This is a genomic window from Streptomyces abyssomicinicus (assembly GCF_008974245.1).
GTDB classification, from domain to species: domain Bacteria; phylum Actinomycetota; class Actinomycetes; order Streptomycetales; family Streptomycetaceae; genus Streptomyces; species Streptomyces abyssomicinicus.
Genome location: NZ_BBZI01000006.1, coordinates 694,199 through 750,935 on the forward strand (window position 1 = coordinate 694,199; position 56,737 = coordinate 750,935).

49 protein-coding genes and 1 pseudogene (2 of these 50 cut by a window edge) are annotated in these 56,737 nt (G+C 74.4%); 21 read left to right on the forward strand and 29 right to left on the reverse strand.

All coding sequences use genetic code 11. From position 1 onward, the window contains the following. The 8 genes and pseudogenes from GBN72_RS10520 to GBN72_RS10555 all read right to left on the reverse strand — a co-directional run. Positions 1–2,311: the 5' portion of a SpoIIE family protein phosphatase gene (locus GBN72_RS10520; RefSeq protein WP_246212406.1), read on the reverse strand. The gene continues 239 nt to the left of window position 1, outside the view; 2,311 of the gene's 2,550 nt are visible here — the first part of the coding sequence; it begins with the start codon at positions 2,309–2,311; the stop codon falls past the left edge of the window. A gap of 317 nt (positions 2,312–2,628) precedes the next feature. Then, positions 2,629–2,907 (reverse strand): annotated as a pseudogene (locus tag GBN72_RS10525) (ATP-binding protein); the annotation flags it as partial. A gap of 259 nt (positions 2,908–3,166) precedes the next feature. Next, positions 3,167–3,568, reverse strand: coding sequence for a (deoxy)nucleoside triphosphate pyrophosphohydrolase (locus GBN72_RS10530; protein ID WP_151771439.1), 402 nt, complete (start codon positions 3,566–3,568; stop codon positions 3,167–3,169). A 24-nt stretch (positions 3,569–3,592) separates the two neighbouring features. Further along, a complete protein-coding gene (locus tag GBN72_RS10535; RefSeq protein ID WP_151771440.1) occupies positions 3,593–3,802 on the reverse strand; it encodes an SPOR domain-containing protein in 210 nt (69 codons plus the stop codon). 263 nt (positions 3,803–4,065) lie between these two features. Beyond that, complete coding sequence (locus GBN72_RS10540) at positions 4,066–4,818, reverse strand: GntR family transcriptional regulator (protein ID WP_151771441.1); 753 nt, start codon at positions 4,816–4,818, stop codon at positions 4,066–4,068. A gap of 175 nt (positions 4,819–4,993) precedes the next feature. Next, a complete protein-coding gene (locus tag GBN72_RS10545; RefSeq protein ID WP_151771442.1) occupies positions 4,994–5,998 on the reverse strand; it encodes a septum formation family protein in 1,005 nt (334 codons plus the stop codon). 123 nt (positions 5,999–6,121) lie between these two features. Further along, positions 6,122–7,651, reverse strand: a complete 1,530-nt coding sequence (locus GBN72_RS10550; protein ID WP_151771443.1) for a DUF4190 domain-containing protein — start codon at positions 7,649–7,651, stop codon at positions 6,122–6,124. Between the two features lie 325 nt (positions 7,652–7,976). Beyond that, complete coding sequence (locus tag GBN72_RS10555) at positions 7,977–9,542, reverse strand: S8 family peptidase (protein WP_151771444.1); 1,566 nt, start codon at positions 9,540–9,542, stop codon at positions 7,977–7,979. 538 nt (positions 9,543–10,080) lie between these two features. Here GBN72_RS10555 and GBN72_RS10560 point away from each other — a divergent pair. Further along, the gene (locus GBN72_RS10560) at positions 10,081–11,418 is read left to right on the forward strand and encodes a glycoside hydrolase family 18 protein (RefSeq protein ID WP_439959763.1); all 1,338 of its coding nucleotides are present in this window, start codon (positions 10,081–10,083) and stop codon (positions 11,416–11,418) included. 306 nt (positions 11,419–11,724) lie between these two features. Continuing rightward, entirely contained in the window at positions 11,725–13,242 is a 1,518-nt protein-coding gene (locus GBN72_RS10565; RefSeq protein ID WP_151771446.1) for a vWA domain-containing protein, read from the forward strand. Positions 13,243–13,652: 410 nt separating this feature from the next. Here the strand turns inward: GBN72_RS10565 and GBN72_RS10570 are convergent, their stop codons facing one another. Then, positions 13,653–14,453, reverse strand: coding sequence for a GNAT family N-acetyltransferase (locus tag GBN72_RS10570; RefSeq protein ID WP_151771447.1), 801 nt, complete (start codon positions 14,451–14,453; stop codon positions 13,653–13,655). 55 nt (positions 14,454–14,508) lie between these two features. Next, positions 14,509–16,593, reverse strand: coding sequence for an MMPL family transporter (locus tag GBN72_RS10575; protein WP_246212407.1), 2,085 nt, complete (start codon positions 16,591–16,593; stop codon positions 14,509–14,511). 192 nt (positions 16,594–16,785) lie between these two features. On the opposite strand from GBN72_RS10575, the gene GBN72_RS10580 reads away from it, so the two are divergent. Further along, positions 16,786–17,685, forward strand: a complete 900-nt coding sequence (locus GBN72_RS10580) for a restriction endonuclease (RefSeq protein WP_151771449.1) — start codon at positions 16,786–16,788, stop codon at positions 17,683–17,685. A 79-nt stretch (positions 17,686–17,764) separates the two neighbouring features. On the opposite strand, the gene GBN72_RS10585 is transcribed toward GBN72_RS10580, so the two are convergent. Then, positions 17,765–19,054, reverse strand: coding sequence for a M48 family metallopeptidase (locus GBN72_RS10585; RefSeq protein WP_151771450.1), 1,290 nt, complete (start codon positions 19,052–19,054; stop codon positions 17,765–17,767). 119 nt (positions 19,055–19,173) lie between these two features. Next, positions 19,174–20,070, reverse strand: coding sequence for a DMT family transporter (locus GBN72_RS10590; RefSeq protein WP_151771451.1), 897 nt, complete (start codon positions 20,068–20,070; stop codon positions 19,174–19,176). Here GBN72_RS10590 and GBN72_RS10595 point away from each other — a divergent pair. Both GBN72_RS10595 and GBN72_RS10600 read left to right on the forward strand, forming a co-directional pair. Beyond that, positions 20,069–21,559: an aminotransferase-like domain-containing protein gene (locus GBN72_RS10595; protein WP_151771452.1), complete on the forward strand. Its 1,491-nt coding sequence runs from the start codon at positions 20,069–20,071 to the stop codon at positions 21,557–21,559. The genes GBN72_RS10590 and GBN72_RS10595 overlap by 2 nt on opposite strands. 116 nt (positions 21,560–21,675) lie before the next feature. Beyond that, positions 21,676–22,116 (forward strand): hypothetical protein, encoded by a 441-nt coding sequence (locus tag GBN72_RS10600; RefSeq protein WP_151771453.1) that lies wholly within the window; start codon positions 21,676–21,678, stop codon positions 22,114–22,116. A 104-nt stretch (positions 22,117–22,220) separates the two neighbouring features. Here GBN72_RS10600 and GBN72_RS10605 read toward each other — a convergent pair whose 3' ends face one another. From GBN72_RS10605 to GBN72_RS10665, 13 genes are all read right to left on the reverse strand, one after another. Next, positions 22,221–23,573 carry a M28 family metallopeptidase gene (locus GBN72_RS10605; RefSeq protein WP_151771454.1) on the reverse strand — a complete coding sequence of 451 codons (1,353 nt, stop codon included), beginning with the start codon at positions 23,571–23,573 and terminating at the stop codon, positions 22,221–22,223. A gap of 283 nt (positions 23,574–23,856) precedes the next feature. Further along, positions 23,857–24,246 carry a hypothetical protein gene (locus GBN72_RS10610; RefSeq protein ID WP_151771455.1) on the reverse strand — a complete coding sequence of 130 codons (390 nt, stop codon included), beginning with the start codon at positions 24,244–24,246 and terminating at the stop codon, positions 23,857–23,859. A gap of 263 nt (positions 24,247–24,509) precedes the next feature. Next, positions 24,510–24,815 carry a chorismate mutase gene (locus GBN72_RS10615; protein ID WP_151771456.1) on the reverse strand — a complete coding sequence of 102 codons (306 nt, stop codon included), beginning with the start codon at positions 24,813–24,815 and terminating at the stop codon, positions 24,510–24,512. 59 nt (positions 24,816–24,874) lie between these two features. After that, entirely contained in the window at positions 24,875–25,975 is a 1,101-nt protein-coding gene (locus GBN72_RS10620; RefSeq protein WP_151771457.1) for an alpha/beta fold hydrolase, read from the reverse strand. A 42-nt stretch (positions 25,976–26,017) separates the two neighbouring features. Next, positions 26,018–27,106, reverse strand: a complete 1,089-nt coding sequence (locus GBN72_RS10625; protein WP_151771458.1) for a PDR/VanB family oxidoreductase — start codon at positions 27,104–27,106, stop codon at positions 26,018–26,020. Between the two features lie 21 nt (positions 27,107–27,127). Continuing rightward, positions 27,128–28,006: a metal-dependent hydrolase gene (locus GBN72_RS10630; RefSeq protein WP_151771459.1), complete on the reverse strand. Its 879-nt coding sequence runs from the start codon at positions 28,004–28,006 to the stop codon at positions 27,128–27,130. 142 nt (positions 28,007–28,148) lie between these two features. Further along, positions 28,149–28,724, reverse strand: coding sequence for an NAD(P)H-dependent oxidoreductase (locus tag GBN72_RS10635; RefSeq protein WP_246212408.1), 576 nt, complete (start codon positions 28,722–28,724; stop codon positions 28,149–28,151). Between the two features lie 147 nt (positions 28,725–28,871). After that, the gene (locus GBN72_RS10640) at positions 28,872–29,282 is read right to left on the reverse strand and encodes a DUF7144 family membrane protein (RefSeq protein WP_151771461.1); all 411 of its coding nucleotides are present in this window, start codon (positions 29,280–29,282) and stop codon (positions 28,872–28,874) included. 54 nt (positions 29,283–29,336) lie between these two features. Then, positions 29,337–29,813 (reverse strand): SHOCT domain-containing protein, encoded by a 477-nt coding sequence (locus tag GBN72_RS10645; protein WP_151771462.1) that lies wholly within the window; start codon positions 29,811–29,813, stop codon positions 29,337–29,339. A gap of 124 nt (positions 29,814–29,937) precedes the next feature. Beyond that, complete coding sequence (locus GBN72_RS10650) at positions 29,938–30,135, reverse strand: DUF8691 family protein (protein ID WP_151771977.1); 198 nt, start codon at positions 30,133–30,135, stop codon at positions 29,938–29,940. 147 nt (positions 30,136–30,282) lie between these two features. Next, on the reverse strand, positions 30,283–30,807 hold the full coding sequence (locus GBN72_RS10655; protein WP_151771463.1) for a hypothetical protein: 525 nt from the start codon (positions 30,805–30,807) through the stop codon (positions 30,283–30,285). A gap of 143 nt (positions 30,808–30,950) precedes the next feature. Continuing rightward, positions 30,951–32,312 (reverse strand): diacylglycerol/lipid kinase family protein, encoded by a 1,362-nt coding sequence (locus GBN72_RS10660; RefSeq protein ID WP_246212409.1) that lies wholly within the window; start codon positions 32,310–32,312, stop codon positions 30,951–30,953. Positions 32,313–32,401: 89 nt separating this feature from the next. Continuing rightward, on the reverse strand, positions 32,402–32,833 hold the full coding sequence (locus GBN72_RS10665; RefSeq protein WP_151771464.1) for a DUF7144 family membrane protein: 432 nt from the start codon (positions 32,831–32,833) through the stop codon (positions 32,402–32,404). 237 nt (positions 32,834–33,070) lie between these two features. Between GBN72_RS10665 and GBN72_RS10670 the strand changes: the two genes are divergently transcribed. After that, positions 33,071–34,477: a DUF2252 domain-containing protein gene (locus GBN72_RS10670; protein ID WP_151771465.1), complete on the forward strand. Its 1,407-nt coding sequence runs from the start codon at positions 33,071–33,073 to the stop codon at positions 34,475–34,477. Positions 34,478–34,571: 94 nt separating this feature from the next. Here the strand turns inward: GBN72_RS10670 and GBN72_RS10675 are convergent, their stop codons facing one another. From GBN72_RS10675 to GBN72_RS10685, 3 genes are all read right to left on the reverse strand, one after another. Then, complete coding sequence (locus tag GBN72_RS10675; RefSeq protein ID WP_151771466.1) at positions 34,572–37,349, reverse strand: winged helix-turn-helix domain-containing protein; 2,778 nt, start codon at positions 37,347–37,349, stop codon at positions 34,572–34,574. Between the two features lie 197 nt (positions 37,350–37,546). Beyond that, complete coding sequence (locus GBN72_RS10680) at positions 37,547–38,488, reverse strand: ACP S-malonyltransferase (RefSeq protein WP_151771467.1); 942 nt, start codon at positions 38,486–38,488, stop codon at positions 37,547–37,549. Between the two features lie 508 nt (positions 38,489–38,996). Beyond that, positions 38,997–39,800, reverse strand: coding sequence for a UbiA family prenyltransferase (locus GBN72_RS10685; RefSeq protein ID WP_164540533.1), 804 nt, complete (start codon positions 39,798–39,800; stop codon positions 38,997–38,999). 426 nt (positions 39,801–40,226) lie between these two features. Here GBN72_RS10685 and GBN72_RS34055 point away from each other — a divergent pair, with 426 nt between their 5' ends. The 3 genes from GBN72_RS34055 (at position 40,227) to GBN72_RS10695 (ending at position 42,814) form a co-directional block, all read left to right on the forward strand. Beyond that, positions 40,227–40,958 (forward strand): 4'-phosphopantetheinyl transferase family protein, encoded by a 732-nt coding sequence (locus GBN72_RS34055; protein ID WP_164540535.1) that lies wholly within the window; start codon positions 40,227–40,229, stop codon positions 40,956–40,958. A gap of 70 nt (positions 40,959–41,028) precedes the next feature. After that, a complete protein-coding gene (locus GBN72_RS10690; RefSeq protein ID WP_164540537.1) occupies positions 41,029–42,156 on the forward strand; it encodes a sensor histidine kinase in 1,128 nt (375 codons plus the stop codon). After that, positions 42,140–42,814 (forward strand): response regulator, encoded by a 675-nt coding sequence (locus GBN72_RS10695; RefSeq protein ID WP_151771470.1) that lies wholly within the window; start codon positions 42,140–42,142, stop codon positions 42,812–42,814. The genes GBN72_RS10690 and GBN72_RS10695 overlap by 17 nt, the downstream gene beginning before the upstream one ends. A gap of 101 nt (positions 42,815–42,915) precedes the next feature. Here the strand turns inward: GBN72_RS10695 and pdxR are convergent, their stop codons facing one another. Beyond that, positions 42,916–44,316 carry a MocR-like pyridoxine biosynthesis transcription factor PdxR gene (gene pdxR / locus GBN72_RS10700; RefSeq protein ID WP_151771471.1) on the reverse strand — a complete coding sequence of 467 codons (1,401 nt, stop codon included), beginning with the start codon at positions 44,314–44,316 and terminating at the stop codon, positions 42,916–42,918. Between the two features lie 107 nt (positions 44,317–44,423). Here pdxR and GBN72_RS10705 point away from each other — a divergent pair, with 107 nt between their 5' ends. From GBN72_RS10705 to GBN72_RS10760, 12 genes are all read left to right on the forward strand, one after another. Then, positions 44,424–45,764 (forward strand): nucleotide sugar dehydrogenase, encoded by a 1,341-nt coding sequence (locus tag GBN72_RS10705; protein WP_151771472.1) that lies wholly within the window; start codon positions 44,424–44,426, stop codon positions 45,762–45,764. Next, positions 45,764–46,828: an anthranilate phosphoribosyltransferase gene (trpD, locus tag GBN72_RS10710; protein WP_151771473.1), complete on the forward strand. Its 1,065-nt coding sequence runs from the start codon at positions 45,764–45,766 to the stop codon at positions 46,826–46,828. Before GBN72_RS10705 ends, trpD begins: the two co-directional genes overlap by 1 nt. Continuing rightward, on the forward strand, positions 46,809–47,606 hold the full coding sequence (locus GBN72_RS10715) for an indole-3-glycerol phosphate synthase TrpC (protein WP_218042040.1): 798 nt from the start codon (positions 46,809–46,811) through the stop codon (positions 47,604–47,606). Before trpD ends, GBN72_RS10715 begins: the two co-directional genes overlap by 20 nt. Then, complete coding sequence (gene trpB, locus GBN72_RS10720; RefSeq protein WP_151771474.1) at positions 47,603–48,790, forward strand: tryptophan synthase subunit beta; 1,188 nt, start codon at positions 47,603–47,605, stop codon at positions 48,788–48,790. The genes GBN72_RS10715 and trpB overlap by 4 nt, the downstream gene beginning before the upstream one ends. Next, positions 48,787–49,584 (forward strand): tryptophan synthase subunit alpha, encoded by a 798-nt coding sequence (gene trpA, locus GBN72_RS10725; RefSeq protein ID WP_151771475.1) that lies wholly within the window; start codon positions 48,787–48,789, stop codon positions 49,582–49,584. Before trpB ends, trpA begins: the two co-directional genes overlap by 4 nt. Then, a complete protein-coding gene (locus GBN72_RS10730) occupies positions 49,581–50,723 on the forward strand; it encodes a DegT/DnrJ/EryC1/StrS family aminotransferase (RefSeq protein ID WP_151771476.1) in 1,143 nt (380 codons plus the stop codon). The genes trpA and GBN72_RS10730 overlap by 4 nt, the downstream gene beginning before the upstream one ends. Then, positions 50,720–51,844 (forward strand): DegT/DnrJ/EryC1/StrS family aminotransferase, encoded by a 1,125-nt coding sequence (locus tag GBN72_RS10735; protein ID WP_164540540.1) that lies wholly within the window; start codon positions 50,720–50,722, stop codon positions 51,842–51,844. The genes GBN72_RS10730 and GBN72_RS10735 overlap by 4 nt, the downstream gene beginning before the upstream one ends. Before the next feature lie 5 nt (positions 51,845–51,849). Further along, positions 51,850–52,755: a sugar phosphate isomerase/epimerase family protein gene (locus GBN72_RS10740; protein ID WP_151771478.1), complete on the forward strand. Its 906-nt coding sequence runs from the start codon at positions 51,850–51,852 to the stop codon at positions 52,753–52,755. Further along, positions 52,748–54,055, forward strand: coding sequence for a M20/M25/M40 family metallo-hydrolase (locus GBN72_RS10745; RefSeq protein WP_151771479.1), 1,308 nt, complete (start codon positions 52,748–52,750; stop codon positions 54,053–54,055). The genes GBN72_RS10740 and GBN72_RS10745 overlap by 8 nt, the downstream gene beginning before the upstream one ends. A gap of 102 nt (positions 54,056–54,157) precedes the next feature. After that, positions 54,158–55,273, forward strand: coding sequence for an Ldh family oxidoreductase (locus GBN72_RS10750; protein ID WP_151771480.1), 1,116 nt, complete (start codon positions 54,158–54,160; stop codon positions 55,271–55,273). Then, positions 55,270–56,700, forward strand: coding sequence for a Gfo/Idh/MocA family protein (locus GBN72_RS10755; protein ID WP_246212410.1), 1,431 nt, complete (start codon positions 55,270–55,272; stop codon positions 56,698–56,700). Before GBN72_RS10750 ends, GBN72_RS10755 begins: the two co-directional genes overlap by 4 nt. Further along, positions 56,697–56,737: the 5' portion of a phenylalanine--tRNA ligase beta subunit-related protein gene (locus GBN72_RS10760; protein ID WP_151771481.1), read on the forward strand. Its footprint extends 640 nt past the window's final position; only the first 41 of its 681 coding nucleotides appear in the window; the start codon lies at positions 56,697–56,699; the stop codon falls past the right edge of the window. The genes GBN72_RS10755 and GBN72_RS10760 overlap by 4 nt, the downstream gene beginning before the upstream one ends.

Sequence of the window (56,737 nt, forward strand, 5' to 3'; positions counted from 1 at the left end):
GCCGCAGCCGTATGTCGCCCTCGCCGTACCGCAGCGCGTTGGTGACCAGCTCGCTGACCAGGAGCTCCGCCGTGTCGCCCAGTGCCTGAAGACCCCATCCGGCGAGCTGCTCCCGGGTGTGGTCGCGGGCCCGGCCCACGCTGCGCGCCTCCGCGGGGAATGTCCAGTCGCCCACCGAGTCCCGCGGCAGCCCCCGGATCCGGGCCATCAGCAGCGCGATGTCGTCCTCGCCGTGGTGGGTGTCCAGGGCGCCCAGCACCTGGTCGCAGACCTCCTCCAGCGGCCTGGTCGGATCGGTGATCGCGGCGACGAACGCTTCCAGACCGTCGTCCAGCGGCTGGTGCCGGGACTCGACCAGGCCGTCGGTGTAGAGGGCCAGCAGCGCCCCGTCGGGGAGCTCGACCTCGACCTCCTCGAACGGCTCGCCACCGACGCCCAGCGGCATCCCCGGCGGGACCTCCAGCATCACCCCGGGCCGGCCGGGTTCGACCACCACCGGCGGCAGGTGCCCGGCGTTGGCGAAGACGCAGCGCCGGGTGACCGAGTCGTAGACGGCGTACACGCAGGTCGCGAGGTAGACCTCGGCGGGATCCGCGCCCTCCGGCCGCCGCGCCGTGCGGCCGCCCTTCTGCGCGGGCAGGCCGGGTGAGCCGAGGCCGCGGGCGATCTCGTCGAGCGCCCCCAGCACCTCCGCCGGGCCGAGGTCGAGCAGCGCCAGCGTCCGGACGGCGGTGCGCAGTTCACCCATGGCGACGGCGGCCCGCAGGCCGCGCCCCATCACGTCGCCGACGACCAGGGCGGTGCGGTGGCCGGGGAGTTCGATGACGTCGAACCAGTCGCCGCCGACCTCGGCGGTGGAGCTGCCGGGCAGGTAGCGGCAGGCGATGTCCAGCCCGGCCGCCTCCGGGTCGCCGGGCGGCAGCAGGGAACGCTGCATGATCAGCGCCCGCTGGTGCTCGCGCCGGTAGAGGCGGGCGTTGTCGATGCAGACGGCGGCCCTGGAGGCCAGCTGCGCGGCCAGCGCCCGGTCCCGCTCGCCGAAGGGCTCGCTGCCGGTGACCCGGGCGAACTTCACCAGGCCGACCACGGTGTCGTGGGCGACCATCGGCACGGCCAGGGTGGAGAGGGTCCTGCGGTGGCCGCCGGCCGGCGGCACCAGCCTCGGCTCGGCGGTGCGCAGGGCGTCCGCGGCGGGCGAGTTGAACGGGTAGTGGTGCACCGTGCCCACCTCGTGGGGCGCGTCGTCGGCGGGGAACGCCAGGTCGGCGACCGCGCTGGCGAAGGCGACCCGGCGCAGCGCGGCGCTGCCGTCGGCCAGGCCCGGCGCGGCCTCGTCGCCGTCGAGCAGGGCCTCGTAGAGGTCCACGGTGGCGAGGTCGCAGAAGTGGGGGACGACGACGTCGAGCAGTTCCCGCGCGGTGGTCTGCAGGTCGAGGCTGTTGCCGATGCGGGCGCCGGCCTCGTTGAGCAGGTGCAGGTTGCGGCGGGCCGCGGCGGCCTCGCGGGCGGCCTCCTTGCGCGCGGTGACGTCTATGCCCAGCCAGGCGACGCCGAGCGGGCGGCCGCTGCCGCCGTGCACGCGGTACAGGTTGACCGACCAGTCGCGCGGCTGCCCGGCCTTGCCCGCGGTGCCGTTGACGTGCATGTCGGTGACGGAGTGACCGGTCTCCAGCACCTGGCGCAGCGCGGCCGAGACCCGTTCCGCCTCGGAGGCGGAGAGGTAGTCGTGGACGCCCCTGCCGAGGTGGTCCTCGGGGCGGCCGCCGAAGACGGCGGCGAAGCGCCGGTTGGCGCGCTGGATCCGCAGGTCGGTGTCGATCAGCAGGAAGCCGAACGGGGACTGACCGAAGATGGCCTGTGAGGCGGCCAGGTCGGCCTCGACCCCCTGGAGGGTGCGCACGTCGACCACCAGGCAGAGCGCGGCCCGCTCGCCCTCGCCGTTGCGGGTGGGCATGACGTGGATCTCGGCGAGCCCGTCGGCCCCCTCGCCGCCGTCCTCGCCGGGGCGGCGGTAGGGGACGACACCGGTCCACTCGCGCCCGTCGAGGATCTCGGCCATCTTCCGGCGGCCCCGGTCGCGCAGGGTGGGCGGCACGAAGGTCTCCACCGGGTCGCGGCCGAGGACCAGCCGTGCGGGGATGCCCAGCAGCCGTTCGGCGCGTCGGCTCCACTGGTCGACCAGGCCGTCCGGGCCGAGTGAGAAGGAGGCGATGCGCAGAGCGTCGTAAAGAGATCCGGGCGGCCCGCTCTGCCATGTCCCGCCGACCTCGGGGGCCTCGTCTCCCGGGCCCTTCGGTGGTATCCCGCCCACGCGAACCGTCCCCTCCAGCACACCCACCCGGGCCGGTCACCTCGGGCGGCTGCCCGCAGTATCCAGCACCGCGCCGCCGTGCGACACCGTCCTTCACTCCCCCGGTCTCCTAACCACCCATATCCCGCCCGAACCGTGTGCACGTCGTAACGGCATGAGAGGTCTCGAGCCCCGACCGGCACGCCGCCCTCACCCGGGCAGCGCCAGCTCGAACCACACCGCCTTCCCCGGGGGCCGGGCCGTACACCCCAGGCCCGCGCGCAGTACGCGAGCAGCACCAGCCCGCGGCCCCCCTCGTCCTCGGGCGCTACCCGGCCGCGGTGGCGCGGCGGCCGGGGCGACGCGTCGCCGACCTCGACGAGCAGGGTTCCCGGCCCGGTCTCCGGGGCGGCGATGCGCAGCTCGACCGGACCACCCCTGCCGTGGCGCACGGCGTTGGTGACCAGCTCGGTGACGAGCAGGGCCGCCGTGTCCCGCACGCCGTCCCGTCCCCACCGCCCCAGCCGCCCGGTCACCGCCGACCTCGCGGCCGGGACCGTGCGGGGCGACGCGGGGAAGGTCCACGCGGCGCGGTGCGTCTTCCGTGTATCGAGCACGTCGGCCGCCTCTCCGGGGACCGTGACCGCCTCGCCGGGCGATCCATGCCATATGGAGTCATACCCGCACAGACATGCGAGTACCGCGGGGCGGGTGGGATGCCCGGTGCGGGTGCGCCGCGGCGGCGAGGCGGTGTCGGTGGCGGTGGCGGTGGCGGTGGACGGACTTCCCGGGAAGCCGCGCCGGGCGGCGACGGCTCCCCGGGCATGGCACGCCGGGCGGCGGGGCGGCCGGGAGGGGGCCGGACGAAGGGGACCGCTACGCCGGACGGTGGCCGAGCGCCTGGCGGACCGCGGGCACGTCCTGGTCCAGCCAGTCGACGTCCCAGACCTCCTCGGGGCCCAGCCAGCGCAGTTCGTCGTGGTCCTGCAGGGGTTCGGGGGCCGGGGAGCCGGGTTCCAGGGCGGCGGTCCACACCCGCAGGACGTAGGGCTCGCGCAACGGCCACTCGCCGGGGACCCGCCCGACGGCGCGCGCGTGCACGCCCAGTTCCTCGCGCAGCTCGCGCACCAGCGCCTCCTCGGGCGCCTCGCCCTCCTCGACCTTCCCGCCGGGCAGCTCCCAGCGGCCTGCGAGTTCCGGGGGCGCGCTACGGCGCGCGGCGAGCAGCCGGCCCTCGTCGAACAGGGCGGCTCCGACCACGGTGATGCGTACCGTCATGCGCCGGAGCATAGGGGGAGCGGGTCAGGTGGTGCTGGACGGGCTGGGGTGGCCCGCCGAGTCGGCGGAGCTGATCCGCTCGACCCAGTAGAGCTGCTTGTGGCCGCGCGCGTCGAGGGTGTCGGCGATCTTCTGGGCCTCGGCGCGCGTGGCGTACTGGCCCACCCGGTAGCGGTTGCCGTTGTCGTCCTGGCGAATGACCTGCCAGGGCAGAGTGATCGTCCCGTCGTTCATCGCGCCTCTCCGAGTCCCGGCCTCATCGGTGAAACCGCTGTACGCATATGCCCGAGCGTACGCCCAACCTTCACGCAGCGAACACGACTTCGGACAAAGAGGCAGGCAACCGGCCATGCCGAGGGGGCGCACGCCCCCTCGGGGCGTGCGCCTGACCTTTACGCTCCTGTGCGACGGAACGACCCTCAGTCCCCCAGGTCGTCCGAAATCCGACGCCCGTGACAGCCCGCCCACCGCCGCCGGTAAGGGAGTTACCTCGCGAGTTACCGCACCGGAAGGTGGTAGGAGACGCGGTACCGGTCGGCCGGGACCACTACGTCCGCCGTCTCGACGGGCCGCCCGGAGGCGAAGAACGTCCGGCGGATCACCAGCACCACATGGCCGGGCACGCCGCCGAGTTCGAGCAGTTCCTCGGCCAGCCCGGGGCGGGCCGACACCTCCTCGGTGACGTTGTCGACCACGACGTCGATCCCGGCCATCCGGTCGACCACGCCCATCCCGCCCAGCGGGCCCTCCTCCGGCAGCATCACCGGCGTACGCCCGGTGAGGGCCAGGGGCTCCCAGGAGGTGGAGAGCATCATCGGCTCCCCGGCCTCCCGGAACACGTACCGGGTGCGCATCACCCGGTCGCCCGGCTCGATCCGCAGGCGCTCGGCGATCTCCGGATCGGCCTCCGCCTGCTCGCTGCGTGACTCCCAGGTGCCGCGCGCCTTCTCGTCGGCCTGCTCCTGGCGGAACGGACTCGCGCCCCCCGCCGGGCGGTAGCCCGAGCGCGCGACGGGACGCGGCACCGGGCGCTCGCGGACGTAGGTCCCGGACCCCGACCGGCCCTCGACCAGCCCTTCGGCCATCAGCACCTTGCGGGCCTCCAGCGCCACCGTGTCGGAGACGCCGTACTCCTCGCGGATCCGGGCCTGTGAGGGGAGACGGGTGTGCGGCGGGAGCGAACCGTCGACGATCTTCTTCCGGAGATCACCCGCGACGCGTAGATACGCCGGCTGCTCACCGAATGTCACTGGCCGCTCCGCTTCGATCGGGCTGTACAGGCAGCCACAGACTGGCAACCGTGGGTTGCTGCACGCAAGCGAGGGCCAGCGTTTCACCCGATGTGATGAACCACGGTTGACCAGGCTCTGTGCGGGCAAATCCTGCCCAGCCCGGGGCCGCTTCAGTCCCGTGGAAACACGGCCCTCACAGCGCCTCCGGCTGGGTGATCGAGCCGCCGTTCACCTGTGGCCGCTCCGTGGTGAGGCCCAGCCGCTCACGCAGCGGATACACGCTGGGCGTGCCGGTGCCCAGCCGGTTCGAGGCGTCCTCCCACCGGGTCGAGAAGGTCTCGGCGTCCTCGGCCCGGGAGAGCTCCCGCCATGCCTCGGCGGCGCGCTCGACCTCCCCGGCGAGGGACCGGGCGGACGGGGCCGCGTCGGCGGGCCAGCCCCGGGAGTCCAGCAGAGCGGCCATCTCCTCCAGTTCGCGGGCGACGTCGGCGGCCCACTCCGTGTTGCCGGCCAGGTCCTCCTCCGGGTGCCCGGCCGGCACCAGGTTCAGCGCGGTGCTGAGTTCGCCCGCCTCGCCGAGGTAGGCGAGCTGGTCGATGTCGAAGGCGTCCGCCGTCCGCCGCAGGGAACCCCGCAGCGGGTCCGCCCCCTGGTCGGGCCGGAACAGGCAGACGACCGACCGGGTGCCCGCGCGCCAGTCGTCCTCCAGCGGGTAGAAGTACGCGTAGGTGACGTCTCCGGGCAGCTCCCAGGGGTCCATGGCGTAGGTGGCCAGGCTCTCCAGGCACACCCTGGGGGCGGTCCTCGTCAGGCGGGCCTCACCGGGGTAGGGGCCCGGCTCGACGTCCAGACCCCCGAACACCTCCGCCTCGTGCGCCTGCTCGCAGGGGACCTCCGTGAACTCCGGGCCGGTGTCCGCGTACACGTACTCACGACGGTCGTATCCGGGGAAGCCGGGCTCGGCGAGGCATCCGCCGTACCGGAGGAGCTGCCACTCGGCGGGCGCCGCCGCCTTCCCGTCCTGCGGTCCGCCCCCCTGGACGAGGGCCACGGCCCCCGCGCCGCCGAGGAGGAGGGCGACGGCCCCGCCGGTGAGGTACCTCCGCCGCCACCGCTTCGCAGCGGGCCGCGGGGACGTGCCGGGGTCCGGCGAGGAAGGGGTGGTGTCCGGCGAGGAAGGGATGGGGTCCCCGGTCATGGCGCTGCGCTCCTGGAACGTCGGTCCGGTCAGGAGCGCAGCGTAGGTACCGCCCCGCACCGCATGTGCCTCGCCCCCGCCGCGGCTGACCACGACGGGGGCGAGGGGGACGGCACGGCGGGATCAGAGCGCGCCGACGCCCGCGACGTACTCCTCGTCCTCGGCGTCCGGGCGCTCGGTGGACAGGTCCAGCAGGCCGCGCAGGCCGACGGCGCTCCCGGTCTCGTCGGTGAGCGCCAGTTCGGCCTCGCCCCACTGGAGGTAGAAGTCGTCGGCGCTGTCGACGGCCGCCAGCTTCTCCCACTCGCCCTGGGCGGCGTCGACCTCGTCGGCGAGCTTTCCGGCGAGCTGGGCCGCCTGCGGGTCCCAGTCGTGGGCGCGTATCGCCCCGGAGAAGCCGGTGAGTTCCTCGGCGACCTTCGCCGCCCACTCCTGGTGGCCCTCCAGGTCGTCCTCGACCATGTCGAACGGTATGCGGGCCAGCGCGGTGTTGACCTCCGCGGCCGGCTCCAGGTAGGCCAGCTGCTCGGCGTCGAGGGAGTCCTTGTCCTGACGCAGCGGCACGGTCAGCGGCTCGGGCTCGGTGAGGGAGGCGAAGACGCAGACGACGGTGCGGTCGTCCAGCAGCGTCCAGTTCTCCTCCATCGGGAAGAAGTACGTGTAGTACGCGTGCTGGGAGACCTTCCACGCGTCGGGGCTGTAGGCGGCGACCTCCGCCGAGCACCGTTCGTCCGCGAGGTCGATCACCTCGTCCTCACCCGGGAATTCGCCCTCCGGCAGGTCGAACCGCGCGTACGCCTCGCCGTCGTGAGGGCCGTCGCAGGAGACCTCCTCGATGTCCAGGACCTCGTACTGCTCCAGGCCGGAGCTGCCCTCCGGCATGCCGGGCTCGTCGAAGCAGTCGCCCGGCTCGAGGCCCGCGGTGACGTTGGCCTCCCGGGCGCCCTCCTTGAAGCCCTCGCTGAACTCCCGCCCGAAGTCCTTCCAGAACCCGGTGAGCAGGGAGACGACCAGCAGGAGCGCGGACAGCGCGGACAGCACGATGCCGGCGATCGCCATGCCCTTGCCGCGCTGCCCCTTCTTCTTGATCTGGAAGAGGGCGATCACGCCGAAGAGCACGCCGAACAGCGGGACGCAGCACACGATGCCGAAGACCAGGGCGGTGATGGCGAGGCCGTTGTACAACGTCTGCGGGCCCGGTCCGCCGTAGGGCCCGGGCGGCGGGCCGTAGGGGTACGCGCCCGCGCCCTGCGGGCCGGGCGGCACGGGCGGCCCGAACCCTCCGGCGGGCGGCGCCGGGTACGGGGCGGCGGCCAGGGGGGCCGCGGGCGTCTGGGGAACGCTGCCCGGCTCCGGCGGCGCCCACGGGTCGCGGCCGTCGGCGGGCGGCGCCGGAGGGACGGGCGCGTCTGCGGGCGCGGGCGGGACGGCGGGCGCGGGCGGGACCTGGTCGGCCGGACCGGCCGGCGTCGCCGGGGCCGCGGGCGCCTCGGGCGCCGACGCGGCTTCGGGCTCCGCCGGGACCGCCGGCGGCTCCGTCGGCGGCGGAGGCGTCTTGTCGAAGGACACCGACGGGGGCGTCTGCGCGGTGGCGTCCGGGCCGCCGGCCTCGGGGGTGCCGGAGTTCGGCGGGGTGGGTGGTTCGGTGGCCACTGAGCTGTGCTCCTCGTGCGGTGGTGACTCGTGCGGTGGTGCGTGCGGTGGTGTGCGTGCGGTGCGCGGGACGCGCCGGGCGGCACGTGCGGCCCGCCGGACGCGGTCCGCGGCGCGGTGGGCGGCGGGACGCGGTGCGGGACGCCGGACGCGAGGAGCGCATGCTATTCGAACGGTTTTTCCCCTCGTACCGCAGCCCCCGGAACCCGTGCCGCCCCGGCGGGCGCACGGACGACCCCGCCCCCGTCACGACGGACGTGACGGGGGCGGGGCCGGGGGAGGAGGGGTGCACGACGGGCCTCTCGGGGAGTGGCCCGACGGTGCGTCAGAAGGTCAGGCCCCAGCTGTTGACGTAGCCGGTGTCGCCGGCGGCGTTGTCGCTGACCCGCAGCTTCCAGGTGCCGTTGGCGACCTCGGAGGAGGCGTTCACCGTGTAGGTGGTGTTGATGTTGTCCGTGGAGGAGCCGGTGCCGTACGCCTTCAGGGTGTAGGCCGAGCCGTCGGGGGCGATCAGCTGGACCTGGAGGTCACCGATGTAGGTGTGGACGATGTTGACCGGCACCTGGAGGGTGGCCGGCGCGTTGCCGGTCACGCCGCTCACGGTGATCGGGGACTCCACCGTGGTGTTGTCGCGGATCGTGTAGTCCGTGGCGTTGGTGAAGGACTTCCCGGGCGGCGGGGTGGTGCCGCCGGCGCCGACGTACAGCAGGCGGTTGGGCGAACCGGTGCCCGGGCTGGTGACCTTGCCGGAGACCGAGTTGGCGATCAGCGCGGAGGCGACCGCCGCCGGCGTGGCCGACGGGTTGTCGGCGAGGTAGAGGGCCGCGGCGCCCGCGACGTGCGGGGTGGCCATCGAGGTGCCGGAGATGGTGTTGGTCGCCGAGTCGCCGGTGTACCAGGCGGAGGTGATCGACGAGCCCGGGGCGAAGATGTCCAGGACCGAGCCGTAGTTGGAGTAGCTGGCGCGCGCGTCGGTGTTGGTGGTGGCGCCGACGGTGATGGCCTCGGTCACACGGGCCGGCGAACCGGTCGCGGTGACGGACTCGTTGCCCGCGGCGACCGCGAAGGTCACGCCCGCGGCGATGGCCCTGCGCACCGCGGCGTCCAGGGTGGTGGAGGCGCCGCCGCCGAGCGACATGTTGGCGACGGCGGGCTTGACCGCGTTGGCCGCGACCCAGTCGACGCCGTCGATCACGCCGGCGGTGGTGCCCTCGCCGTTGTTGTCCAGCACGCGGACGCCGACGACGGAGGCCTTCTTGGCCACACCGTAGGTGTTGCCCGCGATGGTGCCGGCGACGTGGGTGCCGTGGCCGTTGCCGTCCTGGGCGACGTTGTCGCCGTCCACCGCGTCGTAGCCGTTGCGGGCACGGCCGCCGAAGTCGCTGTGCGAGATGCGCACACCGGTGTCGATGACGTAGGCGGTGACGCCCTGGCCGGCCGTGTCGTCGTAGGTGTACGAGCTGTTCAGCGGCAGAGCGGTCTGGTCGATGCGGTCCAGGCCCCAGGTCGGGTTCGTCTGCGTCGCCTGGGTGGTGAACGTGCGGTTCTGCTCGACCAGGGCGACCGACGGGTCGGCGGCCAGCTTGGCGGCCTCGGCCTCGGTGGCCTCGATGGTGTAGCCGTTGACCGCCTTGCGGAAGGTCTTCTCGACCTCGGCGCCGTGCTTCTTGGCGATGCCCTTGCCCTTGGCCGACCCGGCCTTGGTGTCGGCCTTCAGGGTGACGATGTAGCTGCCCTCGACCGCGTTCTCCGCGTTCGCGTAGGCGATCGTGCCGGTGGCCTCGGCGGCGCTCGCGGGGAGCGCGGTGAACAGACCGCCGGTGAGGGCGGCCGCGGCCAGAGCGCTGACGCCGGCGAGCATTCTGCTGCGCGGGCTCCGTATCACTGCCATCTGAGGGTTCCTCCTGCGATAGGTGGAGCGCTGGTTCGGGGGCCGTCGCGCCCGCTGTGGCGGACGCAGCGGCGGCAGGTACATGCCAACCAGCGTCGTGAGACCTCGGCGACTCCGGATTGCCGCCAAGCCGAAAGATTGAATGGTCTACGCGGATTGCACAAGAGGTTCCACGCAGCCGTAACACCCGCGCCACAAACCGGCTCCGACCCAATCGCCACCAAACGACACACACACGCTCGGTAAACGAGACGAGCGTCACACCGCACACCGCGCGGGCGGACCACCGCCCGCCACGCGACCCCCGGCACTCCCCCTGACCAGGCACCACCCTTCCCCGCGGCCCGCCCGACCGCTTTCCGGACACCGGCCGGCCGACTTCACGCCATTCCCCCGATCCGCCGCCCCCGCCACACAGAGTCACTTTCACGCCATCCGCCCGCCCCGCCCGGAAGGCCCCCTTCCCGTTCCCGTTCGCCTCTTTCGCCCGCCCACCCTTGACCCCTGTGGTCCAGACCAATAGCGTCCGGCCATGCGTCTGCCTCGAAGACTCTTCTCCGCAGCGGGAGTTGTCACTTCCGCACTCGCTCTGGTCGTCGGGCTCGCCCCGGCATCGTCCGCCGCCCCCGACTCGGCCTCCACGGCCTCCTCGGCGGCCGGACGGCACACGCTCCGCCAGGTCGGCTACTTCACCCAGTGGGGCGTCTACGGCCGCGACTTCCAGGTCAAGGACGTCGACCTGAGCGGTCAGGGGGAGCGGCTGACCCACCTCAACTACGCGTTCGGCAACGTGAGTCCGCAGGGCGAGTGCCTGATGGGCAACATCCCCGGCGAGGCCGACGCCTGGGCGGACTACGTGCGTCCGCTGGAGGCCGCGGACTCGGTGGACGGCGTGGCCGACACCTGGGACCAGCCACTGGCGGGCAACTTCCTCCAGCTGAAGAAGCTGAAGGAGAAGCACCCCGGTCTCAAGGCGATGATCTCGCTGGGCGGTTGGTCCTGGTCCACCCACTTCTCCGACGCCGCGCTCACCGACGCCTCCCGCAAGCGCTTCGTCTCCTCCTGCATCGACCTCTACATCAAGGGCAACCTGCCCGCCGACAGCGGCCGGGGCGGCCCCGGCTCGGCGGCCGGCGTCTTCGACGGCATCGACCTCGACTGGGAGTGGCCCGGCTCGTCGGGTGACGTGGACACCACGTTCCGTCCGGAGGACCGGAAGAACTTCACCAAGCTGGTCGCGGAGTTCCGCAAGCAGCTCGACGCGCTGGGCAGGCGGCAGCACAAGCACTACGAGCTGTCGGCGTTCGTGCCCACCGCCGAGGCGAAGATCGACGCCGGCTTCGAGGTCCCGAAGATCATGAAGGATCTGGACTTCGTCACGCTCCAGGGCTACGACTTCCACGTCAGCGGGGAGCCCGTCGCCAACCAGCAGTCCGCGCTGTACGCGAGGAACGACTACAGCGTGCACGGCACCGTGCAGGCATGGCTCAAGCGCGGCGCGCCGGCCCGCAAGCTCGTGGTGGGCGTGCCCTTCTACGGCCAGGGCTGGACCGGTGTGACCGGCGGCGGCGACGGACTGGGGCAGCCGGCCACGGGCCCGGCCCCCGCCCTGTGGGCCAACGGCTACGCGGACTACAAGGAGCTCAAGGCCCTCGTCGCGTCCGGCTCCTGGACCGTCCACCGGGACAGGTCGGGCGGCCACGCGTGGATCTTCGACGGCACCACGCTGTGGACCTACGACGACCCGCGGGTCCTCGCCCGCAAGGCCGAGTACGTGAAGGACCGCGGCCTCGGCGGCGCGATGATCTGGTCGCTGGACGGCGACACCTCCGACGGCGAGCTGATCAAGGCGCTGGACGCCGGCCTGAACGGCTGACGCCGTGGGCGGGGCCGCCCGGACCGGTGACCCACCGGTCCGGGCGGCCCCGCCGCGTGACGGGACGTCACGGGCCCGGCTCCCACCCCGCGTGACGCCACGTCACGGGCGCGGGTCCCCCTCCGCGAGGCGGAACGTCACCTGCCGCTCTCGGGCGGATCACGGGGACGGCACACCGTGTCCGGTCCGATACCGAAGCGCAACCCCCCGTCGCGCACCTTCCCCGTCCCCCCGGCGTCACAGTGACGCAAGGGAAGTCCGCCGGCGCCCCCACGGGGCGCCCGCCATCGGAGGGGGACGCTGGAGATGAGGATCTTGGCAGGGGAACGGACCGCGACCACCGGGCGGCCGAGGCCGCGCGCCCTGTTCGCGGGGGTGGTCACCGCGGCGCTGCTGCTCACCGGCTGCGGCGGGAGCGCGGACGACGGCGCCTCGCAGACGGCCCCGGACAGGGCCGTCTCCCGGGAGGACGTGCCCGCGCCCTCCCCGCGCGAGGGCCGGGGCGGCGACCGGCTGTCCACGTTCGCGCTGGACGTGGACACCGCCTCCTACGGCTACGTCCGCCGCGCCCTGGCCGACGGGCGGCTGCCCGAGCCGTCGACCGTGCGGCCGGAGGAGTTCGTCAACAGCTTCCGCCAGGACTACGAGCGGCCCGAGGGCGACGGCTTCGGGGTGTCCGTGGACGGGGCCAGGGCCGGGGACGACGGCTGGGCGCTGATGCGGGTCGGCCTCGCCACCCGTCCCGAGCCGGGGGCCGAGGACGGCGGCAGGGCGCCGGCCGCGCTCACCTTCGTCGTGGACGTCTCCGGGTCGATGGCCGAGGCCGGACGCCTCGACCTGGTCCAGCAGGGCCTGCGGACGATGACCGACCGGCTGCGCGACGACGACTCCGTCGCGCTGGTCGCCTTCAGCGATCAGGCCGAGACGCTCCTGCCGATGACCCGCCTCGGCGACGGCCGCGAGCGGATCCGCGACGCCGTCGACCGTCTCGAGCCGGACGCCTCCACCAATCTGGGCGCGGGGGTGCGGACGGGGTACACCGCGGCGCTGGACGGGCTGCGCGACGGCGCGACCAACCGCGTGGTGCTGATGTCCGACGCCCTCGCCAACACCGGGGAGACGGACGCGGACGCCCTCCTGGCGGAGGTGGCGCACGCGCGCGAGGACAACGGGATCACGCTGTTCGGTGTGGGGGTCGGCAGCGAGTACGGGGACGCGCTGATGGAGCGCCTCACCAACCGGGGCGACGGCCACACCGTGTACGTCTCCTCGCCGGAGGAGGCGGAGCGGGTGTTCTCCGAGGATCTGCCCCGCAACGTCGACCTCACCGCGCGGGACGCCAAGGCCCAGGTCGCGTTCGACCCGGAGACGGTCGAGGAGCACCGGCTGATCGGCTACGAGAACCGGCGGGTCGCCGACGAGGACTTCCGCGACGACGGGGCCGACGGCGGTGAGGTCGGCCCCGGGCACACGGTCACCGCGCTGTACGCGGTGCGGCTGAAGGAGGGCGCGTCGGGGCGGCTGGCCACCGCGACCGTGCGGTGGCTGGACCCGGGCACGCGGGAGGCGCACGAGGCGTCCCGGTCGCTGGAGACGGGGGATCTCCACCGGTCGGTGCGGGAGGGTTCGGCGCGGTTCCAGGTCACGGTGGTGGCGGCGCACTTCGCGGCGGCGCTGCGGGAGAGCGGGTTCGGCATGGCGACGCCGGAGTTGCCGGGGCTCGCGGAGCACGCGGACGCGTTGGCGCGGCGGACGGAGGATCCGCAGGTGCGGGAGCTGGCGGAGGCGGTCCACCGGGCGGCCGCCCTCCGGGGCGAGGAGTGACGCGGGGCGGCGCGCCCGCGACGGGGACCGCGCCCGCGGCGGCCCCCGCGGACGCGCCGCCCGCGCCCGCCGACACGCGGTGACGGGACGCGGGACCCGCACCGGACCGCACGCGGGTCCGGGGCGCGCCTACGCGGGTCCGCCGCCCACCAGGTCGGGGTCACCCGCGGACGCGTCGTCTGCGGGGGCGGCGCGGTGACGTGACGCGAGAGCGGCACCGGACCGCACGTGGGTCCGGGGCGCGCCCTACGCGGGCCCGCCGCCGCCGGGCAGGGTCACCGCGGACGCGCCGCCCGCAGTGGCGGCGCCGTGACGCGGGACCGGCGCCGGACCGTACGCGGGTCCCGCACGGGTCCGCCGCCCACCGGGCAGGCCGGGGTCACCCGCGGACGCGCCGCCCGCGGCGGAGGTCACCGCGCCGCGGGGCGGGCCCACTGGTACGGCGTCGTCGTGGTGACCCGGAGGAACCCGTAGCGTTCCAGGATCGGCCGGCTGTACTCGGTGGAGTCGCTGTGGACCAGCCGCTTGCCGGCCGCCAGCGCCGACCGGGCCCGCGCCGCGGTGAGGGCCCGGTAGATGCCCCGGCCCCGCCACTCCTTCAGCGTCGCCCCGCCCCAGATGCCGGCGAACTCCGTCCCCGCGACCGGCTCGAGCCGTCCCGCGGTGACGATGCGCCCCTCCGCCTCGGCGACCCACAGCTCCATGCCGTCGTCCAGCGACAGCCGGTACAGGATGGCGTCGGCGGTCCGCGCGTCCACGGGGTCGCCGAACGCCTCGTCCTGCATCGCGCACATCGCCCGGACGTCCGCCTCCTCGGTCACCCGCCGCAGGACCACCCCGTCCGGCAGCGGCACCTCGACGGCCAGCGACCGGGCCTCACCGATCATGACCGACTCGGGCTGCTCGGGCGTGAACCCGTGCTCCAGCAGCGCCTCGTGGAGCCCGGGGGCGTGGTCGTGACCCCGGGTCTTCCACTCCACCCGGGTGATCGACGGATCCGAGCGGTAGTGGTCGGCCGCCGCGCCGACCAGCCGGCGCACCTCGGCGGCGTCGGCCCCGTCGAGGTCCTGGTAGGTGACGAACCCGCGTCCGCCGCCGAACACCACCAGCCGCAGCGGCCCGAGCCGGGTCACCGCGATGGCGCTGGGGGTCTCCGCGTCGGTGCGCAGCTGGGTGTCGTATGCCCGGAGGAGGGCGGAAGCATGATCCATGCCCCCGACCCTGAGGGGTGAGCGTCCTGCGGGCAAACGAATTGACCGCCGGGCCTCACGGCCGCATGGACCGGTTGGGCCACCACACCCGGGCCCCGAGGTCCCGCGCCAGCGCCGGCACCAGCAGGGAGCGCACCACCAGGGTGTCCAGCAGCACGCCGAAGGCGACGATGAACGCGATGAACGCCATGAAGGCCAGCGGGATCACGGTCAGCGCCGCGAAGGTGGCGGCCAGCACCACGCCCGCCGAGGTGATCACCCCGCCGGTGGCGGACAGGCCGGTGCGAATGCCCTCCCGCGTGCCGTGCAGCAGCGCCTCCTCGCGCACCCGGGTCATCAGGAAGATGTTGTAGTCCACGCCCAGCGCGACGAGGAAGACGAACCCGTACAACGGCACCGACGCGTCCGTGCCGGTGAACCCGAACCCGTACCGGAAGACGAGCGCGGTCACGCCCAGGGTCGCCAGGTAGTTGAGCCCCACGGTCAGCACCAGCAGCACCGGCAGCAGCAGACCGCGCAGCAGCAGCACCAGGATCAGCAGGATGATCGCCAGCACCACCGGCACGATCAGCGTCCGGTCCCGTGCGGCGGTGGCCTGGGTGTCGTACTGCTGGGCGGTGTAGCCGCCGACCAGCGCGTCGGCGCCCTCGACGCCGTGCACGGCCTCGCGGAGCCGGGGGATGGTCTCCTTGGCGGCGTCGCTGTCCGCGGCCGCCTTCAGCGTGGCGTCGATGCGGACCTTGCCGTCGACCACCGTCGGCTCGCCGCGCCCCGGTCCCTCCGCGGTGACCGGCACGGCCCGGCTGACGCCCTCGGTCGCGGCGGCGGCCCGGGTCACCTCCTCGGCCTTGCCGGCGTCGGCGACGATCACCGCGGGGTTGCCGGAGCCCGCAGGGAAGTGCTCGGCCAGCGCCTGCTGTCCGGTGACGGAGGGCGCGTCGTTGACGAAGATCTCGTCCAGCGGCGTCCCCTTGGCGGCGAGCAGCGGGGAGAACGCGGCGCAGGCGGCGAGTCCGACCAGCGCGGTGATCCAGATGCGGCGCGGCCGGCGGTCCACCAGATCGGCGACCTTGTGCCACAGGCCGTTCTCCTGACGTGCCTTCTGCCGGGCCGATCCGGGACGCGTCGGCCAGTAGGCGGCGTTGCCCAGCAGCACCAGCACGGCGGGGAGGAAGGTGAGGGCCGCGGCCATCGCGCAGACCACGCCGATCGCGCCGACCGGGCCGAGCGCCCGGTTGTTGGAGAGGTCGCTGACCATCAGGGCCAGCAGGCCGAGGGCCACGGTCAGGCCGCTCGCCACGACCGCGCCGGCGGTCTGCCGCAGGGCGGTGCGCATCGCGGCGTACTTCTCGTGCCCGAGGGCGAGTTCCTCGCGGAAGCGGGCGGTGAGCAGCAGCGCGTAGTCGGTGGCCGCGCCGATCACCAGGATGAACAGGATGCCCTGCACCTGCCCGTCGACGGACACCACGTCCCGCCGGGCCAGCGCGTACACCACCGCGCAGGCCAGCGCGAGCGCGAAGACGGCGGTGAGGATCACGACCAGCGGGAGCAGGACACTGCGGTAGACGACCAGCAGGATCAGCAGCACCACGCACAGCGCGACGACGAGCAGGATGCCGTCGATGCCGGCGAAGGCGTCGGAGAGGTCGGCCTGGGTGGCGGCCGGTCCGGTGACGTAGGCCCGCAGCCCTTCGGCCTCGCCCGCCGTGTCGCGGATGGTGGCGACGGAGCCGTCGGTCAGTTCCTCGTCGCCCGTCTCCAGCGGCAGCACCGCGGAGAGCGCGCGGCCGTCCTCGGAGGGGATCAGCCGCGCGGCGCCGGGGGCGTCCGCGACGACGCCGGGGGTCCGGGCCGCCTCGGCGAGCGCCGCGTCGGCCGCCTCGCGCTGCTGCGGGGTGACCTTGCCCCGCTCGGCGACCCACACCACGATGGCCGGCACCGTCCGGTCGCGTTCGAAGGCCTGCTGGAGTTCGTTGACCTTGGTCGACTCGGCGCTCTCCGGGAGGAAGGAGGCCTGGTCGTTGGTGGCGACGCCGCTGAGCTTCCCGGCGTACGGCCCCAGGAAGCCACCCGCCAGCAGCCAGACGACCACGACGAGGAGTACTGGGGCGAGCCGGCGCCACCGGCGGGTTGCTTCCACTGTGCTCTTCCTCCGCTGTGCCGTGCGGCGTGTGCCGCGCGCCCGATCCTGACACGTGCCCGCCGCCGCCCGGAGGAACCCTTGCCTGCACATCCGTTCGGTGAAACGCCGGTGCCCGGGTAGACGGCCGTCGACCGGTTCGATCACGTGCACCGGTGTCCGACCGCAGTTCGGCGCAGGAGGAGGGAACGGATGCAGGGCACGCCCGTCGACCGCGTCCCCGCGGCCGGCCGTCGCCGCCGCCGCTTCGATCTGCATTCCACGGCGATGCAGTTCGCCCTGCTCGCGGTGCTGGTCCTGATGGTGGGCCTGGTGGTGCGGGTGGCGGCCGGGGCGATCGGGCGCCGGCCGGGGTGGATCGCCGTGCTGGGCCTGCTGGTGGTGTTCGTGGTCCTCGCGGCTCGCAGGCGGCGGCGCCGCCGCACGGTGGCCGGGCTGGCCCGGACCACCGCCGAGGCGCTCGACCGTGCCACCGAGACGGCCCTCGGCGAACTCGGGCCGGCCGCCGGGAGTCCCGTGGGCGCGCCGGTGGCCGCGACCGCCGCCGCGCCGGGGCCGGCGGCCACGGCGGTGGCAGCGCCCGGTGCGCCCCACGCCACCGCGGACCCGGCGGCGGAGCCCGTCGCCGACTCCGCTGCGGAGCCCGCGGCGGAGCCCACCGTGGTGCTCCCGCCGCACCACCCGGGCATCCCGCTGCCCGACTACGACTCCCTGGACCCCTACGAGTTCGAGCAGGCCGTGGCCGCGCTGTGCGAGCGGGACGGCTGCACCGGCGTCGAGGTGGTGGGCGGCGCGGGCGACCTGGGCGCCGACGTCCTCGCCGTGACCCCGGACGGACGCCGCGTCGTCCTGCAGTGCAAGCGGTACGGCGCCGGCAACAAGGTCGGCTCCCAGGACCTCCAGCGCTTCGGCGGCACCTGCTTCACCGTCCACGAGGCCCATCTGGCCGTCCTCGTCACCACCAGCGACTTCACCGCCCCGGCCCTGGAGTACGCCGAACGGTGCGGCATCCTCTGCCTGGACCGTGAGGCGCTGCTCGCCTGGACCGTGGGCAGCGGCCCGGCGCCGTGGGGGCTCGCCGCGGGCGGCTGACCGGCGACCGGTGCCGCCGGCGGTGGGCCGTGGGCCGTGGGCCGCCAGTCGCCGGCCGTGGGCCCTGGGCCGCCGGCCGTCAGTACCGTGCGCCCAGGACGCGCCGTGCCACCTTCCGCCGCGCGTCGGCGAGTTCGTCCGCGATCCGCGCCTCGCGCGCGGTGTCGACGACGATCCGGGCGGGCCCGGCGGGGCCGAGCGTGAGGCAGTGGCGGCGCAGGTGGGTGGGCGGATGCGTGGCGTCGACCGTGTGGCCGCGGCGCGTGCCGGCCCGGCGCAGGCGGTCGAACTCGTGCTCCGGCACGGAGCCGACGTGGGCGACCAGCCGGTCCCAGAGCCCGTCGGCCGGGTCCGGCGCGCCCGCCGCCCGGGAGGTCCGCAGCGCGGTGCGGTTGCGCTCGCGGGCCAGCGCGGTGAGCACCGAGTCCGCGACCAGGTGCCGGTCGATCACCCCGATCGCCCCCTCCCTGCCGCCGACCTCCGCGGAGACGCGGTCGGCGAGGTACTCGCCGCGCTGGCCGGCGCGCAGGGTGAGCTGGTCCAGCAGCAGGCGCAGCCCCTGCACCAGGAGCCAGGGGAGGAAGGTGATCACATTGACGGCGACGACGGTCCAGGCGTCCGGCCGCGGAGTCGGGGCGAGGAAGTACCACCAGGCCTCCAGCGACTGCTCCGCCGTCCAGGTCAGCCGCCCGTGCCGGGTGTCGCCGTTGGCGAAGTGACCCAGTTCGTGGCCGAGGAGGGCGGTCCGCTGCGGTGGCGTCAGCACCTCCCACAGCGGCAGGCCGATGGTGAGCAGGCGGTGCCCGCGCAGGCCGTAGGCGCAGACGGACGCGTTGAACTCGTCGTCGACCGCGATCAGGTCGACGCCGCGGGTCCCGGCCGCCTCGGCGACCTCGTCGACCAGGGCGAACAGCGCGGGCGCGTCGTCGCGGCGCAGCAGCGGGACGTCGTCGGGCGCCTCGCCGAAGCGGGGACGCAACGGCCAGGCGACGCAGAGCAGCAGCAGCCCGAGCACCGGCAGCGGCGTCCCCCAGCCCGCGACCAGGCACCACGCCCCGAGCACCACCAGCGTCACGGTCACGCCGTGGACCAGTACCGCGAGGACCTGGGCCAGCACCGACGCCACGTCACGGCGCGCCTTCAGCGGGACTCCGTCGGCCACCTCCCGCAGCAGCCGCTCCCCGTGCCGGCGGGCCAGTTCCCGCCGCCGCCTCTCCAGCAGCCCCGGCGGCTCCCCCTCCGCCGCCCGGACCGGGTCGACGTTCCATTCGCACGCGGCGCACCACACGGTGAACCGGGCGTCGACCGGCATCCGTGCCCCGCACTCGGGGCACGGCCGAGCAGTCCGCTCGGCGGCAGCGGCAGTCATGTAGGGGGTTTCCTCCTCCGACGACGACCCCAGGCGGGCCGTACTCCAGTTCGACGGCGGCACATCCTCACACGCCCGCCTCCTGACCGCCCCTCATATACGCCGGCCCGTAACGCTTCTCACGCCCGGGCCCGCTGGGTGACGGCGATGCAGGCGAGGACGACCAGGGCGGTCACCGGGGCGAGGGGCGAGAGGTCCTCGCCGAGCAGCAGGACCGCCCAGCCGAGGGTCAGCAGGGGCTGTGCGAGCTGGAGCTGACTGGCGCGGGGCACGCCGATGACGCCCATCCCCCGGTACCAGACCACGAAGCCGCCGAACTGCGAGACCGCGGCCGCGTACGCCATTCCGGCCACCGCCCGCCCGGTGAGCCGGACCGGTTCCACGGGCAGGGCGAGGGCCGTGACCAGCGCCGAGACGGGGAAGGCGGCCACCACGCCCCAGGCGATGACCTGCCAGCCCGGCATGTGCGCGGTCAGCCGCCCGCCCTGGGCGTACCCGGCGGCGCAGACCAGCAGGGCGCCGAAGAGACAGAGGTCGCCCACGGTCGGCACGCCGCCGCTCTGCCCCAGCGTGAAGGCCAGCACGGCGAGGGCGCCCGCGCCCGCGGCCGCCCAGAAGGCGCGGGAGGGGCGCCGTCCGGTGAGGGCGGAGGAGATCACGGCGGTGGCCAGCGGCAGCAGGCCGATGACCACGGCGGAGTGCGCGGTGCCGGACGTCCGCAGCGCCAGCGTGGTCAGCAGGGGGAAGCCGACGACACAGCCGCCGGCCACGGTCAGCAGTGCGGGCCAGTGCGCGCGGGCCGGGAGCGGCACCCGCGCGAGGCGCAGGCAGAGGGCGGCGAGCAGCCCGGCCAGCAGGCCCCGCACCCCGGTGGCCGTCCACGGGCCGAAGCCGTCCAGGGCCCATACCGTGGCCGGGAAGGTCAGCGAGAACGAGACCACGCCCAGGGCGGCGGGGACGGTACCGCTGCGGAAGTCCGACGTGGCGATCAGAGTAGCGCTATCGTGTGCTGTCATGACGAACAGTAGCAGTGTGGATCGGCTGGCCGCGATCCTGCGCAACCAGCTGGAACACTGCGCGCCCGGGCGGAAGTTGCCGTCCAGTCGCGAGCTGACCGCCGCCCACCAGGTGAGTCCCGTGACGGTGTCCCGCGCGATCGCCGTGCTGACCGCCGAGGGCCTGGTCGTGGCCCGCCCCGGTGCGGGTGTCTTCAAGGCCACCGCCCCGCCCGCCGCTACCGTGCTCGGCGACGTGTCGTGGCAGGAGGTGGCGCTGAGCGCGGACCCGCCGCACAACGCCGTGGACGTCGGGCCGCGGGCCGCCGACGCCTCCGGCATCCTGGCCACCCTGTCCGCGCCGCCGCCCGAGATCATCGACCTCAGCGGCGGCTACCCGCACGCCTGCATGCAGCCGGAGCGCGCCCTGGCCTCCGCGCTGGCGCGGGCCGGCCGGCGCCCCGGCACCTGGTCCCGTCCGCCCATGGAGGGCCTGCCCGAGCTGCGGGAGTGGTTCGCCCGCGACATCGGCGGCCCATCGGGCCCGCTGGCCGCCTCCGACGTGCTGATCACCTCCGGCGGCCAGGTGGCGCTGACCACCGCGCTCCGCGCGCTGACCGCCCCCGGCTCACCCGTGCTCGTCGAGTCGCCGACCTACCCGGGCACCCTCGCCGTCGCACGCGCCGCCGGGCTGCGGCCGGTGCCGGTGCCCGTGGACGCCGACGGGATCCGCCCCGACCTGCTGGCCGACGCGTTCGCGGCCACCCGCGCCCGGCTGGTGGTCTGCCAGCCCCTCTTCCACAACCCGACGGGCACGGCCCTCGCCGGGCCCCGCCGGGCCGAGGTGCTGCGCATCGCGCGCCGGGCGGGCGCCTTCGTCGTCGAGGACGACTTCGCCCGCCGCCTGGTGCACGCGGACTCCCCCGCCCCGCCGCCCCCGCTGGCCGCCGAGGACCCCGACGGGGTGGTCGTCCACATCCGCTCCCTCACCAAGTCCTCCGCGCCGAGCCTGCGCGTCGGCGCCCTCACCGCCCGCGGCCCGGCCCTGGAGCGGCTGCGCGCGGTGCACGCCGTGGACAGCCTCTTCGTGCCGCGCCCGCTCCAGGAGACCGCCCTCGAGCTGGTCTCCTCCCCCGCCTGGCCCCGCCACCTGCGCGCCCTGGCCACCGCCCTGCGCGACCGCCGCACGGCCCTGCTGGCCGCCCTGGCCGCACACCTCCCCGGTCTGCTGCCGCAGCGGGCTCCCCAGGGCGGCTTCCACCTCTGGCTCCGCCTGCCGGGCGGCGCCGACGAGCGCGCCGTCGCCGCCGGAGCCCTCCGTCTCGGGGTCGCCGTCACGCCCGGCACCCACTACTTCGCCGCCGAGCCGCCCGCGCCCCATCTGCGTCTGAGCTACGTCAGCACCCCCGGCGCGGCCCAACTGGAGGACGGCGTACAGCGGTTGGCGCAAGCCCTCGACGGCACGCCGGCCGGGCCCTTCGGCGGGCCCCGGTTCGCAACGAATGCGTGATCAAAATTTACTGCACACCGACAAGCGTGATCCCTTACGCTGCCGTGCGGCCTTCCCCCTCGGGGCATGTGCCTCATCCACGACACACCCATGTCCACACCCCAGGGGGGGCTCCCATGGAACGCCTTTTCGCGATCAGACAGTTCCTGATCATGATCGTCGCGCTGGTCGGCGGCGTCGGCCTCATCGTCTTCAGCGTCATCCGCGCGGACACCCAGGTGACCGGCACCCCGGGCCAGTTCACGGCCCAGCAGTGCGAGACCGAGAAGACCCGCCGCAGCGGCACCACCTACTCGTGCACCGGCTCGTTCGAGGCCGACGACAAGTCGTTCACGATCGCGTCCGTCGAGGTGGACACCAACTTCGACTCCGAGCCCACCTCCCCGGTGGCGACCAAGGTGGAGGGCCCCGACGCCACCACCGCCGTCGTCGACGACTACAAGAAGTGGGCCATCCCGGGCGGCACCGGCGTGATCATCCTGATCTTCGGCATCTTCATGCTCCGCGGCCGGATCCGCTCCCGCCGGGAGGACAGGGCCGAGGCCGCCGCGGTCTGACGCCGGCGTCCCGGCCTCGTCCGAAGGGCGTCCCGCACGTACGGTGCGGGACGCCCTTCGGCGTGCGAGGACCGGACGGGCCGGAAGGTCAGCAGGCCGGAAGGTCAGAAGGTCAGCTTCCAGCTGTCGATGTACCCCGTGTCCTGGGCGGCGACGTCCTGGACGCGCAGGCGCCAGCCGCCGTCGGCCGTCTCGGTGGAGGCGTTGACGGTGTACGTGGCGATGACGTTGTCCGCCGAGTCGGAGCCGCTGGAGTTCTTCAGCCGGTACGCCGTGCCGTCGGGGGCGAGCAGGTCGACCACGAGGTCGCCGCGCCAGGTGTGCTTGATGTCGACGCCCACCCGCAGCGTCGACGGCGCGTTGCCGGTGCGGCCGGTGACGGTGATGGTCGAGGTCACGGCCGCGCCGCCGTCCGGGATGGCGACGTCCGTGGTGTTCTCGAAGGAGGTGCCCGGCGCCGGCGCCGCCTGCGTGCCCAGGGTCCACAGGGCGTGGGCGAGCGCGTCGCTGTTGCGGTCGAGGGCGGTGTCGTCGATGTTCGTCGTGGAGTCGCACGAGGAGTGGTAGCAGCGGTCGAAGGCCTGCCCGGAGGTCCCGCCCCACTTGGTGGCCTGGGCCGCCGTCTTGACGCGGCTGGCTCCGGTGAAGAGCCCGCCGACGGGTATGCCCGCGCTCTTGAACGGGGCGTGGTCGGAGCGGCCGTCACCCTCGGTCTCGATCTCGGTGGGCACGCCGATGCCGGCGTACCAGTCCTTGAACACCTTCTCGATCCCCGGGTCGTCGTCGTAGACGAAGTAGCCCGCGTTCGGGGAGGCGACCATGTCGAGGTTGATGTAGCCGGAGATGCGTGAACGGTCGGCCGTGGCCAGGTTGTTGACGTAGTACTTGGAGCCGACGAGCCCGAGTTCCTCCGCGCCCCACCAGGCGAACCTCAGGTGCTTGGTGGGCTGAAGCTGGGCGCGCGAGACGGCGAGCGCCGTCTCCAGCACGGCCGCGGATCCGGAGCCGTTGTCGTTGATCCCGGCCCCGCCGGCGACCGAGTCGAGGTGCGCGCCGGCCATCAGGACCTGGTTGGGGTCGCCGCCGGGCCAGTCGGCGATCAGGTTGTACCCGGTGGCCCCGGAGGAGGTGAACTGCTGCACGGTGGTGGTGAACCCGGCCGCGTCGAGCTTGGCCTTCACATGGTCGACGGATGCCTTGTAACCGGGGCGCCCGTGGGCCCGGTTGCCGCCGTTGGCGGTGGCGATCGACTGGAACTGGGTCAGGTGCGCCTTGACGTTCGCCAGCGGTATGTCGGGGGCGGCGAGCGCCTGGGCGGCGGGCGCGGCCGGGGCGGCGGCGGGTGCGCTGCCGTACGAGGCGGGCGTGACGGCGAGCAGCGCCGTCACCGCCACGGCGGCGACCGTCGTGGCGCGTCTGCGGAGCGGTCGGAGCGGGCCGGGCTCGGGGCTCTTCATGGGGGAACCGCGCTTTCTCGTCGAGGCGGGGTGTACCGGACGGGGTCTGGAGCGGTGGGACCGGCTCAGCGGTCGCTGACGGCCGGTCACTGCGTGCTGGTCACTGCGTGCTGGTCACTGAGCGAGCCCGATGCTCAGCGATTTGTCAGTGTCCCGTCAAGAGCGTCTTCCGGACGCCCCGGTCGGCGGCCCTCGCGGACTCGGACCTCCGCCCGTGCCCGTGCCCGTGCGACGCGGGGCGCCGGGCGCGGGCGGAGGATCCGCACGCCGATGAGGAGGCGGGTCAGGCGGTGACGAAGTCCATGTCGGCGGCGACCCAGTTGCCGCTGGAGCCGTAGTGGGTCGTGATCACCAGCTTGGTGCCCTCCGGCAGGTCCCCGGTCTTCCAGGGGGAGCAGTAGCCGGCGGCGTGGCCGGAGGTGCTCACCTCGCGGTAGCTGCCGCCCGAGTAGGTGGTGAGCACGGCCCGCACGGCGTACCCGTCGGCCTTGGTGTCGCACACCCGTAACGCGTCGCCCGGGGTGGATCCGCTGGGGTCGGACTGCCAGTAGGCGTATCCCGTGCCGTCCGCGGGGATCTGGGTGGCCGCGGACGCCGACGTGGCGGTACCGAGCATCAGGACGAAACCGGCCACGGCGGTCAGGACGGCCCTGGGCTTGTGGTTGATGTTCATGGGCGTTCTCCCCTCTCTGCCGGAGCGCACCGCGCGCTCCGTCGCGGAGGGAAGCCTTCAGCACCGCCGCGGGGGCGGCCAAGCGCTTCCGGAGGGGTCGACGGAATCCGATCGCCGGGCGGCGGGCCGGGCGGCGGCCGCGCGGACCCCATAGGTCACGGTGACACCGGGTGCCGCACTCGTCACGGGGTGCGAGGGACGGGGCGGCGATGACGTGGAGGCGATGGCCGAAGTGGATCCCCCGCGAAGCCCCTCTCCGCGGATCAGCGCTCCCCGCGCTCCAGGCGGTGCTCCGTCAGCTCCAGGTCGATGAAGGCCCCGACCATGGCCCGCCAGACGGCCTCCGCGACGACCGGGCTGAGCCCCGCCCTCCGCGCCTCGGCGCGCGCCGCCGCGACGACGCGCTCCGCGCGGTCGGGGGCGCGCACCGCCTGCTCGTCCTTCTTGAGGCCGGCCGCCTCCCGGACCAGCCTCTCGCGCCGGGCCAGGAGTTGGACCAGGTCCGCGTCGAGGGCGTCGATGCGCTCACGGATCTCGGTCAGGGAGGCGGAAGCTCGGTGCTGCGACATGGGCGCCATCGTCGCACCTCACTCGGGGGCGCGCGGACCTCCTCGCACGCCCCCGGCGGTCACCCGCCGACCCTGTCCGGGCCGGCGCCGGGCCGGTCCGGGAACTCCGCCTTCCCGGCGTCGTCCCGGCCGTGCCGGGCCCTGGCCAGGGCCGGGGCGGCGGGCGCGCCCTCCAGGTGGGTGACGAACTCGCGGACCATGCCGGCCACGACCGGCCCCTTCCTCAGCAGCGCCGCCCAGTGCGTGGCGGACAGTTCGCGGCGCCACAGGTTCGGGGCCCACTCCTCCAGCCCCTCGGTCAGGGCCGGGCTGACGAACCGGTCCCTGGTGAGGGTGACGACCTGGACCGGCACGGCGGTCGGACGCGGGCGGGGCCTGAGCAGCCGGGGCAGCATGTTGGCGCGGTAGAGCAGGATGCCGCGCACCGCGTCGGAGGCGATCGTGGTATGCGGGTGGCCGGGGCGCGGGGCGACGCCCTCGGACACCCGCAGCACGGTTCCCCAGGCGCGGGCCAGCCCCAGCCGCCAGGCGGCGGGCGCCACCACCGGCAGGTGGAAGACGTAGATGTACCAGGAGTGCAGCGCCTGGGAGGCCAGCTGGAGCAGGTGGCGCGGAGTGGGGCGGCGCAGGCGGCGGCGCAGCCAGTGGCCCATGTGGTCCAGGCACGGTCCCGACATGGTGGTGTACGAGGCGATCCGCCCGGCGGCCTTCGGGTCGGTCACCGCCTCCCACGACTGGATGGACCCCCAGTCGTGGGCGACGACGTGCACGGGCCGGCCGGGGCTGGTGGCGTCGGCCACCGCGTACAGGTCCCGGGCGAGGAACTCCAGGCGGTACGCGTCCTTGCCGGGCGGGGCGTCGGAGTCGCCGGCGCCGCGGACGTCGTAGCGCACCACGTGGTGGTCGGCCGCGAGCCGCTCCGCGACGTCGTCCCAGACGTGGTGGGTGTCCGGGTAGCCGTGCACGAGCAGCACGGTCGGGGCCGCCGGGTCGCCCTGCTCGTGGACGGCCAGGGTGACGTCGCCGCTCCGGACACGGGTGCGGCGCTTCTCCGCCGGGGCACGCACCGGCCCACGGCCAGGGACCTCGTGCGCGAGGAGGCCGTCGGCGGCGCCGCGGGGCGCCGGGCCGGAGCCCGGCTCGCTGTGGTCCTGGTTCATGGCTGAGGGTCTCGCCTTCGTCGCGGGGTGCCGTCGGGGATGTCAGTGGTCCAGTTCGAGACAGGCGCCGTCGTCGGCGCGGGAGACGCAGACGAGCATGTCACCGGCGGCCCGTTCGGCCTCGGTGAGCCTGCGGTCGCGGTGGTCGACGGTGCCGGAGAGCACGCGGACCCTGCAGACACCGCAGAACCCCTGCCGGCAGGAGTAGGCGGTGGCCGGGTCGGCGGCCCGCAGCACGTCGAGCGCGCTGCGGTCGGCGGGCACGGGCAGCTCCCTGCCGTCGCGCAGCCGCAGGGTGAACGGCTTGCCGTCGACGACGGGCGGGGCGGTGAAGCGCTCGAAGTGCAGGGCGGTGGCGGGGCCGGCCGGGAACGCCCGCCGCAGCGCGTCGAGCAGCGGAGCGGGTCCGCAGCAGTAGACGGCGGCTCCCCGCGGGGCGCGGGCGAGCAGCGCGGCGGCGTCCGGCCGGCCGTCCTCCTCGTCGGTGAGCACCACGACGCGTCCGGGGTGCCGGCGGGCGAGCGTCGCCGTCTCGTCGGCGAAGGGCAGGGAGGCGCGGGTGCGGCCGGTGTGGACCAGCGTCCAGTCGAGCCCGCGCCGCTCGGCCTCGTGGGCCATCGGCAGGAGGGGGGTGATGCCGATGCCGCCCGCGACGAGGAGCACCCGCCGCTCGCGCGCGAACGGGAAGGCGTTGCGCGGGCCCGCGACCGGGACCCGGCTGCCCTCCGTCAGCTCCCGGTGCACCTCCGCCGACCCGCCCCCGCCGCCGGGGATCAGCCGCACCGCGACGCGGTACCCGTACCGGTCGGCCGGGTCGCCGCAGAGCGAGTACGTGCGGCGGCGCCCCGACGGCAGGCCGAGGTCCAGGTGCGCCCCCGGCTGCCAGCGCGGCAGCGTCCCGCCGTCCGGCGCGACCAGCCGCAGCGCGACGACGTCCGGGGCCACGTACTCCCGCCGGGCCACCGTGAGTTCGGCGGGGCGGCCGCCCTCCGGCGGGCGCGGCCGGTACCGCTTGCGGCCGGTCAGCGGGACGTACAGGGACGTGAACCGCTGAAGGCCGGTCAGGAAGCGGTCCGGCCGGTCCTCGCCGAACAGGTCCGGCGGCGGGGTCGGTCGTGGCGGCCTGGGCATGGCGGTTCTCCTGCGTCTGCGTCAGTGGGCGGCGGCCCGGGCGGCCGGCGAGGTGCCGAGGTAGGCGACGGCCTGCTCCGTCGACCCCTCCTGGGTGGGGTGGTAGCCCGGGCTCAGGTAGCGCAGCACGGAGACGACGAGTTTCACCGGGTCGGGCAGCAGCCCCCTGCGCGCGGCCCTCGCCACGTCCCGCCACCGGGCCCTGCTCCCCGGGCGGCGTTCGGGGTCCACCGCGGCCAGGTACCTGACCCCGCGGATCCACAGCCGGGCCAGGGTCGTGGTGGCGATCACCATCGTGCGGATGCGGCGGACGTAGCCGCGGTCGAGGTGCCGCAGCAGGTCGTAGGCGACGGCGCGGTGTTCGACCTCCTCCGCGCCGTGCCAGCGCAGCAGGTCGAGCATGACCGGGTCGGCGCCGGCGCGGTCGAGCGCCGGCGCGTTGAGGATCCAGTCGCCGAGGAAGGCGGTGAAGTGCTCGATCCCGGCGATGATCGCGACGCGCTCGATCAGGTACTGACGCTCCCGGCGGGGGCTCTGGCCGGGGATGTCGCCGAGCACGTGGTGGAAGAGGTACGCGACCTGCGTGACGTAGGGGTCGATCGGCACGCCCTTGGCGGCCAGATGGTCCAGCACGCCCTGGTGGGCCTCGGCGTGCACGGCTTCCTGCCCGGTGAAGCCGAGGACCCGGGCGCGCAGTTCCTCGTCCGTGATCAGCGGCATCGTCTGCAGGAAGACCCGCACGAACCAGCGTTCGCCCTCCGGGAGCAGCAGGTGCAGGACGTTGACCACGTGGGTGGCCAGGGGTTCGCGGGGGATCCAGTGCAGCGGCAGGTTCTCCCAGTCGAACCGGACGTCGCGGGGCGTCAGCACCAGGTCGTCGTGCTCGTCGCTCTTCCTCATCACGGCTCCTGACCACGGGCTCCCGGCCGTCGGACGCGGGCGGCCGACCGTTCGGCCCCTCCGGGGTTACCTACGGTAAGGCTTGCTGAATCCGTGTCAACAGCTTGAACGCGACCGCAGCGCGTACCGCCCGCTCCCGTCGTCAGGCGGGCAGGGCCGCGGCGTGCCGGCGGGCCTCGCGCAGCCAGCCCTCGCGCGTGGCGGCGTCGGAGCCGGCGATCGTCCGGAAGACCACCCGGCGGACGTCGTCGACGCCCACGTAGGGCAGGACGCAGGCGGTCCAGATGCTGCGCAACGGGTCGCCGAACTCGGCGTCCTCACGCTCGGCGGGCGTGTCGGAGGTGTTCACGACGAGGGCCCGGCGGGCCCTCAGCAGACCCACCGGCTCGCCCTCGCCGGTGCCCAGCTTGTAGGCGACGCCCGGCACCAGCACCCGCTGGACCCAGCCCGTGAGGACGGCCGGCGGCATGCCCCACCAGTTGGGGTGGATGAACACCAGGACGTCGAGCGTGGCCACCTCCGCGCGGTGCGCCGCGACCTGGGCATCGTCGGCGCTCCCGGCGGAGCGGACGGTCTCCGTCTCCTCCGCGGACAGAGCGGCCGCGAACCCTTCGGCGTGGAGGTCGTGCGCGACGACCTCGCAACCGCGGTCGCGCAGCTCCTCCACCACGGCGTGGAACACCGCGTGGTTGAAGCTGCCGGGCCGCGGGTGTGCCATATAGACCCCCGCACGCGTCATTTCGTCCCCCCGAGACAGCGCCTGGTGAACCGGTACGGTCGCCACCGTCGCACAGACGGCCCCGTCACCACCACCGCCGGCCGGCCGGGTGCCGGGCGGACCCGGTCCGCGGCCGGAACGCCCCCGTCACCGCCCGCGCCGGACCACGCACAGGGCCCAGATGACGAACCCCGAGAGCGCGATCACGACGATCGACCACAACGGCGCGTAGGGCAGGGAGAGGAAGCTGGCGACGAGGACGAAGACGGCGACGGCCACCCCCGCGACGCGGGCCCACCGCGCCGACCGGAACAGCGCGACGGCGACGAGCGCGGCGAGCACGCCGAGGGCGAGCTGGATCCAGCTCCAGCCGGTCAGGTCGAACCGGAACACGTAGTCGGGCGACGTGGCGAAGACGTCGTCCCCGGCGATGCCCATGATCCCGCGGAGGACGTCGAGCAGTCCGGTCAGGAGGAGCATCACGGCGGCGAAGAGGTACAGCCCGGTGGCCCATCCCTGCTTGGCCGTGTAGGAGGGCCGGTGGTGCGTCGTGGTCATCGTGTGTCTCGTTCCGTGCGGTCCGGGCGTGCGCGCCCGGCGGGGCCGGGAGGTTCAGGCCCCGGAGGTGTGCGAGGTGTGCGGGGCGGAACCCGGGGGCGTCGGGCCGTGGCCGGACAGCACCAGTTCCTTCGCCCTGCTGAACTCCTCGTCCGTGATGTCGCCGTTGGCGCGGATCTCCGACAGCCGCTCGAGTTCGTCGACGCTGCCGGCCCGGCCGCCGGACGCGACCGCGGCCGCCCTGAGGTACTCGCCGAGCTCCTCCTGCTGGGCCCGCGCCTGCGCCCGCTCCCGGCGGCCCATGTCCTTGCCGCGGACCATCACGTAGGCGAACACGCCCAGGAACGGCACGAAGGTGCAGAGCACCAGCCAGCCGGCCTTGGCCCAGCCGCTCAGCGTGTCGTCCCGGAAGACGTCGAGAACGATCCGGAAGAGCAGGGCGAACCACATGACCCACAGGAAGAACACGAACATGGTCCAGAGCGCGCCCAGCAGGGGGAAGTCGTACGCCAGGTAGGTGGTGGTGTCCATGTCGGTCCTCCGTCCGGCGGGCCCGCTCCCGGCGGTGTCCGGCAGCGTCCTCGCCCACCTCATCGTGCCCACGGGACGCGCCGGGCGGCCTCACCCGGCACGGGTGAGACCGCCCCGGAGCCCCTCACTCCGGCAGCTGCCGCATCTCCACCACGCGCAGCCCCAGCGACTGGCAGCGCGCCAGCAGGCCGTACAGGTGCGCCTCGTCCACGACCGGGCCGTACAGCACGGTCTGCCCGGCCATCACCACGTGGTCCAGCTCCCGGAAGGACTCGGCGAGCGTCTCCGACAGATGTCCCTCGACTCGGATCTCGTAGCGCACAGGAAGTCCCTCCACGAGCGGACGCGTCCTTGGCAGGCCGACGGTGCCCTCCACGACGGTGCCCTCCCTGTGATCCTCCGCCCGCGCGGCGCCGCCGGCCTCACCCGCCGGAGGTGACCGCCGCCCTGCCGCGGGCGGACCGGGCCGTCACTTCAGAGCGATCTTGAAGGAGATGATCAGCAGCCCCAGCAGTAGGTTGACCGCGGCGGTGCCGGCGACCAGGCGCCAGGGAGCCCCGGCGACCCGCGCCGCGGCGACGGACCAGCCGACCTGTCCGGCCACGGCGACGGCGACCGCGAGCCAGAGCGCGCCCCGCACGTCCAGGCCGAGGAGCGGGCTGACGGCCACCGCGGCGGCGGGCGGGACGGCCGCCTTGACGATCGGCCATTCCTCACGGCACACGTGCAGCACGGTCCGGCGGTCGAGGGTCCGGTGCGCGAGGCGGGCCCCGAACAGTTCGCCGTGCACGTGCGCGATCCAGAACACCACGCCGGTGAGCAGCAGCAGGAGGACGAGTTCCAGGCGGGGGAACGAGCCGAGGGTGCCGGCGCCGACCACGACCGAGGCCGCGAGCATGGACCCGTGGACGCCGCCCGTGTAGTCCGCGCCGACGCGGCGGTCCCCGCGCCCGGCGCGGCGACCGCCGTCCGTCCCGCGACCGTGTCCGAACACCGGGCGCCTCCTTCCTGGCCTCGGGCTCCGGCCCCAGCGCCTCCCGGTCCCTCCGCCTTCGCGCCTTCGCGCCGTCCGCCTTCGCGTCCTCCGCCTTCGCGCCGTCCGCCCTGGCGTTCTTCGGCGCCCGCCGCGCCTCCCGGCTACGGCGCCGGCGCCTTCCCGCCGCGTCCCCGGTCCCGCCCCCGCTCCCGTGCCGGCGAGGCGCGGCCGAGGGCCAGCCGCACCACGCTCGGCCAGTCGGTCGCGGCGGCCCGCGGCACGGCGGAACGGCGGTGCGGCACCCGGACCCTGAGGGCACCGGGCGCGATGCGGCACACGACCGGGGACGGCAGCACGACGTGCTCCCCGTCGATGCCCACCGGCAAGGTGTCCGTCCCGGAGGCGACGACGGCCTCGCCGGTGGTCAGGCGGATGAGGCTCGGGGAGCGCGGACCGCGTGCCACCAGGTCGGCCGCCTGGGCGGCGCCCGCGACCCGCACGCACACCACTCCGAGGAGTCCGGTGTCCAGACGCTCCCGGCGGCCCGGGTGTGCCGCGTCGACGGCGCGCCCGTAGGCGTTGTTGCTCACCAGCAGGGCCTGGAGCCCGTCGACGCGCGTCCCGTCGGCCCGCAGCGTCAACCGGGGCGCGTCCTCGCCGGTGAGGAGGGCGGGGAGGCGGCTCAGGGTCGTGGCGGCCTTGGCGTCCCGGTACTCGGGCTCGGTGACGACGAAGGCGTACACGCCGAACGAGGCGTTGTTGACGAACACCCGGTCCGCGGCGTACCCGAGGTCGACCCGGATCTCGGTGCCGTGGGCCAGTGCGTCGAGGGCCTTCGCGGGGTCGTCGCGGTCCAGGCCGAGGTCGAGGGCGAAGTGGTTGCGGGTGCCGGCCGGGATCACCAGGAACGGCAGGTCGTGACGGGCCGCCACCTCGGCCACCAGCGCCTGGGTGCCGTCGCCGCCCGCCACCGCCAGCAGGTCGGCGCCCTCGGCGACGGCCTGCCGGGCCAGTTCGGTGACGTCCCGGCTCCCGTCGAGCAGCACCACCCGGCAGCCCGCCGCCTCGGCCTTCTCCACCAGACGGAAGCGGCCCACCTTGCCGCCGCCGGAGCGGGGGTTCATGAGGACCCACGGCGCCCGGGGCGGCACCGCGACGGACCGGCCGGGGTGCCGGGCCGCGGCGTGCCGGGCGCCCAGCGCGGTACGCGCCGAGACGGCGGCGAGCGACCACAGCGCCAGGGACACCAGCGCCGGCACCAGCATGCCGAAGGCGCCGTACAGGGCGAGGACCGCGGCCGGCGCGGCCACCGCCAGGACGGTCCCGAGGACGCGCACCGCGCCGGTGTGCGACAGCGCCCACCACAGCCCGACGGCGCCCAGCGCCAGGGCGGCGATTCCGAGCAGCGCCCAGAGGACGCTGCGCAGACCGGCGGCGACCAGCGGCACCAGGACGCTGCCCAGCAGGGCGAGCACCGCCAGGCGGGCGCGCCCGGCGGCGCCCCGCGGAACGGGGGCCGCCACGGCCCCCGTCGCGGCAGGTCCCCTGCCGTCGTCCCGGCTCGCGCCGTCGTGTGTCACGGGTCGCCCCGGCCCTGGGGAGGACGCCGGTCTCAGACGCCGAGGCCGTCGTCGCGCCGGACCACGCACAGGGCCCAGATGATGAAGCCCGAGATCGCGATCATCACCAGCGACCAGATCGGGAAGTAGGGCAGGGACAGGAAGTTGGCGATCACGGCGAGCGAGGCGATGGCCACGCCTGCGACACGCGCCCAGGTCGCCGCCTTGAACAGTCCGGCGCTGAGCAGCACGGCCACCACGCCGAGGATCAGGTGGATCCAGCCCCAGCTCGTCAGGTCGAACTCGAACACGTAGTTCGGTGTGCTGACGAAGACCTCGTCCTCCGCCACGGCCATGATGCCCCGGAAGATGTTGAGCAGGCCGAGGAGGAGGAGCATCACGGCGGCGAAGGCCGTCAGGCCGGACGCCCATCCCTGCTTGGCCGTGCTCGCCGACCGGGTGTGTGAGGTGTTGGTCGCGCTCATCGTGTGCCTCATTTCGTCTGTTCCGGCTGCTGGGCGGGGAGTCCCCGGCCCTGCGCCGCTTCCGTGCCACGACCAGCGTGCTCCGGGCGGTGCCCGGTCGGCCTCACCCGGCGGGGGTGAGCCCCCGGGGTCGTCCGGGTGGTCGGATGGAAAGGACGGACACCAGCACGTTGCAGCGGCGTGGCACCGGCCGCAAGTCGGCCGCTCCGCCGCCCTGCCCGCACAGGAGGCCGGAACATGACCGTCCCCAGCGTCTTCACCCCGTCCCTCTCCCCCGCCGGACGCGCGGAGTACGGCCGGAGCGCGCGCGGCCGGGCGCCGCGTTCGGGCCACGGCCGCTACGAACCCCCGCGGCAGCGCTTCGACCCGGTCTCGGTGCTCGACGAGCAGTCGGCCACCCGGGTGGCCGACCTGGTGCCGATCCGCTACGGCCGGATGCTGGAGTCGCCGTTCCGCTTCTACCGGGGCGCGGCCTCGATCATGGCGGCGGATCTGGGGCCGCTGCCCGACAGCGGGCTGCGGGTGCAGCTCTGCGGGGACGCCCACCCGCTGAACTTCCGGCTGCTCGCCTCGCCGGAGCGCCGGCTGGTCTTCGACATCAACGACTTCGACGAGACCCTGCAAGGGCCGTTCGAGTGGGACGTGAAGCGGCTGGCGTCCGGGTTCGTGACGGCGGCCCGGGCGAACGGGCTGTCCGTGAAGGAGCAGGACGCCGTCGTGCGGGCCTGCGTGCGGGCGTACCGGGAGCGGATGCGCCAGTTCGCCGGCATGCGCACCCTCGACGTCTGGTACGCCCAGGACGACGCCGACCGGATCCGGGAACTGGCCTCCTCGATGGACGGCGAGGCCGGGCGCCGTGCCGCCAAGGCCGCGGAGCGGGCCCGCACCCGCACCCATCTGCGCGCCTTCGCCAAGCTGACCCGGATGACCGCCGAGGGCCGTCGCATCACTCCGGACCCACCGCTGGTCACTCCGCTCGGCCGTCTTCGGGACCGGCCCTCCCGGACGGTGCTCGAGGAGGAGATGCGCACCCTGCTGGAGGGGTACGCGCGGACGCTGCCGCCCGAGCGCAGGCACCTGCTGCGGCACTACCGCCTGGTGGACCTGGCCCGCAAAGTGGTGGGCGTCGGCAGTGTCGGCACGCGCTGCTGGATCGTGCTCCTGCTCGGCAGGGACGACGACGATCCCCTGCTGCTCCAGGCCAAGGAGGCCCAGGACTCGGTGCTGGCCCCGTACGCGGGCGGCGACCGCGACGACAACCAGGGCCGCCGCGTGGTGACCGGGCAGCACCTGATGCAGACGACCAGCGACATCTTCCTGGGCTGGACGCACCTGCGGGGGCTCGACGGGCAGCCGCGGGACTTCTACGTCCGCCAGCTGTGGGACTGGAAGGGCATCCCGCGGCCGGAGACCATGGGGCCGGAGCTGCTCGTCCTGTTCGCCCGGCTGTGCGGGGCCTGTCTGGCGCGGGCCCACGCCCGCTCCGGCGATCCCGTCGCCCTCGCCGCCTACCTGGGCGGCGGCGACCGCTTCGACCGCGCCCTCGCCGAGTTCGCCCAGGCCTACGCCGACCAGAACGAGCGGGACTTCGCGGCGCTCCAGGCCGCCTTCCGGTCGGGCCGCATCAGCGCGAAGCGGCTGTGAGGGTGTGCGGCCCTCGCGGCGGCCTCGGACGCGCCGCGGCCTCGAAGGCGCCTCGGCGCGAGAGGAGTCCGCGGCGTCGGAGGAGCCCGCGGCGTCAGAGGAGTCCGAGGCTCCGCGCGCGGCGCACGGCGTCGCCGCGCCGGCTCACCGCGAGCTTGCGGTACACGCTCTTGAGGTGCGTCTTCACGGTGTTCACCGACAGGCACAGGTCGGCGGCGATCTCCTCGGTCGACATCATCCCGGCCAGCCGCGCCAGGACGTCGCGCTCACGGCCGCTCAGCTCCCCCGCGACCAGCTCCCCCGCGACGAGTTCCCCGGGCACCCGCGCCGGGGACGGCTCGTCGCCGGGCCGCGGCGGTCCGGGCGTGAGCCAGCCGGCCGCCAGTTCCCGCAGCGGGGCGGTGGCCAGCAGCGGCCGGATCCACGCCCCGGCGTCGAGGAAGGGACGCCGCAGCCGCTCCCGCCGGGCGTCGAGGAGCGCCCGCTCGACGAGCCTGCGGGCGGTGGCGGCGTCCCCGGCGCCGTCCGCGGCCCGCGCCCGCACCAGCGCCGCCCGCACGGACACCGCCGGGCCCGTCCCGCCCTGGGCCCGCACGCTCTCGAGCAGCTCGGCGGCGGCCTCCGGGCGCCCCGCGGCGAGCTGGATCGCCGCCGCCTCCACCGCGCAGGCCGGCTGGCCGGCGGGCACCTCCCGCAGCAGTTCGACGGCCGCTTCCGGGCGTCCCTCGGCCAGGTGGGCGGCGGAGGCGACGACCGCGGCGTGGCCCGCGGCCCAGGGCGAGGCCACGGCGGCGGGGACGCCCGGGCGCACGGCCTCGGCGGCGGCCCGCGCCTTGCCGTCGGCCAGCAGCAGCCGGGCCGTGGCGAGGGCTTCGCAGGCCGCCGGCACCGGGTCGCGCGTCGGCGAGGAGCGCCCCCGGGCGGCCTCACCGAGCAGGTCGCGCGCCCGGTCCCGTTCGTCGTGCTCGACGGCCACCGCGGCCAGGACCAGCCGTCCGATGCCCGAGCCGGAGGGCTCGGACACACCGGCCCGTTCCTCCTCGGCCACCGCCGCCAGTGCCCTGCGTTCCGCCCGGCCGGGCCAGCCGGTCAGGAGGTCGAGCAGGGCGAGGTGACCCAGCGACTCCTCCCGGGGCAGCGCGGTGGAAGGGCCGCCGGGAGTCCTCGCCGCCGTGCTCAGGGCCGCCCGGGCGTCCTCGAAGCGGCCTCCCCACAGGCGAGCCGAGCCGACGTGGGTCAGCAGCAGCGCGGCGAGCTCCGGGTGCTCCTCCAGGTGACGCGCCGGGACCTCCCGTATCAGCCGGTCCGCCGCCAGGGCGGCCTTCTCGGCCGGCGGCGGGCTTCCGGCGAGCCGTGCGGCCAGTGCCTCGAGCAGCGCGCGGCTCAGTCGCGCCGCGGCCGACGAGGGCGAGCCGTCGGCCGGGCCGTCGCCGCCCGGGCGTTCCCCGGCCAACAGCTCACCGGCGTGGCGCAGGTGCACCAGCCCGTGGTCGAGGTCCTGCCGCGCCAGGTCGCGGGCCGCCCGCACCAGGTCGGTCGCCGGGGTCCGGGCCTCGGGGCCCATGCCGGAGAACAGCTGGGTCAGCTCACCGGCGCGCAGCCCCGTCAGGAGCCGGCCGATCGCGAGGTCGTCGACGAGGGCGCCGGCGGCGAAGTCCCACTCCTGCGCCGCCGCCCCGTGGGCGAGCGCCTCCGGCAGGAATCCGGCCCGGCGCAGCCACCACGCGGCCCGCCGGTGGAGTTCCGGCTCCAGTCCGGGCAGCCGTACCCGCAGGTGGGCCCGGAGGATCTCCCCGAACAGCGGGTGGAGCCGGTACCACGAGTGCCCGAGGTCCTCGACGAACGCGTTCGCGCGGTGCAGCTCGACGAGCAGGGGCTCGGCGTCGACGCGGCCGGTCAGGGCGTTCGCCAGGTCGGGGCGGAAGCGGTCCAGGACGCTCACCCGCAGCAGGAGGTCCTGCGTCGCCGGCGTCAGCCCCTCGAGGACCTCGGCCAGCAGGAAGTCCGCGATCGCGCTGCGGCCCGCCTCGAACTCCTTGAGGTACCTCTCCGGGTCGTCGCTCTCCCGGGCCGCCAGGGCGCACAGGCCCAAGCCGGCGGCCCAGCCCCCGGTGCGGTCCACCAGGGCGCGCGCGGGCTGGGCGGGAAGGCTCAGACCGTGCAGTTCCAGCAGTGCGGCGGCCTCCTCGGGCGTGAAGGCCAGCTCCGCGGCGCGGATCTCGGTCAGTTCGCCCGCCGCCCGGTAGCGGTGCAGCGGGAGCAGCGGCTCGACGCGGGTGGCGAGGACCAGGTGCATGCCCCGTCCGGCATGGCGCAGCACGAACTCCAGCTGCTCCGCGATCTCCGGGGCGCCGCCGACCCGGTCGTAGGCGTCGAGCACGACGACCACGGGCCGGCCGGCCTCCTCGAGTTCGGCGGCGAGGGCGGCCAGCAGCCGGGCGTCGACCCGGGAGGCGTCCGTGGGGAGCGGTCCGGGGCGCAGCGCCCCGCAGGAGCGCAGGGCCTGGAGGACGTACGTCCAGAACACGCCGGGCCGCCGGTCCCCCGCCTCGACGGTGACCCAGGCGACCGGCTGCCGCAGGCCGGTGGCCCAGTCGGCGGTCAGCAGGGTCTTGCCCGCTCCGGCCGGTCCGCCGACCAGAGTGAGCGGTGTCCGCAGGGCCCGGTCGAGACCGCGGACCAGCCGTGGGCGCGGCAGGTGGGCCGGGGGTCTGGCGGGTGGCACGATCCGGGTGCGCAGGAAGGGGTCCGCCAGTGCGTCGACGCCGGGCGGGCCGGCCCGGCCGGCGGTGCCCGGGGCGTTCTCGTCGGTCTCCGCCACAGCGCTCACCACCACTGTCCGCAGGTCGTGGACCGCCCCCGCCTCCAGCATCCCAGCCCTCCCGCCGGACCGCACGGCCGTGACCTGCCCGGCCGGCCGTGGCGGGGGCCGTCGGCCCCGCCGTGACGGGCCGGGGATCGCCGGGGTCAGGGGGCCTCCGGCATCGGACGCGGGCCGACGTCACGAGCAGGGCGACGCCATGAGCAGGCCGACGTTACGAGCGGGCCGACGTCACGAGCGGGCCGACCTCAGGTCCCCGCCGGCGCCAGGGGCCTGCCGGGGTCAGAGAAGGCGGTCCGGGGGACGCGGGGCACGACCGACTCGGCGAGGCCGGTGAGCGTCCGGCCCGGGCCGACCTCCAGCAGGCGGTCGCAGGCCAGCTCCGTGGTGAGCGTGCGCAGCGTGTCCGCCCAGCGGACCGGCATGGTGAGCTGGCGGCGCAGCAGTTCCGCCCAGTGCGGCCCGCCGCGGTAGGTGCGGGCGTCGGAGCCGGAGACGACCGCGGTGTGGCCCGGCATGAAGCGGGCCGCGGCCAGGGCCGCCGCGACGGGCTCGACGGCCTCGGCCATGAGCGGGGTGTGGAAGGCGCCGTCGGCCACGAGCGGGGTCACCTTCACCGCCCCGGCCCGCTCCAGCGCCCGGGCGCAGCGTTCCAGGTCGGCCGTCCGGCCGGCGACGACGGCCTGCCGCGGCGCGTCGAAGTGCGCCACCCAGACCTGCCCGCCGCGCGCGTGCTCGTCGTCGACCACCCGCTGGACCCGTGTGGCGTCCAGGCCGGTCACGGCCGCCGTCGCGCCCTCGGCCCGTTCGCAGGCCGCCCGCATCGCCGCGCCGCGTACCGTCACCAGGCGCACCGCGTCCCCCGCGTCGAGGATCCCGGCGGCCACGAGCGCGGAGTACTCGCCGAGGCCGTGCCCGGCGCAGCCTCCCGGGAAGGTGGCCAGGGGGTGCTGGTGGCGCAGTTCGGTCAGCGCCACCAGGGCGAGGGTGAGGACGGCGAGCTGGGCGTTGTCGGTACGCCGCAGCGTGGCGGCGTCCGCGTCGAGGAGGAGGGTCCCGACGTCCCGGCCGGCCACCTCGGAGACCTCCGCCACCACGCCCCAACCCGGGCTGCGGGTCCAGGGCAGTCCCATGCCGGGGCGCTGCGCTCCCTGGCCGGAAAACATCAACGCCAGTCGGGTGATCGTCATCGTCTACCGTCTCCTTCCTTCGGACGGGCGCGATGCGCCGCTCCGTGCCTTCCACCGCGTGCGCGGCCCTCGGCACAAGCGCCGTCCCCTTCCCGGACATGGCCCACCGGGCCGCTTTTTCCGCGGTTTCTCCGAGAAATGAAACCACTTCTGAAGCGATGTGCGACCACGCGTTCCACTTGGGTGGTGGGCCAATACACCTAAAGAAAGGGACAGTGTTTCCTTAGCCGATTCCCCCTTGTTCACCTGCTTTTCAAGCGTCTAGCTTTATCGCCGTGACACCGGATCGGACCGGGCGGCGGAAAACCGTGGAAACGGCTTCGCCGGCACGACGGCCGGAAGGGCACGGCGCCGGCCGTGACGTCACGGACCGGAAGGAGGCGGCACGGCGTCCGGCGCGGTGACCGCCGGAGCGGAAGGCACGACGAGGCTGGACCGGGGGCGCTGACGCCCCTCCCGAGCAGCCGCCGCACGTACATCCCCCCCGTGCGGCGGCATCAGCCCCCCGTCAGACGGCGGCGGCCTGGCCGATCAGTGACAGGTGCGCGCACATCTGCGTGCCCATGAACACGCGGTACGGCCGTCGCCGGCGGGCGCGCGAGTCGGTGGAGCGGACCGTGAGGACGACGGCGGCGAGCACCAGTGCGCCCACCAGGACCGCGCCCGCGGTGGGCAGCAGGTGCGGCGCCCAGCGCGCCGCCCCGGCGGTGAAACCGCCTCCGACCAGACACGCGCCCACCGCGACCAGGACGCCGGTGCGCCGCTCGCCCAGCGTGACCGCCCAGGTCCGGCGCCCGGCGGCGGCATCGCCCTTGATGTCCGAGAAGTCCTTCACGACCGCGCCGACCAGCGCCATCCACAGCGACATGGCCAGAGCCGTCAGCAGCAGCGCCGGCATGGTCGGCCGGATGCCCAGGGCGACCGGGCCGGCGGCGTAGGTGAGCAGTCCGGAGCAGAACACCACGCCCATCGCGGTGGGGGTGCTGTTCTTCCAGCCGGTGCGCGGCGCCGAGTAGCCGTACCCGAGCAGCAGCAGCAGCGCGCAGAGCAACAGGGTGCCCACCCCCGCGCAGGCCGAGAGGACGAGCGCGGCGACCGCCGCGCCGCGGGCGACGGCCAGGGCCGTCCGGGGGGACAGCCGGCCGCTCGCGATCGGCCGGGTGGAGCCGTTGACACGGTCCTCGGGGCAATCCATGCAGCCGTTGTAGAGGTACGTGTAGAGAATCGCGCAGAACCAGGCGAGGGAACCGAGCACCACCTGGAGCACCGGCCGCGCGCCGGTGACCGCCGCCGGCCCCAGCGCGAGTGCCACACCGGTGGCGTAACGGAGCTGAAAGGCCACCAGAACGGCGGGGCGTGTTTCGTCGAGGCAGAGCAGGGCCGTTCTCGGAATTCCGGAAATCGGATCACTGGGCGCATCAACGGGCAGTGTCCGCATCGTCGCTGTCGGCATGCCCAGGAGCCTAGGCAGCCACATGCCGACCTGACTGCTCCGCAAATGTGTCACTCGTACTCCTAAAGTGACAGACACCGATCAACGGACGAAGTTCCTCCGTTTTCCCGGGTTTTTCCGGGCGGCCGCTCTGGTACGCCGGACCACCGCAGAAGTGGACCCCTCCCCCCTTTCCCGCCCGCGCTTGGCTGGTGCGCAGGCGGGCGCCGTCGTCTTGGCGGCACCCCGCTTCCCGTGACGGGCCGTTGGCAAGCCCTGGTCCATTTCCGACCCCGGGAAGCCCTCATGCGTACCCTGCTGCCCCCGACCCCGCGTGCCCCGGTTCTCGCACCCGGGGAAATCCACGTCTGGCCCGTTCCCCTGGGCCGCGTTCCGCTCGACGCCGCGGACGCGGTCCTCTCCCCCGCCGAACGCGCGCGTGCGGAACGCATCCGCCGCCCCGTCGGCCGCCGGCGCTACCGCGCCGCGCATCTGGCGCTGCGCACCCTGCTCGCCGGCTACCTCGGCGTCGCCCCCGACCTGCCCCGCTTCGTCCGCCGCTGCCCCGAACCGGAGGTGTGCGGCGACTGCGGCGGCGGCCGGCCCGTGCTGGCGGCCGGCCCCTGGCCGCACCTCGAGTTCAGCCTGTCGCACTCCGGCTCCGCCGCCCTGGTGGGCGTGGTCCGGGCGCCCGGCACGGTCGGCGTGGACGTCGAACGGATCCGTGACGCCTTCGACTGGAGCCGGCTGCCCCTGGTGGGCGCGCAGGACCGGGTGTCCGGGTTCCGGACCTGGACCGCCATCGAGGCCGTGGGCAAGGCGGCCGGCACCGGACTGCGCGACCCCGTCTCCATCGGCCCGCCGGCCCGCGGACCGCGCCGCGCGCGACGGTCCGGGGATTCCTCCGACTGGTATGTGCACGAGGTCGATTGCCCCGACGGATACGTGGGTTCAGTCGCCACACACACGGTGGACACCGTCGTCAGATCGTTTCCCTGGCCGCCTTCCGGATGCGGCCCAGGATGCGAGATGGGCTAATGTGCACATTGACAGACTGTTAGCTGACGGCGAGTATCGCAGGGTTGGTTCCAGGGGGGTGGGGACTCCGGTGACTCATACAGGCCTATCGGTAGCCGGCCAGAATAGTTTAATTGCTGAACAATTTCTGGCCCGATCCCCGGAATTAATTGCACGCTACCGTCAACGACTGGAAGAGATCAAAAGTCCCCTGGTCACCGACGAGGCGACCTGGAGCACCTGCGCCCTGCAGGCCGAACGGATCTTCCAGGACTGCGTGGAGAGCCTGCGCAGCGGCCGGCCCGAGGTGCGCAACGCGCTGGTGCAGCAGGTCGAGGGCCTCGGGACGGAGCGGGCCACCCAGGGCATCGGCGGCGTGCACTCCCTGCGTGCCGGGATCCTCCTCTTCGACCTCGTCTTCGACGCGCTCGCCGAGGTCGTGGCGTCGAAGCCGGAGGAGTTCGACCGCTTCCGGGCGGGGGTGCGCGCGCTCCAGCGGGGCATCGGGATGCGCCTCGAGGCCGGTGCGCTCGGCCACGACACCTACCTCCTCAACACGGTGCGGGAGGTCAACGCCGCCGCCCAGCGGCAGCTCGCCCGCGAGATCCACGACCATCTCGGCAACAACGTGAGCCTCGCCCTGCGCCAGTTGGAGCTGCACGAGCTCGAACTGCGCAGGGGCGTCGGCCCGCAGGAGGTCGAGACGCGGATCGGCGCCGTCAAGGAGACCCTCACCGACTCGCTCGGGATCATCCGCGACCTGGTCACCCAGCTGCGCCGCGCCGAACGCGAGGGCACGCTGGAGTCGTCGTTCGCCGCGTTCCTGGAGTCGATGGAGATCACCTCCTCCAAGGTCCGCATCCAGGTCAACGGCAGCGAGGAGTGGGCCACCCAGCCCGTGCTGGACGAGGTGTTCCTCGTGGTGCGGGAGTGCCTGCGCAACTCCCTGGCGCACGCCGACGCGGACCACGTCCTCGCGGTGGTCGACATCGCCCCCTACGGCGTGCACGCGCTGATCGAGGACGACGGCTGCGGCTTCGACGTCTCGAAGGTCGCCACGGCGGGCCGTGCCAACGGCATCGCCTCCGCCACCGAGCGGGTCGAACTGCTCGGCGGCACCATCCTCTTCAGCAGCGACCCGGAGAACCGCGGCACCAGGGTCACGGTCACCATTCCGCTGCGGAACCTCCCGGGAGATTCCGTTGAATCCGCCAAGTGACCTCATCCGCATCGTCGCCGCCGACGACCACACGCTGCTGCGCACGGCCCTCGCCGAGCTGCTCAACGCCGAACCCGACCTCCAGGTCGTGGCGGAGGCGAGCAGCGGGCGCGGGCTCGTCGAGCTGGTGGAGCGGCACCGGCCGCACGTGCTGCTGCTCGACGTGGAGATGCCCGACCACCAGCCCCGCGCGGCGGTGCGCAGGCTGCTCGAGCGCTTCCCCGGGCTGCGGATCGTCATCCTCACCATGTACGACGACCAGCCGCTCGTTCACGAGCTGCTGCAGCTCGGGGCGCAGGGCTACCTGCACAAGAGCGTCTCGCGCGAGGCCCTGCTCAGCACGGTCCGCAACGCCGCCCGGGAGGACGACCAGGTCACCATCCTGGTGCCGCGGTCCGGGTTCACCGTGAACGGGGACCAGTCCGGCGAGCAGAACGCGGGGCCGATGTCCCCGCGCGAGCGCGAGGTGCTGTCCTGCGTCGCGGAGGCCATGAGCAACCGCCAGATCGCGGTCCGGCTCGGCATCACCGAGGGCACCGTGAAGCGGCACCTGCGCAACATCTTCGACAAGCTGGACGCGGTCTCGCGGATCGACGCGGTGAACAAGGCCCGCGCGCACAAGCTCATCGCGGGCCCCCGGGGCCGCCTGATGCGCTAGGAGCCCCCCGGCGGCCCCGTGGCCCGCACGCCGCCGCCGCACGCCGTTGCGCGGCCCCGTGGGGCGCCCCGCGGCCGTCCCCGCCCGCGGCGCGCCCGCGGTCAGCGGCGGCGGGCCTCCTCGTAGGCCTCCCCGATCGCCGCCATCGCCTCCGCGATGCCCGTCAGCGGCAGCGAGCCGTAGCCCAGCATCAGCGCCGGCGGACCGGGCGGGCCGCCGAAGCGGAACTGCTGGCCGCCGCGGACCAGCACCGAGCGGCGCAGCGCGCCGTGCACCACCGCCGCCTCGTCGGTGCCCGGCGGCAGCAGGGCGTAGCTGTGCAGGCCGGCCGCGCAGCCGCTGAGCCGCGCCTCGGGCAGGGACTCCCGGACGGCCGCGGCCAGCGCCTCACGGCGGGAGCGGTAGCGGGAGCGGACCCGGCGCAGGTGCCGGTCCAGCAGGCCGCTGCGCATCAGCTCGGCGAAGGCGAGCTGGGTGAGGGTGTCGGAGCCCTGGTCCTGCCGGGAGCGGACCCTCTCGAGCAGCGGGTAGAGCCGCGGGGGTATCGCCAGCCAGCCCAGGCGCAGCCCGGGGACCAGGACCTTGCTGGTGGTGCCCGCGTACACCACGCGCTCCGGGTCGCCCTCCTGCAGCGCGGCGGGTCTGCCGCCGTGCTCGAACCAGAACTCGCCGTCGTAGTCGTCCTCGATGATCCAGCCGTCGCGCTCCCGCGCCCACGCGAGGAGCTGCGCCCGCCGCGCGGGCGAGAGCATCACGCCGGTCGGGAACTGGTGCGCGGGGGTGACCAGGACGGCGCGGGCGCCCGTGCGGTCCAGGGCCTCGACGACCAGGCCCTCCTCGTCGACCGGCACCGGCACCGGTGTCATCCCGGTGTCCAGGATGAAGCGGCGCTGCCCGTTGTGCCCCGGCTCCTCGATGGCGAGTTCGTGGATGCCCAGCCGCTTCAGGGAGTCGGACAGCAGCGCCAGTCCCTGCGCGAACCCCGCGGTGACCATCACCTGCGCGGGCTCGGTGTGCACCGACCGCACCCGGCCCAGATAGCCGGCGAGTTCGTTGCGCAGCTCGGCGATGCCGGCGACGGGCGGGTAGTCCATGCCCTCACGGCCGACGTTCTGCAGCACCTTGGTGTAGGAGTTGAGCCACTCCTGGCGGGGGAAGTTCGACAGATTCGCGATGCCGACCCGTAAGTCCCAGCGCGACTGCGCGGCCGGACGGGAGTCCAGCAGGGGCGCGTAACCGCCGCCCTCGGGCAGCTTCCGGGTGACCCGGGTGCCCGACCCGCGGACCGCGTCGAGGTACCCCTCGGCGATCAGCTGCTCGTACGCCTCGACCACCACGCTGCGCGAAAGCCGCAGGTCCTGGGCGAGTTGACGGCTCGACGGGAGCCGCACACCGGGCTGCAGGACCCGGTCCTCGATCCGCACCTTTATGGCGTTCTGCAGCTGCGTGGTCAGCGGTACGGCCGAGTCCCGGTCCACCTGGACCGACAGATGCCAGGCCATCTGGTCTGCTCCGTTCCCCCCGCAGTGGTCTGGGTGTCCGCCCGCGTCCACTGGCGTCATAGAAGCGCCAACGGCCCCTAGTTATAGCACTCCGAGGAGAAAGCCCCATGGCTGAGACAACTGGCGTACTCACTCCCGAGTTCCACCAGCGGGACGGTGCCACCCGGTTCGACGAGATGATCGAGCGCCGGACGCTGCGGGTGGGAATCGTCGGACTCGGTTACACCGGTCTGCCGCTCGGTCTCGGGTTCGCCACCGCCGGCTTCCCGGTCCGCGGCCTGGACACGGACACCCACCGGGTCGGCCAGGTGATACGCGGCGAGTCCTACCTGCCGGACGTGAGCGACGCCGAACTGGCCGCCGCCGCCGACCGGCTGAGCGCCACCACCGAGCCCGGCGAACTGGCCGGCTCCGACGCCCTGATCGTCTGCGTGCCGACCCCGGTCACCGGCGACCAGCAGGCCAACCTGGACTACGTGGAGTCCGCGATGGACTCGGTGGCGCCGCTGCTGCGCCGCGGGATGCTGATCGTCCTGCAGTCCACGGTCCCCGCGGGCACCACGGCGGCCGCGGCGGCCAAGCTGGCCCGCGCCACCGGGCTGGAGCCGGGCACCGACTTCCACGTCGCGATGGCCCCCGAGCGGGTCGACCCGGCCAACACCAACGGCTGGAACCTGGCCAACACCCCGAAGGTGGTGGGCGGCCTCACCAAGGAGTGCACCCGCCGCGCGGCGGCCCTGTTCGGGCAGGTCTGCGAGACGGTGGTGCCGGTCTCGCAGCTGGAGGTCGCCGAGCTGTCCAAGGTCTTCGAGAACACGTTCCGGCTGGTCAACATCAGCCTCACGCTGGAGCTGTCGGACCTGTGCCGGCAGCTGGACATCCCCGTCCGCGAGGTCATCGACGCCGCCTCCACCAAGCCCTACGGGTTCCTCGCGCACTACCCCGGTCCGGGCGTGGGCGGCGAGTGCATCCCGGTCGACCCGCTGTTCCTGCGGGAGGCCGCCGCCGCGGCCGGCACCGAGACGAAGCTGGTCGACGCCGCCTACGAGCGGATCGAGCGGCGGCCCCGGCAGGTCGTCGACCGGCTGGCGGAGCTGTTCGCGGAGCGCGGCTCCTCGCTGCACGGCGCCCACGTGCTGATCGTGGGCGTCAGCTACAAGAGCGGCGTCGCCGACCTGCGCAACGCGCCCGCCCTGGAGATCATCCGCGGGCTGCGGGCCGCCGGCGCCCGGGTGTCGTACCACGACCCGCTGGTGCCGAGCCTCGCCCTGGACGGCGAGCCGGTCAAGGCGGTCGGCTGGTCCGCGGTCGAACTGGCCCAGCAGGACGCCGCGGTGCTGGTCACCCCGGTGCCGGGGCTGGAGCGCGACCTGCTGTGGCGCATCCCGCCGCTGGTCCTCGACACCCACAACACGCTCTCGCCGGCCAGCGCCGTGGCGGTGCTGTGATGGCGGCGGCCCTGCTCGCCGGCCGGGCGCTGCCCGCCGTCACCCGCGACGCGGTCGCCGGCCGCACGGTGTCGCCGCCGGCCGCCCGGGAGGCCGTGACCGAACTGCTGGACGAGTCCACGGACCCGGTGGACGTCGCCGCCTTCCTGACCGCCGTGGCGGTCGGCGGGGCCACCCCGGTGCTGGTGGCCGCCGCGGTGCGGGGCGTCCTCGCGGTGGCCCGGCCGGTCGCCTGGACCCGGCCCGCGGTCGACGTGGTCGGCACCGGCGGCGACGGCAGCGGCTCGGTCAACATCTCCACCCTGGCGGCCCTCGTCGCGGCCTCGGCGGGCGCGACGGTCGCCAAGGCCGGCAACCGGGCGGCGACCTCACGGTGCGGCAGCGCCGACCTGCTGGAGGCCCTCGGCGTCGATCTCGACCCCGGCGAGGGCATCCCCGGGCAGCTGGCCGAGCACCGGTTCGCGTTCCTGTTCACCCCGGCGCTCCACCCGGCGCTGCGCAGGCTCGCGCCGATCCGCCGCCGGCTGGGCTTCCGCACCCTGTTCAACCTCTCCGGGCCGCTCTCCAACCCGGTGCCGCTGACCGGCCGGCTCATCGGCGCCGCGACCCGCGAGGACCAGGAAGTCCTGGCCGAGGCGGCCGCCATGCTCCGCCACCGGCGGACCTGGGTCGTCCGGGGCGCCGGCGGCATGGACGAGCTGACCACCGACGGGCCCTCGCGGGTGCTGCGGGTCGACGGCGGCGAGCCCGCCGAGTTCACCCTCGACCCGGCCGGACTGCCGCTGAGCCCGGCGGGCCCGGCCGACCTGGCGGGCGGCGACGCCACACGCAACACGGTCCTCGCCCGCCAGGTGCTGACCGGCGCCGCGCCGGCGCCGCTGCTGGACACGGTGCTGCTGAACGCGGCCGCCGTGCTCCACCTGGCGGGAGCCGCGGACGACCTGGCGGCCGGCCTGGCCCTCGCCCGGGACGCCGTCCGCCGCCAGGCGCCCGCCGCGCTGGTCGAGCGCCTCGCCCTTTCCCACACCAAGCAGGAGGGCCGTCATGGCCATGCATCTCGATGACATCGTCGCGGCCAAACGGGCCGCCTGGAGCGGTCCGGCCGCGGCCGACGCCGCCGCCCGGGGCCGGCTGGTCCCGGCCGAGCCCGGCCGGTTCGCCGCCGCGATCGGCGGCCCGGAGGTCTCGGTCATCGCCGAGATCAAGCCGAAGTCCCCGTCCAAGGGACAGCTGCTGGACCTCGCCCGGGCGATCCCCACCGCCCGCGGTTACAGCGCCGCCGGCGCCTCCGCGGTCTCCGTGCTCGGCGACACCCCGTACTTCGGCGGATCGCCCGAACTGGTCCGCTCGGTCGCCGAGGACCCGTGGGTGAGCGTGCCGGTCCTCTTCAAGGACTTCTTCGTCGACACCCGCCAGGTGCGGCTCGCCCACGACAGCGGCGCCGACGCCGTCCTCGTCATCGTCCGCGCCGTCGACGACGCCCTGCTGAAGGACCTCGTGCAGAGCGCGCACGGCCTCGGCCTGGACGCGCTGGTGGAGACCTTCACCCAGGACGAGGTGGACCGGGCGCTGAACGCCGGAGCCCGCATCGTCGGCATCAACAACCGGGACCTGCAGACCTTCGCGGTGGACCTGGAGAACTCGGCCCGGCTGCGCCGCGGCCTCCCTCGCGACGTGCTGACCGTCAGCGAGAGCGGCCTGTCCGGCCGCGCCGACATCGAACGCATCGCCGCGCACGGCTTCGACGCCGCGCTGATCGGCGAGTCCCTGCTCAACAGCCCCGACCCCGCCGCGCAGGTCCGGTCCTGCACCGGGGTCCCGATCCTGGAGGTGGCCTCGTGAACGGCCGATTCGGCGAGTACGGCGGACAGTTCGTCGCGGAGACCCTGGTGGGCCCGCTGGAGGAACTGGAGGCGGAGTACCACAAGGCGCTGCTGGACCCGGAGTTCACCGAGGAGCTCGACCGGCTGCTGAAGATGTTCGTCGGACGGCCGACCCCGATCACCGAGCTGCACCGGCTCGGCGTCACGGAGAACGGCGTCAAGCTCTGGCTGAAGCGGGAGGACCTCACCCACACCGGCGCCCACAAGATCAACAACTCGATCGGGCAGGCGCTGCTCGCCCACCGGCTGGGCAAGAAGCGGATCATCGCCGAGACCGGCGCCGGCCAGCACGGCGTGGCCGTCGCCGCCGCCTGCGCCTACCTGGGTCTGGACGCCACCGTCTACATGGGCCGCGTCGACGCCGAGCGGCAGGCCCCGAACGTGCAGCGGATGAAGCTGCTCGGTGCGCGGGTGGAGCTGGTGGACCTGGGCACCGCGACCCTGAAGGACGCCATCAACGCGGCGATCCGCGAATGGATCGCGCACCCCGACACCACCCACTACCTGCTCGGCTCCGTCGTCGGCCCGCACCCCTTCCCGACCATCGTGCGCAACTTCCAGTCGGTCATCGGCCGCGAGGCCCGCGCCCAGTTCCTGGAGGAGAACGGCCGGCTGCCCGACGTGGTCGTGGCCTGCGTCGGCGGCGGCTCCAACGCGGCCGGCATGTTCAGCGCCTTCCTCGACGACCCGGTCCGGCTGGTCGGCGTGCAGGCGGCCGGCGAGGGCAAGGGCGGCGACGGCGGCCACGCGGCGCCCCTGCTGTACGGGGAGCCGGGCGTCCTCCAGGGCACCCGCACCTACCTGCTCCAGGACGACGACGGCCAGATCCAGCTGACCCACTCCATCGCCCCCGGCCTCGACTACGCGGGCGTCGGCCCCGAGCACTCGCACTACAAGGACACCGGCAAGGTCGAGTACATCTCCGCCTCCGACGACGAGGCCCTGGACGCCTTCGCCGCGCTGAGCGCCCACGAGGGCATCGTCCCCGCCCTGGAGTCCGCGCACGCGGTGGCCGGCGCACTGAAGGTGGCCCGCGGCTGCGAGCCCGGCAGCACCGTCCTCGTCAACCTCTCCGGCCGCGGTGACAAGGACCTCACCTCCGCCATGGCCGCCCTCAAGCAGCGTGAGGAGAACTCCCGATGAAGCGCCTCGAGCAGACCTTCACCGACAACCGGGTCAAGGAGGAGACGACCCTGGTCGCCTACATCACCTCCGGGTACCCCTCGCTCGGCGAGACCGTCGGCCTGATCCGCGCCGCCGTGGACGCGGGCGCCGACGTGATCGAACTGGGCGTCCCCTTCTCCGACCCGCTGGGCGACGGCCCGGTCATCCAGGCCACCGGCCAGGCCGCCCTGGACACCGGCACCACCACGGCCGCCACCATCGACGTGGTCGCCGAGGCGCGGGCCGCCGGCGTCGAGGCGCCGATCGTGCTCATGGGCTACTGCAACCCGTTCCTGCGCTACGGGCTGACCCAGCTGTACGACGACGCCCGCACGGCCGGCGCCGACGGCTTCGTCGTCCCCGACCTGCCGGTCAGCGAGGGCGGCCCGTGGCTCGAGCGGGCCCGCGCCGCCGACCTGGGGCAGGCGTTCTTCGCCGCGCCCGGCAGCTCGCCGGAGCGGATCGCCGCCTCCTCCGCCGCCTCCCGCGGCTTCCTCTACGTCCTCGCCGCGAACGGCGTCACCGGGGTGCGCTCCGAGCTCGACCCGGGCATCGACGCCTACCTGGAGCGGGTCCGCGCGGCCGGCGACACCCCGATGGCCGTCGGGTTCGGCATCTCCCGCCCCGAGCACGTGGCGGCGCTGCACGGCAGGACGGACGGCGTCATCGTCGGCAGCGCGCTGCTGCGGGCGGTCGGCGAGGCCCGCGACGCGGCCGGCCGCCGCCGGGCCGTCACCGAGCTGGTCTCCTCCCTGAAGGCGGCCACCCGATGAGCGAGACCACCACCGTCCCCTTCTTCAGCGGGGCCGCCTCCGTCCGCCGCGACTGGCCCCGGCTGGAGGCCAGGATCCGCGAGGTCGCCGCCTCCGGCCGGTTCACCTCCGGCCCGGTCACCGCGGAGCTGGAGGCCGCGATCGCCGAGCGCACCGGCGCCCGGCACGCGGTGGCCGTCGCCAACGGCACCGACGCCCTGGTCATCCTGCTGCGGGCGGCCGGCATCGGCCCCGGCGACGAGGTGATCGTGCCCGCGTACACCTTCTTCGCGACCGCGTCGTGCGTGCTGCACGTCGGCGCGCAGCCGGTCCTGGTGGACGTCCTGCCGGGCAGCTACGCCATGGACCCCGCGCGCGCCGAGGCCGCCATCACCCCGCGCACCAAGGCGATCATGCCGGTGCACCTGTTCTCCCAGATGGCCGACATGGAGGTGCTGCGGGACCTCGCCGACCGGCACGGGCTGATGCTGCTGGAGGACAGCGCCGAGGGCATCGACATGCGGGCCGGCGGCGTGCACGCAGGCCTGTGGGGCAGCGGCGGGGTGCTCTCCTTCTTCCCCACCAAGACCCTCGGCTCGCTCGGCGACGCGGGCATGCTGCTCACCGACGACGACCGCGTCGCCGCCCGCGCCCGGCGGCTGCGCCAGCACGGGCAGGACACGGAGGGCACGTACGTCCACGAGGAGATCGGCTACAACAGCCGCTGCGACGAACTGCAGTCGGCGTTCCTGCTGCACCGCCTGGAGCGGCTGACCGAGGAGACCGGGCGGCGCGCCGAACTGGCCGCCCGGTACGACCGGCTGCTCGCGCCGCTCGCCGGGAAGGTGACGACGCCCTGGATGGCGCCCGCCAAGACGCCGAGCAACCAGATCTACTACGTCTACCTCATCGAGTGCGACCGCCGGGACGAACTGGCCGCCCACCTCGAGGCGCACGGCGTCGGCACCGAGGCCTACTACCCGCGCCCGCTCACCGAGCAGCCCCTGCTCGCCCCGCTGCCGGGCTCCCGCCACCCCGTGCCGGTGGCCGCGGCCGCGGCCCGGCGCGCCCTGGCCCTGCCGCTCTACCCCGACCTGACCGACGCGCAGGCCGACCACGTCGCCGCACTGATCCACGCCTTCTACGGAGATGCATCGTGACCACAGCCATCCCCTACGCCGACTGGCCCGCCCGTTCCGCCGGCTGGGTCGACGACATCGTGGACGTCTTCCGGGAGGTCGCCGAGAGCGACGAGTTCATCCTCAAGTCCCGGGTGGAACGCCTGGAGGCGGAGATCACCCGGCGCACCGGGGCGGCGCACGCCGTGGCCGTGGCCGGCGGCACCGGCGCGCTGAGCGTGATCCTGGCCGCCCTCGGCATCGGCGAGGGAGACGAGGTCGTCACCCCGGCCTTCTCCTACGTCTCCACCGCCTCCACCGTCGCCCTGCGGGGCGCCCGCCCGGTCTTCGCCGACGTCGAGTACGACACGGCCCTGCTCGACCCCGCCGCCGCCGAGGCCGCCGTCACCGGGCGGACCCGGGCCGTGCTGCCCGCCTACCTGTTCGCCGACTCGCCGCGGATGGCCGACCTGACCGCGCTGGCCGCCCGGCACGCACTGCACGTCATCGAGGACAGCGCCGTCGCCCTGGGCGCCGAGGTCGACGGGCGGCCCGCCGGCCGGCACGGCGTCGCCGGGGTGTACTCGTTCTTCCCGGCCAAGCCCGCCGGCGGCATCGGGGACGGCGGCATGATCGTCACCGACGACGACGGCCTCGCCCGCACCGCCCGCATGCTGCGCAACCACGGCCAGCCCGCCGGCAAGCGCTTCTACCACGAACTGCTCGGCTTCAACTGCCGGATGGACGAGCTGACCGCCGGGTTCCTGCTGCGCAAGCTGCCGCACCTGGACGAGCTCCTGCGCCGGCGGCGCGCGATCGCCGAGATCTACGAGGAGGGACTGCGCCCGCTGGCTCCCGCGCTGCTGCCTCCGGCGGCCGGGTTCGCCGGGCGCGCCGTCTACACGTACGTGGTGCGCGCCCAGGAGCGCGAGGCGCTGCGCGCCCACCTGGCGGGGCAGGGCATCGAGACGGCCGTCTACTATCCGCGCCCCCTCCACCTGCAGCCCGCCTTCGCCCATCTCGGCCACCACGAGGGTGACTTCCCGGTCGCCGAGCGGCTGTCCCGGGAGGCCCTCGCCCTCCCGCTGCACCCGGACATGGCGCCGGGCGCGGCCGAGCGCGTGGTCACCGCCGTGCAGCGCTTCTACGCGGCGGGGAGGTGAGCGTGATGGGCGTGCCGAACGGCCCGCGTATCACCCCCGACCGGCTGTGCGGCATCGGCGACGAGGCCGCCCCCGACCTGACCGGCCAGCTGGCCATCCACCACGAGCTCGGCATGGAAGTGATCGAGCTGCGCACCGTGGACGGGTTCGGTCTGCACGAACTGGCCCCCGGCGACGTCGCGGACGTCGCCCGGCGCACCATCGTCACCGGGCTGCGGGTGCCCGTCGTGGACACCCCGGTCGGCTCCTGGTCCACCACCGTCGCCACCGACGTCAACAGCGAACTGGCGGTCCTGGAGCGTTCCGCCCGGGCGGCGGCGCTGCTGGGCTGCGACCGGCTGCGGGTGATGTCGTACCCCAACGACGGGCGCCCGGAGCGCGAGTGGCGGCGTGAGGCGCTGCGCCGGATGCGGCTGCTGGCCCGCGAGGCCGAACGCCTCGGCGTCACCCTGCTGCACGAGAACTGCCAGGGCTGGGGCGGCCGGAGCGCCGCGCACACCCTGCGGATGCTGGAGGAGGTCGGCAGCTCCCGGCTGCGGCTGCTGTTCGACACCGGCAACGGCCTCGCCTACGGCTACGACTCGGTGTCGTTCCTGCGGCAGGTGCTGCCCTGGGTGGAGCACGTGCACATCAAGGACGGCGTGGTCCGGCCCGACGGCACCGCCGAGTTCACCCTGCCGGGCGAGGGCACGGCGGAGGTGGCCGAGTGCGTGCGCCTGCTGGAGGAGCACGGCTACCGCGGCCACTACAGCCTCGAACCCCACCTCGCGCACATCCCGCACCTCGGCGTGGCCGGCGACCCGGCCGCGCTCGCCGACGGGTACCGCGCCTACGCCCGCCGCCTCGCCGCCCTGCTCGGTGTCGACACCGCGCACAACCCCCTGTACTGGAAGGAGAGTCACCATGGCTGAGTCGACCCGGACGGCCACCGCCGGCACCGGTCTGAGCGCCGCCGACGTGCAGTGGCTGACCGATCTGATGGCCGTGGACTCCGTCTCGCCCCTGGAGGGCGGCCCCCTGGACGGCGCGGCCCGCGCGCAGCGGGTCTTCCTGGCGGGTGCGGCCGAGCGCGGCTTCACCACCGTGCTGCACCAGTCCCCCGCCCCCGAGCTGCTGGAGCGCCCGGAGGTGCCGGCCCCGGTGCGGGAGGCGGCCCGGCGTGACCTGCCCGGATTCCTGGCCGGTCAGCCGTCGGTGGTCGTCGGGTACGGGTCCCCGCAGCCGGAGGCGCGGCGGCTGGTCGTCAACTTCCACGTGGACACCGTCGGCCCGCACGTCCCGCCGCGCCTGGAGGGGCGGATCCTGCACGGCCGGGGTGCCGTCGACGACAAGGGCCCGGGGATCGCCGCCGCGGTCGGGGTGGCCGCCGCCTTCGCCGAGGACCCGGGGCTGGACGGCCGGATCGAGGTCCGCATCGCCTCCGTCCCCGGCGAGGAGGGCGGCGCGATGGGGACGTACGGGACCCGCGCCCTGGTCGACGCCGGACACACCGGACGGCTGATGATCTTCGCCGAGCCCACCGGCAGCACCTTCATGGACGGCTGCACCGCCGCGATGACCCCGCGGATCACCGTGCTCGGCGAGGACTCCACCGACGACCACCCCGCCGACGGCCACAACGCCACCGTGCTGCTCGGCTTCCTCGCCGACTTCCTCTCCCGCCGGCTGGGCCCGCTCGCGCACGGCATGGGCGCCAAGCTCTGCGTCGCCGGCCTGCACACCGGCACCGCCCACAACCGGGTCTACGGCGGCGGCCGGCTGCTCCTCAACATCGCCTATCCGGCGACCGAGCAGGCCGAACTGCTCGCCGCCTCGCTGGAGGTGCTGATCGAGGAGGCCCGGACCGAGTTCGCCCAGCTGCACGCCCACGACCCGTTCACCCGCCGCACGGTGCGCGACTGGCGGCGCATCGTCCGCCTGGACTGGCTCAAGCAGGGTCTGCCCACGCTGCGCAACCGCGACCCGGAGGGCGAACTGATGCTGGAGAGCGCCGGGTTCAGCCGGCACGACGGCCTCGCCGACGGCTCCGCGTTCACCTGCGACGCGATCTGGGCCCCCGGACCCGGCCGCTACGTCGCGGCGTGCGGACCGGGCCGCCTGGACGCCAACGGCGCCCACACGCCCGCCGAGTTCGTGAACCTGGACGACCTCGACGCCTACGCGCGGCGGATCAAGGAGCTGGTGCACGCGTTCGCCGCCCGCACCGCCTGACCCGCCCACCCGCGCACCTCCCACGCCCCACCCACCCGAGAGACCCACCCGAAAGACCCACCCGCCGGAAAGTCCCACCGCCCGAAAGAAGGAAGAACAGCCATGACCGTCCGCGTCCCCCTCGCCGAGCTCACCGCCTTCGTCCAGGACGTCCTCACCGAGTGCGGCCTCGACGCCACGTCCGCCCGCACCGCCTCCGACGTGATCACGTACGCCGACGCGCACGGCTTCACCACGCACGGCACCAACGGACTGGTGAACATCTACGCGCCCCGGCTGCTCGACGGCCGGATCGCCGCCGACGCCGCCCCGCGCGTCGTCCAGGAGACCGCCGGGGCCGCCCTGCTCGACGGTGACCGCGGCCTCGGCCTGGTCACCATGGACCTCGCCATGGACATCGCCATGGACAAGGCCCGCACCACCGGGATCGGCATGGTCGCCGTGCGCAACAGCACCCACTTCGGCAGCGCCGGCTACTACACGCAGAAGGCCGCCGCCGCCGGGCTGATCGGCCTGGCGATGACCAACTGCGGCGCGCAGGGCGTCGCCCCGCCGCTGGGCGGCACCGTGCGGATGCTCGGCACCAACCCGCTCAGCGCCGCCGTGCCGGTCACCCGGGGCGCCCCCTTCGTCCTCGACATGAGCACCACCGTGGTCGCCACCGGCAAGATCAAGGCCGCCCACCGCGAGGGCCAGGAGGTACCGCGGGAGTGGCTGGTGCGGCACGACGGCACGCCGACGACGGACCCGGCCGCGTTCATGGACGAGGAGGCCGACGTCGCCTGGCTGGGCGGTCCCGCCGAGACCGGCGGCGCCAAGGGCTTCGGCCTCGCCCTCCTGGTCGACCTGCTGTGCGGCCCGCTGGCCGGCGCCGCCTACGGCCCGCGTCCCGGCGTGCTGAAGGGCGAACCGGCGAGCGACGACAACGTGGGCCACACCGCGATCGTGATCGACCCGTCGGCCTTCGGCTCCGCGCGGACCATCGCCGCCGAGAACCGCACCCTGCTGGACACGGTCGTCAACTCCCCGGCCGCCGCCTACGCGACCCGGGGCGTCACCTACCCGGGCGCCCCGGAGGCCGAGCGGTACGAGCGGTCGCGGCGCGAGGGCGTCGAGCTGCCCGGGCCGGTCGCCGAGGGGCTGGCCGCGCTGGCCGGCCGGCTCTCCGTCGTGGCGCCCGCGGCGCTGACCGGCGAGGGCCTGAGGACGGCGGCATGAGCCCGCCCCCGGCCGGACCGGACGGCCACGCGACCGATCCGGCGAACACCTCCGCGAAGGACCCCGCCAACGACCCCGCGAACGACCCCGCGAACGGAAAGGACCGCACGACCATGCGCATCGGAGTGATCGGACTGGGCGTCATCGCCCCCTTCTTCCTGCGGGCCGTCGAGGACGACCCCGGGCTGCGGCTGACCGCCGTCTGCGACCTCGACGAGACCAAGCTGACCGCATTCGGCCCCGGCACCGCCGTCTTCACCGACCACCGCGAACTGCTGGCCTCGGGCCTGGTGGACGGGGTGGTCGTCACCCTGCCCAACCACGCGCACGCCCCGGTCGTCGCCGACGCGCTGCGCGCCGGCGTCCACGTGTGCTGCGAGAAGCCGCTGACCGTCTCCTCCCAGGACGCGCACGCCCTGACGGCGCTCGCCGACGCCTTCGGGGCCACCCTGTTCACCGCCTTCCACCGCCGCTACAACGTCCACGTGCTCGACCTGGCGGACCGGCTGCCCGCACGGGAACTGATCTCGCACGTGACCAGCCACTACGACGAGAGGATCGAGGAGCACACCGGTTCCGACCGCTGGTACCAGGACATCGAGCGGTGCGGCGGCGGCTGCGTCATAGACAACGGCCCCAACGCCCTCGACGCCCTGGAGACCGTGCTCGGCCCGCTCACCCTGCGCGACGCCACCATCGGGGACGTCCGGGCCGGTGTGGAGTTCTGCGCCGAGCTCCAGCTTGCCACCGCCGAGGGCATCCCGGTCCGGGTGGAGCTGGACTGGGCGCTGGAGACCGGCGAGCGCAAGGACATCACCGTCCACCTCAAGGACGGCCGGGAACTGCGCGCCGACATGCTGGACGGCTTCACCGCGTTCAAGTCGTCCCTGGACCACGAGTACGCCGGCATCATGGCGGACTTCCACCGGGTGGTGCGCGACGGCCGGAGGGGGCCGGACCGCGGCCCGCACATCGTCGACCTGGTCGAGGAGGCGTACGGAATCGGACGGACCAAGGAGGAACGGCTGCGGATGCCGGCCAAGGACCCGGTCGCCGCCCACCTGGTCAAGCTGCTGTTCCACCGGCGCACCGACCGCGGCATGCGGCTGTCGCCCTGGCAGTCGCGCTGCGTGCGCGCCGGCGACGTGCACGAACTGGTCACCACCACCGACCGGCCCACCACCACCGGGGACCGGGTCGACCACGTGGGATTCCTGGGCTTCGCCGAGTTCGCCGCGGCGACGGTGATCGAGCGGGGCGACGTGGTGACGGGCCCCGGCGGGCCGATCGGGCGGGTGGCCGGATTCGACGAGTGCCACGCGCCCAACCACTACAACATCCTCATCGACACCGATCAGGTCTTCACCGCCGAGGACCTCGACCTGCACACCACGGACACCCTCACCTTCTCCGGAGGCACCCGATGACCGGCGCCGCGTACCGCACCGCCACCTTCCGCGTGAT

Bases quoted from the DNA above. Each gene is read 5' to 3' on its own strand.
- GBN72_RS10615 (WP_151771456.1), bottom strand. From the start codon at position 24,815: ATGTCGCAGCACCGAGCTTCCGCCTCCCTGACCGAGATCCGTGAGCGC.
- GBN72_RS10755 (WP_246212410.1), top strand. From the start codon at position 55,270: ATGAGCCCGCCCCCGGCCGGACCGGACGGCCACGCGACCGATCCGGCG.
- GBN72_RS10745 (WP_151771479.1), top strand. From the start codon at position 52,748: ATGGCTGAGTCGACCCGGACGGCCACCGCCGGCACCGGTCTGAGCGCC.
- GBN72_RS10530 (WP_151771439.1), bottom strand. From the start codon at position 3,568: ATGACGGTACGCATCACCGTGGTCGGAGCCGCCCTGTTCGACGAGGGC.
- GBN72_RS10625 (WP_151771458.1), bottom strand. From the start codon at position 27,106: ATGCCCAGGCCGCCACGACCGACCCCGCCGCCGGACCTGTTCGGCGAG.
- GBN72_RS10630 (WP_151771459.1), bottom strand. From the start codon at position 28,006: ATGAGGAAGAGCGACGAGCACGACGACCTGGTGCTGACGCCCCGCGAC.
- GBN72_RS10590 (WP_151771451.1), bottom strand. From the start codon at position 20,070: ATGACAGCACACGATAGCGCTACTCTGATCGCCACGTCGGACTTCCGC.
- GBN72_RS10555 (WP_151771444.1), bottom strand. From the start codon at position 9,542: ATGGCAGTGATACGGAGCCCGCGCAGCAGAATGCTCGCCGGCGTCAGC.
- GBN72_RS10670 (WP_151771465.1), top strand. From the start codon at position 33,071: ATGACCGTCCCCAGCGTCTTCACCCCGTCCCTCTCCCCCGCCGGACGC.
- GBN72_RS10620 (WP_151771457.1), bottom strand. From the start codon at position 25,975: ATGAACCAGGACCACAGCGAGCCGGGCTCCGGCCCGGCGCCCCGCGGC.
- GBN72_RS10600 (WP_151771453.1), top strand. From the start codon at position 21,676: ATGGAACGCCTTTTCGCGATCAGACAGTTCCTGATCATGATCGTCGCG.
- GBN72_RS10730 (WP_151771476.1), top strand. From the start codon at position 49,581: ATGAGCGAGACCACCACCGTCCCCTTCTTCAGCGGGGCCGCCTCCGTC.
- GBN72_RS10665 (WP_151771464.1), bottom strand. From the start codon at position 32,833: ATGAGCGCGACCAACACCTCACACACCCGGTCGGCGAGCACGGCCAAG.
- pdxR (WP_151771471.1), bottom strand. From the start codon at position 44,316: ATGGCCTGGCATCTGTCGGTCCAGGTGGACCGGGACTCGGCCGTACCG.
- GBN72_RS10585 (WP_151771450.1), bottom strand. From the start codon at position 19,054: ATGACTGCCGCTGCCGCCGAGCGGACTGCTCGGCCGTGCCCCGAGTGC.
- GBN72_RS34055 (WP_164540535.1), top strand. From the start codon at position 40,227: ATGCGTACCCTGCTGCCCCCGACCCCGCGTGCCCCGGTTCTCGCACCC.
- GBN72_RS10565 (WP_151771446.1), top strand. From the start codon at position 11,725: ATGAGGATCTTGGCAGGGGAACGGACCGCGACCACCGGGCGGCCGAGG.
- trpD (WP_151771473.1), top strand. From the start codon at position 45,764: ATGGCGGCGGCCCTGCTCGCCGGCCGGGCGCTGCCCGCCGTCACCCGC.
- GBN72_RS10595 (WP_151771452.1), top strand. From the start codon at position 20,069: ATGACGAACAGTAGCAGTGTGGATCGGCTGGCCGCGATCCTGCGCAAC.
- GBN72_RS10675 (WP_151771466.1), bottom strand. From the start codon at position 37,349: ATGCTGGAGGCGGGGGCGGTCCACGACCTGCGGACAGTGGTGGTGAGC.
- GBN72_RS10610 (WP_151771455.1), bottom strand. From the start codon at position 24,246: ATGAACATCAACCACAAGCCCAGGGCCGTCCTGACCGCCGTGGCCGGT.
- trpA (WP_151771475.1), top strand. From the start codon at position 48,787: ATGAAGCGCCTCGAGCAGACCTTCACCGACAACCGGGTCAAGGAGGAG.
- GBN72_RS10740 (WP_151771478.1), top strand. From the start codon at position 51,850: ATGGGCGTGCCGAACGGCCCGCGTATCACCCCCGACCGGCTGTGCGGC.
- GBN72_RS10535 (WP_151771440.1), bottom strand. From the start codon at position 3,802: ATGAACGACGGGACGATCACTCTGCCCTGGCAGGTCATTCGCCAGGAC.
- GBN72_RS10680 (WP_151771467.1), bottom strand. From the start codon at position 38,488: ATGACGATCACCCGACTGGCGTTGATGTTTTCCGGCCAGGGAGCGCAG.
- GBN72_RS10750 (WP_151771480.1), top strand. From the start codon at position 54,158: ATGACCGTCCGCGTCCCCCTCGCCGAGCTCACCGCCTTCGTCCAGGAC.
- GBN72_RS10705 (WP_151771472.1), top strand. From the start codon at position 44,424: ATGGCTGAGACAACTGGCGTACTCACTCCCGAGTTCCACCAGCGGGAC.
- GBN72_RS10580 (WP_151771449.1), top strand. From the start codon at position 16,786: ATGCAGGGCACGCCCGTCGACCGCGTCCCCGCGGCCGGCCGTCGCCGC.
- GBN72_RS10715 (WP_218042040.1), top strand. From the start codon at position 46,809: ATGGCCATGCATCTCGATGACATCGTCGCGGCCAAACGGGCCGCCTGG.
- GBN72_RS10640 (WP_151771461.1), bottom strand. From the start codon at position 29,282: ATGACCACGACGCACCACCGGCCCTCCTACACGGCCAAGCAGGGATGG.
- GBN72_RS10605 (WP_151771454.1), bottom strand. From the start codon at position 23,573: ATGAAGAGCCCCGAGCCCGGCCCGCTCCGACCGCTCCGCAGACGCGCC.
- GBN72_RS10635 (WP_246212408.1), bottom strand. From the start codon at position 28,724: ATGGCACACCCGCGGCCCGGCAGCTTCAACCACGCGGTGTTCCACGCC.
- GBN72_RS10545 (WP_151771442.1), bottom strand. From the start codon at position 5,998: ATGACCGGGGACCCCATCCCTTCCTCGCCGGACACCACCCCTTCCTCG.
- GBN72_RS10570 (WP_151771447.1), bottom strand. From the start codon at position 14,453: ATGGATCATGCTTCCGCCCTCCTCCGGGCATACGACACCCAGCTGCGC.
- GBN72_RS10645 (WP_151771462.1), bottom strand. From the start codon at position 29,813: ATGGACACCACCACCTACCTGGCGTACGACTTCCCCCTGCTGGGCGCG.